This is a genomic window from Actinoplanes sp. M2I2, assembly GCF_023544445.1.
In the GTDB taxonomy this organism is placed as follows: Bacteria; Actinomycetota; Actinomycetes; order Mycobacteriales; family Micromonosporaceae; genus Actinoplanes.
The window spans coordinates 1-57671 of the sequence record NZ_JALPVJ010000011.1; the positions used below are offsets into that span (position 1 = coordinate 1).

A 57671-nucleotide genomic window follows, 5' to 3' on the forward strand; every position below is an offset into this window, starting at 1 on the left:
GAAGGCTCCGTCATCCAGGGCTGGCGACAAGCCCTCGGCGCCCTCGCCCTGCACTACCCAGACCGCATCGGCCCTTACATCAACTAACAAACCACAAGATCACTTACACAAAAATCTTGACAGGCTCTCGACCTCACCGATCTCGAGACGGCAGACCTGAAGTTCTTCGACCCGCTCCACTTGCCGAACATGAACTCCTACAACTGCGCCCTCTTCGCCCACCTGGCTTCGGAGGGCCACCTCAGGCCGGCGGCTCTCTGAGCCCGTCATCACGGCTGCGCCACCCCCAAAGTCCTCCCAGCTGAAGGCTTGGGTGATCTCCCCGGGGCGGCAGCCGAAGTCCACCGTGAGCAGGGGCAGGAGGCAAGCGCCCTTTGCTTGCGTCCTGCCCCTGCTTGCGATTCGCTCCGAGCTTCCGGCCCGGGGAGATCACCCAAGCCCGCCACCGCTCCACCGCAAGAAAGCCGCCCGGGTTCATCTCTCCGAGCGGCCGGGGTTTGGGGCAGCGCCCCAAGGTCTACCCCCGACGAAGTCGCTCCTGGAGGGACCTGTTTCGCGTCGGCCGGCCGGTGTCATGGCTGTGCTTTGCTGAAGGCCGTGCACAACTACCGCTTCAAACGCCAGACCGGCAAGTTCGGCGTCTTCGTCGGTGTCACCGCCCACGCCCTACGGCAGACCACCCCACCGATGCGGGCCGATCACATCAGCGGTCGCGTCTGGCTGGACACGTCCGAGGTCACCGACGGCTTCCGCGGGACATCGCTGACACTGAGTCAGAACCAAATCGAATGGCTGCAGACCGGACTGCGCCACGTCGCAGACGCCATCACAGGCGCCGAACCGACCGCCCACCTCGTCGTCGTCATCGACGCGTTGGAGATCGTCGAGATGGACTACGTCGACGAGGCCCTCGCCCCCGCGATCGCCGGCTGGGCAGCCCAGGAGTTCGGATTCGCCGACCGGCCCGTCGATATCCGGTTCGACGACCAGACCAACCAGTGCTTCGTCTCTTGGCCAGGCTGATCCAGTCTCCGTCGACCTCATCAGGTCAGCCGGGTATTCCAGAGACGATTCGTGGCCGTGCGGTTGGTGGAACCGGCGATGCGGCGTGCCTCGGCGATGACGTCAGCGTCGACATCCTGTTCGGTCATGTCGGTGACCTCCCGGCAGTCGTAGACGTCGTCCAGCTCGGCGAGGCGATCAGCCAGCTCCAGCGTGTCGTGGCCGAAGGTGCTGTGTGCCCACCCGGTCGTTCTCAGGAGGCGACTCCCCGCAACGCTCCCGGGGCTTCGTCGAGGTGGCGGGAGCTGCGCCAGGGCAACAGCACCGAACTGGCCAGCACCCCTGCGCCGCAGACCAGCAACGCCGTCCGCACGCTGGTCACCGCGGCCAGTGCGCCACCCAGGGCGATGCAGACCGGCTGCACCGTCCGAGACGTCACCGACCAGCAGGTGATCACCCGCGACAGCAACTCGTCGGCGGTCTCGGTCATGCGGTAGGTCGCGAACGCCGGGTTGAACACCCCCGAGCCGAACAACGCCAGGAACTCCACCGCGGCCACCAGCACGAAACCGGCCACGCCGCCCGGGATCAGCGCGAGGATCCACAGCCACAGCGCTCGCCCGACGCCGGAGACCAGCAGCACCCGGCGCCGCCCGAAGCGCCTGTTCAGCCGGCTGGTGCTGAGGGCGCCGGCCACCCCGCCCAGGCAGGCCAGGCCCCAGGCCAGCCCGTACTGCCAGGCGGTGAAGCCGAGCTCGCGCACCATCAGCACGGTGAGCAGGGGTGACGCCGCCATCATGGCCCCGGCGAACAGCTGCTGGTTGATGAACAGCGCCCGCAGGCCGGCGTGGCCGGCGATGTAGCGCCACCCCGCGGTGATCTCCTCGAGCCTGTTCCGGCGGGGGCCCGGCGCCGGTGGGGGCGGTTCCGGCGTACGCAGGGAACGCACTCCCACCGCGGAGAGCAGGAAGCTCACGGCGTCGGCGGTGACGGTCCAGGCGATCCCGAGCCAGGAGGTGAGCAGGCCGCCGACGGCCGGGCCCGCGCTGTACGCCGTCCAGAACGTCGCTTCGAAGCGGCCGTTCGCGGTGTCCCGGTCGCCCGGGCCGACCAGGGCCTTGAGGTGGGCGCCACTGGCCGCCGCGAAGAGGATCGTGCCGGCCGCCTGCACCACGGCGACCACGCAGAGCTGGGCGAAGGTCAGCGCGCCGGCCAGCATCGCGACGGGCACGCTGACGATCGCGAGGAACCGGGCCAGGTCGGCGGCGATCATCACGGGGCGCTTCGGGCGGTACTCGATCCACGGGCCGGCCGGCAAGGTCAGCGCGGCGGCGGCCAGACCGCCGAGCGCGGCCAGCAGCGACACCTGGAACTCGGGCACGTCCAGCACGAACACCGCGACCAGCGGCAGCGCGCCGAAGCCGACACCGGTGCCGAGCTCGCTGATCGCGTACGCCGACCAGAGCCGGCGGAAGTCGGAGCCGAGCGCCACCCGGGCACCCTACCGGGCCGGAACCTCCACGCCGTCGAAGGCGGGCTGCGACACGGGCCGCCCGAAGTGGTAGCCCTGCGCGAACCGGTAGCCCAGGTCGTGCAGCAGGGCGGCCTGCTCGGCGGTCTCCACGCCCTCGGCCACGGCGGTGAGGCCGAGGCCGTCGCTGACCTGGATCAGCGCGGTGGCGATGACCGCGTGCCGGCCGGCCAGGGCGAGGTTGTCGACGAACGACTTGTCGACCTTGAGCACGTCCACCGGCACGGTCTGCAGCAGTCCGAGCGAGGAGTGCCCGGTGCCGAAGTCGTCCAGGGCGATCCGGACGCCCATCCGGTGCAGCTCCTCGACGGCGGCCACGGCGACGCCACCGCCGAACACCGCGGTCTCGGTCACCTCGACGATCAGGCTCGAGGGGTCCATGCCGGCCCGGGCCAGGGCGTCCGCGACCACGCCGGCGAACCCGGGCTCGGCGAGCTGGCGGGCCGAGACGTTGACGCTGATCCGTTCGGGGGCGCGATCGCCGTACCCGGCCTGCCAGGCGACGAACTGGTCGCATGCCGCCCGCAGGATCCACTCGCCCAGCTCGACGATGAGGCCGTTGCGCTCGGCGACCGGGATGAACGCGGCCGGGCTGCGCCGGCCCCAGCGGACGAGCGCCTCGACGTAGCGGATCCGGCCGTCGGGCAGCGCGACGATCGGCTGGTAGACCAGGTGGAACTGGCCGGCGTCGAGCGCGGACCGCAGCTCGGCGCCGAGGCGGGCCTCCTCGTCGGCCCGGTCGTCCAGCTCGACCGCGTACCGGCGGAACCGGGCCTGGGACGTCTTGGCCGCGTACATGGCCACGTCGGCGCGGCGCAGCACCTCGACCGGGTCGGCGCCGTCGGCCACGCCGATCGCGGCGCTGACCAGCAGTTCGTGGCCGTCGACGGCGAACGGCCGGCGCAGCGCGCCCGCGAGCCGGTCGATGACCGCGTCGCCCTCGGCGGCGCTCGCGTCGGCCAGCAACAGGGCGAACTCATCGCCGCCCATCCGGGCCAGCAGGCCTTCGCCGGGCAGTTCGCTGCTCAGCCGGGCGGCCACCGCGACCAGCAGGTGGTCGCCGACCGCGTGCCCGTGCCGGTCGTTGACCCGTTTGAAGCCGTTGAGGTCGAGCAGGCACACCTGCGGCGAACCGGCGGCCACGGCCGCGCGCAACCGGAGCTCGAAGCGCCGGCGGTTCGCGAGCCCGGTGAGGTCGTCGCGCATGGCCAGCTCCTCGAGCTCGGCCGCCTGCCGCTGGGTCTGCCCCACGAACCCGGCGAGCCGGGTCAGCACGAGCAGGAACAGCAGGACCGCGCCGACGCCGATGGCCGGCCAGTTGATGACCTCGCCCCGGGCGCCCTGCAGGAACAGCACCGCGGGCGCCGTCATCGTGACCCCGCCCAGCAGCAGGAGCCGGCCCCGCCGGAAGCGCGGGACGGTGGCGGCCCGGTGCCCGATGCGCGCCATCGACGGGTGCAGCGCGGCGCCGGCCCACATCGCGTACGCGAGGATGAAGCAGGAGTGGGTCAGGGTGTCGGAGTACGAGTCGTCCCTGTCGGTCAGGCTCCACACGACGTCGCCGGTGAAGTTCAAGGCGCAGCCGAACGCGAGCAGCCAGCGGCCGGCCACGCGCGGGCCGGGCCGGCTGATCAGCCGGGTGACGACCGCGCAGAGCAGCACGTCGAACGTCGGATAACCGGCCTTGACCAGGCGTTGGACCAGGGGAATGCCCTGCTCGCCGAGGGTCGGCTGGATGACGAGGACCCAGAACACCAGGCCGGCGCCGGCGGCGATGATCGCGGCGTCGATCAGCCCGGCGGGCTCCCGGCGGCCCCGGCCGCGCGAGATCATCAGCAGCCCGGCCAGGAGCACCGGGTACGCCGAGAAGTAGATCAGGTCGTCCCAGTAGGGGCTCGGGTGCTCACCGAGCACCAGCCCGCTCACCTCGTACACGACGTCGGCGCAGACGTAGCTGATCAACCCGGCCGCGAACACCCACCAGCCGCGCGCGGCGGCCGGGCGGTGCCGACGGATGCCGGCGACGACCGCGGCGAAGGCGAGGACGCCGAACCCGTTGTAGACCACGACCGGGGTGAGACCGCCGTCCGGGAGCAGCGGGTATCCGGCGCAGACGAGCGCCCCCGCCACCATCCAGATCCACCAAGCCCGCATGTCCTGCCGGATCGGCCGGGCGGGCCGTCGCCTGAACGGTCGGCCGGTTGCTACGCGGGTGCGGCTCGTTCCACGATCGCGGCGGTGTCGGCGTTCGCGGACAGGGTGCCGAACGTGTGCCCCCACTCGCCGCCGAGCCGGCTGGCGCAGAACGCGTCGGCGACGGCCGGTGGGGCGTACCGGACCAGAAGCGAAGCCTGGAGCACGAGGGCCAGCTGCTCGGCGGTGCGCCGGGCCTCGTCCTCCTTGGGCACGCTCAGCCTCGAGATCGCCGCGTCCAGGTGCCGGTCGGCCCCGGCCGCCCGCGACACCTCGGCGTGGAAGGCCTCCAGGCTGTCGGGCTCGCGCCCCAGCGTCCGCAGGACGTCGAGCGCCTGGACGTTGCCGGAGCCCTCCCAGATCGAGTTGAGCGGGGCGTCGCGATAGAGCCGGGGCAGACCCGAGTCCTCGACGTAGCCGTTGCCGCCCAGACATTCGAGCGCCTCACCGACCACCGCGGGCTGCCGCTTGCACACCCAGAACTTGCCCACCGCGACGGCCAGCCGCTGGAAGGCCTGCTCCCCCCGGTCGACCGCGCCGGCCAGCCGCATCGCCAGCAGGGTCGCGGCCTCGCTCTCGAGGGCCAGATCGGCCAGGACGTTGCGCATCACGGGCTTGCCGGCCAGCGGCCCGCCGAACGCGTGCCGGTGCCGGGTGTGGTGGACGGCCTGGTTGAGGGCGGCCCGCATGCCGGACGCCGAGCCGGTCACGCAGTCGAGGCGGGTCATCGCCACCATCTCGATGATCGTGCGGACCCCGCGGCCCTCCCCGCCGACCAGCCAGGCGACGGTGTCGTCGAACTCGGGCTCGCTGCTGGCGTTGCTGCGGTTGCCCAGCTTGTCCTTGAGCCGCTGGATGCGGAAGGGGTTGCGGGTGCCGTCGGGCAGCACGCGGGGCACGAGGAAGCAGGAGAGCCCGGCCGGCGCCTGCGCGAGCACGAGGAACAGGTCGCACATCGGGGCGCTGGTGAACCACTTGTGGCCGCGCAGCCGCCAGGTGCCGTCACCCGCCGAGGTGGCCCGGGTGGTGTTCGCGCGGACGTCGGAGCCGCCCTGCTTCTCGGTCATGCCCATGCCGGCCAGCAGACCGGTCTTGGTGGCCGGGGTGCGCAGCCCGAAGTCGTACGACCGGGAGGTGAGCAGCGGCTCGTAGGCGGCGGCCAGCTCCGGGGCGTGCCGCAACGCCGGCACCACGGCGTAGGTCATCGAGATGGGGCAGGAGTGCCCGGCCTCGACCTGGGACCAGACGTGCAGCCCGGCGGCCCGGGCGACGTGCGCGCCGGTCCGCTCGCCGGCCCACGGCGCCCCGGCCAGCCCGGCCGACACCGCCACGTCCATGAGCCGGTGCCACGAGGGGTGGAAGTCGACCTCGTCGACGCGATTGCCGTACCGGTCGTGGGTGATCAGCCGGGGCTCGTACCGGTTGGCCTCGTCGGCCCACCGCTGCGGCTCGGCCGTGCCGGCCAGCTTCCCGAGCCGGTGCAGGTCACCCACGGCCCAGCCGGCGCCCTCGCGCTCGACGGCCGCCAGCAGCGCCACGTCGGCGGCGACGTCATAGTCCACCAGCGGCGGCGCCTGGTTGAAGACCTCGTGCGTCATCCAGCCAATCTACCGCCGGGTAACTCGCGGGAGCATGCCTCACCACACCCCGGCCACCCGGCGCGGGCCGGTGGTCCGCGGCGTCCCCGGGCCGACGGGAACGAGCTGGAGGTTCGGCGGGATCTCCTGCACTGCCAGAACGCGCAGGTCAGGGAACTCGGGCCGCAGCTCGCCGAGCAGCCAGCTCCGGAGGGAGAGCGACGGCGCCACCAACGGGGCGTGGGGGTGGAGCGTCACCGCGGGCCGTACCTCGTCGGCGATCCGGTCGGCCAGTTCCTCGGACGCTTCCGCCGGCCAGGTCTCCGGCGGAAGCTGGTGCACGGCCAGGGTGTTCTCGTGGGGCGCCATGCGGCAGCGCTCTTCGAGCCACCGTCGCCGCAGCAACGCGACGGCGTCGCGGGGGGCGGGCAGCCGGGCCGGGGAGCGGACGGCTGCGGCGGCGATCGGTCCCTCCGAGAACCGGACCGCCCCGGTCGGCGCGGGCGTGGGGTCGAGGTCGAGCAGCCAGTCGAGCAGGGTGGCCGGATGCCGCACCGAGATCCCCTCGGCGACCAGCGCGCGGGTGACTGCGGCGAGCCAGCGGCTGCTGTACCGCTTCTCGACGGCCCGGATGGTGTCCGGCAGGGCCCAGCGCAAAGGGTCGAGGATCTCGGCCAGCCCGGTGAGCGAGACGAGCCGGGACGCGTGCTGCCGCAGCACCGCGTGCAGCTCCTGGTGCACCTCGTCGAGCGGCCGGTCGGTGCGCAGCGGGCGGCTCGGGAGCGTCAGGGCGTTGATCCGGATGGCGAAATGGTGGTCGGGGACGGCCGGGTCGACGACGAACTGGAACCCGGGCCCGAGGACGCCTTGATCGGAGTAGAACGTGGTGCGCAGCGACGAGAAGGACTCTTGGGCCGGCTGGGCGGTCGTCACGTGGCGCAGGGTCTCACGGGTGAACCGGAGGTCCACGGTCGGCGAACGCAGCCGGGCGATCAGCGCTTCGGCGAGCTCCGCCGGGTGTGACGCGTCGGCCGAGGCTTCGATCACCTCACCGACGGCGGCCCGGTCGGCCAGGGAGACGCCCTGGTCGAGCACCTCCGGGAGGGCCTCGGCCAGGAGGCTTCCCCCGCCCAGCTCCGTGGCCAGCCGACCCGCGTACGCGGCGTCGAGGAGCACCGACGGGCGGCGGTTGATGGCGGCAGCGCAGACCGACGCGGCGTAACCCGCCGTATCGGACGGCTCGGGAAGGTCGGTGGCCGTGCACCGGACCCGCCGGCCGTTGATACGCAGCAGATAGGGCTCGACCGACCCGCGATCGGCGGTGACCGTGACATCCGGCCTTCCGGGCAGCCCCAGCGCCACCAGATTTGCCGCGACGACGGCCGACACCGTCGACCCGGTCCGGGTGAGTCCAGGATCGTCCGGCTCCACGGCCAGGTTCATGGTCACCGCGATCGCGGTGTCCAAGTCGTCCGGCTTGGACAGTGAGTCCGAGAGCCGGTCGGCCGCGCGAACCACCCGCGACCACATCGAAGTTCTTCCGGTCATCGGTGTAGCTCCTCCCGGGTCAGCACGGTGGGGCGTTCCCCGCCGAGCGCGAGCAGTCGCCAGACGACGGGACGCAGCTCCGGGACGGCGACGACCACCGCGGCGTTGTCGCCCTCGCGCCACCACGCCCACAGCTTTTGGGTCAGGGCCGACGCCGACGGCCGGTCGAGCTGCCACCCGGCCGGCAGCGGCAGGCCCAGACCGGGATCGGCCAGGCCGGGGACCAGGCCCGCCTCGAGGGCGGTGGCGAGCTCGGCCGGAAGGTCCCGGACCGGTCCTTCGGGAGCGGGGACGAGCGCGGCCCGGGCTGTGCGCAGCGCGCGCGCCGCATCGCAACGGGACTGCGCGACGGCGGCGCTCACCACGTCCAGCACGTGGGCCCGGTCGGTGAGCGGCACTCCCTCACGCAGCAGGAACTGCAGGACCCGATGGACGGCCAGCCGGAACTCGCTGTCGCCGAGCAGTGCCCGCGCCTGCGGCCCAAGCTCGCCACCGGCGGTGGCGGCCCAGTTCACCACGTCGTCCGGCCCGAACAGGCGGGCCAGGTTGGCGACGACGAAGCCCTCCAGTCGCGCCACGACGCCGTCGAGGCTCACCCCGGGATCGCCCCGCAGGACCGGGACGCCCTCGAAGGAGACCTCGTAGCCCGCCGAGCCCGCAACCACCTTGATCCCCGGCACGGTGACGCCCATCAGCTGGTCGATCCGGCGGCGCATCTCGTGCAGCAGACGCTGGGCCGCGTCGAGGTCGGGGCCCGGGCCGCCGAGCCGGACGACGACCGGGTTGGTCAGCGGGAAGGTGGCCGCCGGGTCGGCGTCGGAGCGGCGGAGCTGGAAGACGAGGTCGAGGTGTAGCGCCGCCGACAGGACGTCGATCTGGGCCGCCGTCGCCGACGTGATGCTTTCGTGGGCGCGGATCTCGGCGAGACCGTCGACCAGTCGCCAGTAGCTGCCGACGTCGCGGACGAACCGCTGGCCGAGCTGTTGCAGGGTCGAGGTCTCGACGCCGTCGAGGTCGTCGAGGCGGCTGCCGGCGAGGAGGTGGACGGCTCTCGGGACGTCGCCGAGCTCGACCGAGGCGAGGGCGGCCCGCCACCGTAACCCGGCCCGCAGGGCGGCGACCCGGGTGGTGCGGGATCGTTCGCCGGCCGCCTCGACCTCGGCCAGAAGCTTCGAGTACCCATCGCGGGCCTGGGCCACCTCGCCCCCGCCGACGAGGTCGTCGGCGGCGTCCTGGAGTGCGCGGGCGACTGCGCCGAGAGCGGCACGGCCCTCCGGCCGATCGGCCTCGATCAGCGGCCGGAAGTGACCGAGCGCCTCGGCTTCCGGCCCGTTCGTCAACGCCAGCAGGCCGAGCCCGCCGTGGCAGGCCCGGCGGCGGACCTCGTCGCGGTCCGCGTCCCGGCCGTCCACCAGCGCCTCGCGGAGCTCCTCCGCGGCGGTCGGCGCTTCGTCGGCCAGGCTCTGCCGGCGCTCCTGCGCGACCAGCACGGCCTCGGCCAGCACATCGCGCACCGCGCCGGCGCCGGCGCTCCGCTCCCGCTCGAGCCGCCGGACCAGCTCGGGCAGCATCGTCTCGGTCACGACAGCCATGTCGCCGAAGTCCCGCGTCGTCGCCACCCCGGACAGCACGTCGGCTCGGCCGCGGCGCAGATCCGAGCGCGCTTCGTCCGCGCGGCCCATCCGCGCGAGCCCCAGCACGGCGAGGGTCATGCCGTCGACGTCGGCGGTGAGCATGCGCTCGCAGATGGCCTCGGCGTCGTCGTACCGGCCGAGCACGTAGCCGGCGAGCGCTCGGATCGACTCCTGATCGAAGGGGACGCTGTCGAAGTCCGGGTTGGTCCAGAGCCACTCGGCCTCCGTGTGAGCCTCGTCGTCGCGTCCGGCCCGTTGCAGGCAAAGGGCCCGAGCCATCCGGTACCGGGGCTCGTCGTCGACCGGCAGCGCGTCGAGCACGCGCAACGCGCTCTCCGGCTCGCCGCGGAGCAGCAAGTAGTACACCTCTGTGGAGGACGGGCCTTTCCGGCGCTGCCGCTCGAGCGCTTCGCCGGCCGCCTTCAGGCGGCCGAGCTGGAGCAGAGCGGTGACCCGCTCCTGGTCGGCCATCTCGTCGTCCCGGTTCAGGGCGAGGGCCCGGTCGCAGGCGAGCAGGGCGGTCCGGCTGTTGCCGAGCCGGTTGTGGATTGTCGCGAGGAACGACCAGCTCGGCCCGTACTGCGGATCCAGCAACAGCGCGTGCTGGGTCTTGACGGCCGCTTCCCAGCCCCCGGTGCGGGCTTCGCCCTCGAGCTCCCGTACGGCGTACTTGATCAGGCCCACGGTGATGTAGGCCCACGACTCCTCGGGGCCGGGCCGTCCCGCCCGGGAGCCCTGGCGCCACGTATCGCGAGCCCGCTTCAGCAGTTCGGGCCGCTTCGTCGCCGGCATGCTGCGGGCGAGTGCCCGCAGCACCTCGGCGAGCAGCCAGTGGTAGACCGGTGTCTCGTCGTCGTCCTCGCAGGCCTTCTCGAGGCAGGACCGGGCGCCCTCGTAGTCGTCGGCGTCCTGGTAGCGCAGCGCGGCCTGGTAGTAGGCCGCAGCCGCCTCCCTGGGCCGGCGCAGGTCCCGGAGCAGCCGCCCCTTCAAGGTGAGCGCCCGATACTCCGGGGAACGGTCGCCGCCGGACAGACCGCGCCGCAGCGACTCCTCGACGGCGGTCAGCGCCGGCTCGAGGCGGCCTGCCAGGTGCAGCCGCCGGCTCACCCGCCAGCAGAGGTTGCCCGGGGTGGGGGCGAAGCGCCGACCGAAGCGGTGGCCGGCCGCTGCGACGGCGGCCGCGGCGTCGTAGCAGTCCTGGGCCTTGAACCAGTCGCCGGTTGCCTCGGCCACCATCCCGAGTCCGACCCTGGGCTGGGGATCGTCCGGAGCGAGGCGGGCGGCGATCTCGAACGCCGTGCGGGCGGCCGAGGTCTTCGTCTCGGCCAGCAGGTGTTCGCCTTGGACGAGGTGCAGCGCGGCACGCTCGTCGTCGAGCAGACCGGACTCGGTGGTGAAGAAGACGTCGAGGCGTCGCCGGGCCTCCGCGCGGTCGGTCTCGCACGAGAGCAGCGACCGCACCAGGAGGGTCATCACCGCCACCCGGGACGGGCGGTGCAGCGCCGGCGCGCACGGACCGTCCAGCAGGGATCGCAGCAGGGGGACGACGCGGTCGAGCCGTCCCCGTACGAGCCCCGACGCGGCAGCCTGCGCGTCGCCCAGGAGGACCGGATCGCTGGGTACGGCGGACCTTCCCGGCGTGGTCAGGCGCCGGCAGATGTCGTACTGGTCGGCCAACAGCGCCTCGGCGAACGTCCGGACCCAGGCCTCGTCGGGCGCCGCCGCGGAGGCGATCATTCGTTGCCGCTGGCCCCACCAGACCTCGCTGAAAAGCTCCTGCTCGGCCCGGCGCAGCTCGCTCTCGTCGACCTCGGCCAGAGCGTCGGAGGTGATGTCGGCCAGCGCCCGGAGATCCTGCGAGATCTCCTCGAGTTGCCGGCGCAGTGCGGTGTAGTCGGTCAGCCCGGTCAGCGGCAGCAACAGGGTCCTGGTCGCCACGGTGATCCGCACCCCGCGCGCCCGCTGCTCGGCCGAACGGCGGATGCGTTCGACGATCTTGGTGACCTCAGCCCGCGCGTTCTCGGCCGGCGAGCTCATGGCCGGCCACCCGACTCCCGGGCCACCAGTTCGAGCATCTTGCGGTACACGTCCTGAACCTTCTGCAGGTCGGGTTCGGCGAACCACCAGAGGCGGATGACCCCGTCCCACAGGTCGACGTTCTCGGGCCATTCCTGGGCCCGGACCTGGGCACTGAGCCGTTCGCCGATCTCCTGCGCCGGAGCGCCGACGTACGCGGTCCGGAACAGCGCGTCGATCAAACCCTCGCGGCCGCGGGGAGCCGCCGGTGCGTCGTGCCGGGGCGGCACCGACGGTCCCGCGTTCCCGGTGCGCACCAGCCGGCCGTCGTCCGCCTGCAGGTAGAGCACCGGAGCGCCGAACAGCCGGTTGGCGTCGCCGACCTGGTGGAACTCCTCGCGGGCGCCCTGCACCGCGTCACCGATCGGCCGGCCCTCGGCCAGCAGCTTGTAGAACGACGAGGTGAAACGCTTGGCCTCGGTGGCCGGCAGCGGGTATTGCATGGCCAGCACCGCGGGGAACTGGGCCCGGATGAGTTTGGGCGCCAGGTGGCCGAAGGTGGCGAGGTAGTCGACGGCGGTCGTCTCGCAGAGGTGCAGCACCACCAACCGGGGCGTCCAGGTGTCCTGGATCGCCGATTCCAGCAGACCCACCAGCGTGTCCTGATCCTGCCAGACGGCTCGGCCCTGGTCGTTCTGAAAGGCGATTTCGAAGGTTCCACCGCTACCGTTCGCAGCGCTGCGGCAGACCGCGACGACGTGGATGATGTGCGGCGGGTTCTTCGTCTCCTTCAGTTCCTTCCTGATCTTCTCCTCGTCCCAGCGAAGGATGGCCCGGGGTCGCAGAGCCCCGCTGAAATCCTCGATCTCGCCGAAGGTCATGACGAGTTCCTTGTGCTCCTCCTCGAACCCTTCGAACTCGGGGGTGAGGACCAGGAACCAGACCCGTAGGGGTGGCGGGTCCTCCGCCATCGTCCGGCGGCCCCGGCCCATGACCTCCCGGCTCAGCACGAACTTGGTCTGCGCGGCGATGAAGAAGCCGTCCGGGCCGGGCCGGTAGAGGAACTCCCAGGGATAGCCGGCGATCTCGTCGGCCCCCTGTGTTCCGAGCAGTTCGAAGCTGAGGACGACCCGCAGTGTCTCCTTGCGGGCCTGGGCGGCGGCGAACACGACGTCGAACGCGTTCGCCACCGCATCCGTGAAGACCAGGCCGTAGAGGTGTTCGCCGAGCACCTTGGACGTGTTGGGCACGGGCAGGCCGGCATAGGTGTCCTGGAGGCGGGACAACACACCCCACCGGCTCAGCCAGCTCTGCAGCACGCCGATAGTCCGCATGCGGAGTGAGTCCGCGTTGATGGCCTGCTCCGCGGTTTCGCCGTCGACCTTGTTGCCGTCGGCGTCGGGGTACTGCCAGCGCGCCTGGACCGTCCGCTGGCGCACCGTGAGCACGTATTCGAAGACCTGCTCGTTCATCGCTCGTCACCTCCGGTCGTCAAGGCGCCGTAGTTGTTCTGTAGGTAGACCAGGGGAACTCCGAGCAACCGGGGATCGTTGTCGGTGGTCAGCGCGCTCGCGATGAGGCGGCGTCCCCGCTGGACCGCGGCGTCCACCGGCGCCCCTACGGCGATCCCGGCGTAGAACTCGGTGGAGAAGGCCGCCGCGCTCTCGGGCGTGATGGCGTACTGCATGGCGACCACCAGCCGCGTCCCGGCCAGGACGAGCTGGGGCGCGGTGCCACTGAACGTTCCCCGGGCCTCGTTGGTCGCCCCGTGGCACGACTCCAGCAGCGCCATCCGCGGTGGCGCACCGTCGTGGCTGCACAGCTCGGCCAGTTCGCCGGCGGTCACCATCTTGCTGCTGCCGTCCACCTCGACCAGGGCCACCGTGCCGACCTCGTCGCGCTCGTCGTAGAAGCCGTGCCCGATGAAGTGGACCAGGTGGGGGCGTACCTGCTGGACACCGCGGCTGAGGACGGCGGGAGTCGCGTTCTCGGGCAGCACGGTGATGTCGAGCCGGTCGTGGCCGGCCAGCTTGTCCAGGGCGGTGAGGACGGGCTCCGCGACCACGTCGTCCTGGTCGTCGGGCTGCGCCACGGCCACCAGGACCCGCAGCGCCGGCTCGGGCCGCACGACCGGGCCACCGATGCCCGGGATCGCGCGGGACAGCAGCACCCGGTCATGGGTGGCGAGGAAGGTGTTCTGTACCAGGCCCGGTCCCGGCGGCACGTACAGGTACTCCCACGGCAGGGCGGCGAGCGGGTGCCGGGCGGGGAACGAGAGCTGAAGACGCATCATCTCGGCCGCGCCCAGACCGGCCGCGGTCGCGTCGACGAAGGACCAGACCTCACGGGGGAACAGCGTGCGGTGCAGGAGCGCGCCGAATGCCTGGACCTCGTCCCGGAGCCAGCCGTCGGTGCGCCGGGCCAGCCAGCGGGCGAAGACGCGGACGACCTCCGTGTCGATGGTGTCGAAGCGGAGGCCGCCCTCTTGGGAGACGCCGTCATCACGGCGCGCGACCACGGTCCCGTCACCGGAGACCGAGACGACGATTTTGGCAGTGACGACGCTCACAACTCATGGCACCGCCGGACGGGGGACCGGGCCAGGGTTTCGCCGAATCCCGACAGTAGCCGAAAGGCTGCACTTCGTTGACCGGCGTCGCCGGCGAGCACGATGCTGGCCGCAGGAGGCAGCCATGACGACAGCGCAGTATCTGCAGGGCCCGTACCGCATCGTCTCCGCCGGGATCGGCGAGGCGCCCTGGTACATGGTCTCGTTCGACCGCGGCGGCCGGTGCACCTCGCCCCGCACGGCGGCGGAGATCGTCGAGCGGGCGGCGAGCGGCGCGTTCACCGATCTGATCCTCTTCTCGCACGGCTGGAACAACGACTGGACGGAGGCGACCGAGCGGTACGAGTCATTCGTCAACGGCTATGTCGCGCAACTCGCCTCGCGACCCCCGGCCGACCGGAACCGCCGCACCCTCCTGGTCGGACTCTTCTGGCCGAGCAAGCCGCTGACCAGCGCCCGGCAACGCGGGCCGGCCATCGCCGGCGACGGGCCCGGAGCTTCGGCCGACCCGGCCACGGCCGAGGCCCGGGCCGACGTCGACGAGCTCGGGCTGCAACTCGACCCCGAGAAGGCGGACCGGCTGTACGAGCTGACCCAGCGCGACCGCCTCGACCCGGCGGAGTCCCGCGAGCTCGCCGAGCTGTTCCTGCCGCTGCTCACCCGCGACGGCGCCGAGACGGGTGACTCCGGCCGGCCGGATCCGGACGATGTCGTCCGCGGGTGGCTCCGCCTGGCGCCGACCGGCCCGGTCGCTGACCTGGACCAGCTCGGCTACTACCCCGAGGGAACCGGGGGCGCGCTCGAGGCCGGCCCCGAGACGGCGGGCGGTTTCTCGCTCGATCCCCGGCAGATCGTGCGGGCGCTCTCGGTCTGGCAGATGAAGGACCGCGCGGGCGTGGTCGGTGAGCACGGCGTCGCGCCGATGCTGACCCAGCTGCTCGCGACCGGCGTTCGGGTGCATTGCGTCGGGCACTCCTTCGGCGCGAAGGTGGTGCTCTCGGCTGTCGTCAACGCGTCCGGCCCGCCCGTGCGCTCGGCGCTGCTGTTGCAACCGGCCATCTCGTACCTGGCCTTCGCCGGCCAGGTGCCCGGCACCGACCGGCCCGGCGGCTACCGGACCGCGCTGCAGCGGGTCGAGCTGCCCGTGCTGAGCACGTTCAGCCGCAACGACGTGCCTCTGACGAAGTTCTACCACCTGGCCCTGCTGCGCGGCCGCGACCTGGGCGAGCCGGACTTCGCCGGCGAGGACCCGCCCAACCGCTACGCGGCGCTCGGCGGTTTCGGGCCCGGCGGAATCGACGCCGGGGAGGTGAGCCGGGTGGACATCCTCGACCCGGGCGGCTCCTACGGGCTGGAGCAGAAGGGGCCGCGCGTCGTCGGCATTCGGGCGACCCGCACGATCGGCGGCCACGGCGAGGTGAGCAACCCGTCCACCTGGTGGCTGTTGCGCCAGCTCCTGGATGCCCAGGACTGATGATGCAGTGGCCGGCCGAGATCACCGCGAACGCCTGGACCGGCACGGAGACGGTCCTGGGCGCTTTGTCCGACGGGGCCGGGCAGTGGGCGCGGAGCGACCACTTCGCCGGCCGCCCGGCGTCCCACCGAGCAGCCCAGCGACGACCCGACCTGCGGGACTGGACCGACAAACGGGTCGGCTGGGGACTCGTGCTGCCCGCGAGGCCGGGCAGCGGGGCCGACCTGAGCCGGGCCGACGACGTGCCCGAGCCGATCGGCCGTCTCGCCGCCGCCCGCAGCCTCACCGGCAAGCCGCTCGTCCTGCGCCATCGGCCCGGCGACTTCGACCACCTGTACCGCTACTACGACGGCGAGACCCGGCCACACCAGCTGCCCACGACCGGCGACGGGCCGCGTGGCGCCGGCCGCGGCGAGCTGCCCTACTACCTGCTGCTGGCCGGCTCTCCGGCCGAGCTGCCGTGGGACCTGCAGCTCCAGCTCAACCACGTCGCCTTCACCGGCCGGCTGGATCTCGACCAGCACGGCGCGGGCAACTACGTGGACATGGCGCTCGGCGGGTGGGCGTCGGCCGCCATCGACAGCACCAGCCCGCTGATGTGGGCGGTGCAGCACCAGCCCGGCGACATCACCTGGCTGATGCGTCAGGGGCTGGCGGAACGCGCCTTGGCCGCTTGGCGTACCGACCCGCAGATCGGCGACCGGGCGGTGGGCCTGCGCGACGGCGACGCGACCTGCGCCGGTCTGACGGCGGCGCTGGGGGAGCGGCGGCCGGGCGTGGTCGTGACGACGAGCCACGGCATGACCGGGTCGGACTCCGACCCGGCATGGGACGGCGGGACGCTCGGCCGGCTCGTCGACGCGGACCACGCCCTGCTCGACCCGGACCGGCTGCTGGCCGACTGGTCGCCCGACGGCGTGGTCTGGTACGCGCTGGCCTGCTGCTCGGCCGGTGGTTCGGGTCGCAACCAGTTCGACGGGCTGCTGGAACCGGACTCACGTGCGGCCCGGGCGGTGGAGCGGGTCGCCGGGCTCGGGCCGGTCAGCGCCGAGCTGCCGCGGGCGCTGCTCGGCGCGGCGCGGCCCGCTCGCGCCTTCATCGGGCACGTCGAGCCCGCCTTCGATTGGACGCTGCGCCGCGCGGACACCGGGCTGGTCACCACGAGCTCGCTGGTGACCACGCTCTACGACGAGTTCTTCCAAGCCCGGCCCGCGCCCGTCGGGTACGCGTTCCGCGACTACTACCGTCAGTCGGCCACGCTGCGATCGCGCTGGTCGACGGCCCGGCAGCTCACCACCGACGCTGACGCGCCCGCCACCGCGCTGCTGTGCGCGCTGGCCGGTATCGACCGGCAGTGCACGGTCATCTTCGGTGACCCGGCCGTCGCTCCGGCGGCGTTACCGGCCGGGTGAGCCTCAGCGGCCGGTGTCGCCGTCCATGACCGCATCATGGAACACGAGGCAGCCCGTGTCCATGATCCGCTTACTGACCTGGAGTTCATCTTGCCGAAACCACCCGCCGCTTTTCGCTGGATAGAGTCCGGCCATCCTCGACAACGTTGATCCCTTCATCGGCACCGCGGCGACGGACCTGCCTCCCGCCCGCGGTCTCGCCGCCACGTGGTGGTTCCCGAAACCGCAGGTGGGCAACACCCACCCGGGAGCCACGGCGCCGCTCGGCATGGTGTCCGCGTGCGCCTACTCCGGCGCCTACCCGACGGGGTACGGGGTCTACACCAAGAACACCGAGGGCGTGCCCGAGACGATGTTCGACCGGATGCAGGCGTCCGGGTTCACGCACTTCCAGCAGTCCGGCACGGGCGCCATCCGCAAGTACTACAACTACGTGCGGGTGACCCCGATGGTGCAGCCGCTCGACGACCTCGGGCAGTCGTGGGCGCTGCGCGACGAGGAGGCGTCGCCCGGCTATTACGCCGCCACGCTGGGCACCGGCATCCGCAGCGAGATCACCGTGGGCGAGAAGGTCGCCGTGCACCGCTACACGTTCCCGGCGCACAGCAGCGCCCGCGTGGTCATCGACCTGTCCGGCGGCGGGCTGGCCACCGAGCTGGGCCGGACCGTGCCGCTGCGGGCGCAGATCGAGAGCATGGGCCGCGGCCGGGCGCAGGGCACGGTGGTCATGGAGGGCGTGCCGCTCTCGGTCTACGTCGAGGTCGACAGTCCGGGCTGGCGCCAGATGCTGTGGTACGACCGGCGGCTGATCGACGGCGGCACCCGGCTCGACTTCGACAGCATCCGGCACACCAACCTGCGCCCGTTCGGCCTGCTGTTCATGGGGTCCACGCGCCCGGGGCAGACGATCGAGGTGCGCCTGGGCTTCTCGCTGCGCGGCGGCGAGCAGGCCCGCGAGAACCTCGTCCGGGAGTGCGGCACGGGCAGCCCCGCGTTCACCGCCGTACGCGCGAGAACCCGGGCCCGGTGGCGCGAGCATCTGGGCAAGGTGCAGGTCGAGGGGGGCACGACGGCGCGGCGCACGGTGCTGTCGACGGCGCTCTACCACTCGCTCATCAAGCCGTGCTTCGCCGACGACGAGAGCCCGTTCTGGCCCGACTCGGGGCCGTACGCGTTCGACGTCTGCACGATGTGGGACATCTACAAGACGCAGATCCCGCTGCTGTCGGTGCTCGTGCCCGACCGCGCCGCCGACCTGCTCGAGTCGCTGATCCGGGTGTGCGAGGAGGAGGGCAACTTCCCGATCGGCTACCGGATGGCCCGCGGCGCCGACCGGTTCTTCCGGCAGGCCAGCGCGCTGGCCCACACGGCGCTGGCCGACGCCCACGCGCTCGGCAGCTCGCGCATCGACTGGGCCTGGGCGCTCGTGCACATGGTCGACGACCTGCGCCGGATGTACGGCGAGGACTTCTACGAGCACGGCGTCGTCCACCCGATCACGCACACGCTCGACCTGGCCATCGGCTACCACTGCACCGCCCGGGTGGCCCGCGCGCTCAACGACCACCGCCTCGCGGCCGATCTCGAGGAACGCAGCCGCGGCTGGGTCAACGCCTTCGACCCGGACAGCGGCCTGCTGCGCAACTCGGAGTTCTACGAGGGCGGCAAGTGGAACTACTCGTTCCGGCTGCTGCACGACATGCGGGCGCGCATCGAGGTGGCCGGTGGCGACGCCCGCTTCCTCAAGAAGCTCGACCGGTTCTTCGGCTTCGGCGCCGAGCCGGTGAAACAGCCGGGCCGGCGCCCGCTGCCCGACGAGATGGCCGCCGGGTACGCGCTCAAGCGTTTCGAGGGCCTGAACAACGAGCCGGACATGGAAGCCCCCTGGGCCTACCACTACGCGGGCCGTCCCGACCGCACGGCGCAGATCGTGCACTCGGCGCTGACCTGGCAGTTCGGCACCGGACCGGGCGGGCTGCCGGGCAACGACGACTCCGGCGGGCTGAGCTCCTGGTACGTCTGGGCGTCGCTCGGCCTGTTCCCGGTGGCCGGTCAGCAGCTGTTCCTGATCAACGCGCCCGCCTTCGAGCACGCCACCATCCAGGCCCCCGAGGGCGAGTTCGTCATCGAGACCAGCGGCCACCGCGAGACCCCGATCGGCGTCGACGGCCTCGACCACGAGCCGCCGCCGCTGTACGTCCAGGAAGCCACCCTGAACGGCCGGCCCCTGCACGCGACCCACCTGAGCGCCGCCGACGTGCACCGCGGCGGCCGGTTGCACCTGCGGCTGGGCCCGGAGCCGTCGAGCTGGGGGAGCGGCAACCGCCCGCCCTCCCTGTCCGATCCGCCGGAGGTCTGATCCCGTGGAGGTCCGCCGTTGAACAAGCCCGATCGCCGTCTCGTCATCGTGGTCCGCGCCGACCCGGTGATCTGTGGCCATTCCGGTGAGGCCCGCAACCTCGCCGAGGTCGCGCTCACCCGGGGCTTCACGGACGTACGGCTGCTGACCTGGCCCGTCGCGGTGCTGCAGGCCGCCGGTCTGCCGCTCAAACCGCTCGACCGGCTGCTGCCGTACAGCGAGGGCATCACCGTCGAACGCCCCGAGGCGGTCGGCGACTACCGGGTGCCCGACGGCCGGCATCTGGCCGGGCTCACCGGGCGCCTGGTCGAGCTGCTGGCCGACCCCGTCCCCACCGTCTGCCTGTCGATGTATCTGGTGCCGCACACGACGGTGGTCGTGGACGCCGTCAACACGGCGCGGGCGGCCGGCTTCGACCCGCGGGTGCACACCATCGCCAAGGCGGTCGGCTCCGACGTCACCAACGTCATCCGGCAGTGCCTGCGCGAGGGCCGCTTCGGCGCGGCGACCGTGCTGTTCACGACGTTCCTGGCCAACGACGAGGTGGTCGCCGTCTCGGAGTACACCAGGGACGAGATCATCGCGGCCGCGCTCGAGGTCGACGCGTCGTGCGGGACGTCGTTCGCCGAGCAGTGCCGGGCCCGGGTGACGGTCAGCTATCCGCCGATCGACTCGTCGGCGTACGTGGATCTCGACCCGGCGGCGGTGGACGCCGCGCTCGCCCGGCGGGGTCTGGAGCGCGACGGCTACATCCTGTTCCTCTCCCGGGTGGCCCGGGCCAAGGGAATCTACGACCTGGTCATCGCGTACGGGCAGATGCGCAGCCGGGACACCGTGAAGCTGGTGGTGGCCGGCAACGGTCCGGCCCTCGAACACGTGCGGGCCATGGCCAAGGAGGACGACCGGATCATCTTCCTCACCGACGTCGACGACGAGGAGAAGCCGCTGCTCATGCGGGGCTGCGCGGCGTACGCCCTGCCGACCAAGCCCGAGCCCGACTTCGTGGAGACGTTCGGCATCGCCCTGGCCGAGAAGATGCTGGCCGGCGGCGGCCCGGTGATCACCACCCTGACCGGCGGCACCGGCGAGGCGGTGGGCGACACGGCGATCATCGTCGAGCCCGGCGACATCAACGCCCTGGCCGAGGCCCTGGACCACGCCGTCCTGGAGATGACCGGCCCGGAGAAGGCCGAGATGGCCGAGCGGGCCCTGAAGAAGGCGATGACCTTCGACCGCGAGGCGGTGTTCGACTCGCTGCTGCCCTGAGAAACCCGGTCATCGTCGGCAGCGCTCGCACGCGCGCCGGGTCCGCAGGTGATAGTCGGTGGCCGCGACGACCAGGCCGAGACCCCAGACCCAGTACGCCGACATCGCCGCCAGCAGGAAGCCGGTGGAGAACTGACTGGCCGAGCCGGAGGCCAGCTGCACCAGCCCCATGCCGAAGTACGCCATCAGGCCGGCGCCCAGCCCGAAGCCCGGCACCAGCAGCACGAGGCGCGGGATCGTCCGGCCGGCGAGCAGCGGCACCCACCGCGGCCAGATCCGGCCCCACCCGTGCACCAGGGCCAGCGGGAGCAGCCCGCCGGCCAGCAGCATGCCGACCTCCAGGGCGACGACCGACCCGTTCAGGACCAGCCCGTCGAAGCCGACCACGGCCTGGGCCACGAACCGGGCGACCAGACCGGCCACCGCGCCGTACGCGGCCACGAGGGCCCACCACGCCGGGGCGCTGCGTCGCCCACCCGGGACGCCGGTGCGGCAGCACGACGGGCAGTCGCCCCGGGTGCGGCGCTGGTAGGCGGCCGTGGCCGAAGCCAGGAGGGCGGCCCCGCCGACACAGGCGAGACGGCTGGCGAAGGGAAGCGGGTCGAAGTTCGGGCCCGGGCTGAGCAGCAGGAAGCCGACCAGTTCGGGCAGCAGGAACCCGGCCGCCGCCACCAGCGCCCCGGCCACCGCCCAGGCCGCCCCGGCGAGCACCGGCTGCCAGGTCGACGCCCGGCCCAGGGCGACGGCGACCACGCCGGCCGCCGCGCACAACGCGACCGCCCACCAGCCGGTGAAGCCCAGCAGATCCGACCCCGTCGGCGGAAACCACGGCGCGTCGCCGGCCGCCCAGGCCACCCGCAGGCTGCCGTAGGCGACGGCCCAGCCGACAACGGCGGCAGTCAGAACCCGGCCGGTCGAACGGTCATCCCTTGCCGAAGTGAGCCCCGAAGTGAACATGGTCCCAGCGTGGTCGCCCGACCACCCCGGCGGATCCCCCGTCCTGGGGTCTGTCGTCCCTCGCCGGAGGGAGGCTTCCGGGGCGGACCATCCCGGGACTTGGCGCCTCTGTCAGCCGGCCGGCGGAGCGGGATGCCGGTTGAGGGGCGACTTGTCGCCGACGAGCCAGAAATGGCCGAAAGGGTCGAAGAAGCCGCCCTGCCGATGTGCTCCCCAGAGCGTGGTGTGTTCACGCACGGGGTCGTGGTAGTCCGCCCCGGCCGCCGCGGCACGGTCGGCGAACGCGTCCGGGTCGTCGACGAAGACCTCGATCCGCACCGTCGTGGTCCCGGCCGAGGCCGGGCTCGCGAAATTGTCGTTCTGCGGCTCGGCGAGGAAGAACGGCGCGCCGTCGACCTCCATCCCGACGACCGGCCCGATGTTCCAGAGTTCCGTGGCCCCGAGCGCGCGCCGATACCAGGCCGTGGCCGCGGCGGCGTCCGGCACTCCGAGCATGAGCGAGATGGCGGTCATCGTACGGACGCTACGCCCTGAACCCGGCGGGCGCGTGCGTGATCAGGGGGCGACCTCGGTGAACTCGTCCAGGGGGCCGTGCAGGCGGTTGGCGTGGACAGTCAGGAACGGCTTGCCGGTCATGCCGAGGGCGGCCATGCGCCCGGCCATCGGGTGCTCGCCCAGGCGTACGCGGAAGGCGCCCCGGCCCAGGCGCACGCCGGACAGGCGCATCGGGACCCGGCCCCGCAGCAGACGGCCGGCCTGGGCGCCACGGTCCAGATAGGACCAGGTCGGCAGCGTCGCCCGCAGGGCGAAGGGCAGCCGCAGGCGGCCGTGGCGGATCGAGGCCCGCAACACCTCGGTCGCGCGGTCGCGGACGACGACGTCGGTCTCCATCTTGGAGAATCGCAGGTCGACGTCCATCAGCCATTTCGGCAGGGCCCAGAAGTCCTGGCCCGCCTCGCGGGTGAAGGCGCCGGTCACCGGCAGGTCGACCAGGTGCAGGCCGGGCGGGCCGGACGGGCCGCGCACGAGCAGGCCCACGCCGACCTCGTCGTAGGACTTCAGCGCCCACTCGTCGTAGTGGACGCACATGATCACGCCGAGCGCGCGGCCGAGCACCGCCGACGGGCGCAGCGGCGTCCCGGTCAGCACCGTGCGGGCCGCGGCGAGCTTCGTGGTGAAGACGGCGGCGGTCAGGCGGGCCTCGGTGATCTCCACCGGCAGGGTGATCGTCTCGCCCTGCAGTGACCAGACACCGTCGCCGATCCGCTCCGCCATGCGGTGACCCTATCGTCCGGCGGGTAGCCGGGCCGGGCGGGAAGTGATAGGGCTTCGATATGTCGATGACGACAGTGGGCGTCCTGCGCGAGACCGCCGGCCGCGAACGACGGGTGGCGCTGACCCCGGACGGGGTCGCGCGTCTGCGCCGCACCGGCTTCCGGGTGCTGGTCGAGACCGGCGCCGGACGGAGCGCCTGGTTCGACGACGACGCGTACGCCGAGGCGGGCGCCGACGCCGGGAGCCGGCAGCAGGTGTACGACGAGAGCGACGTCCTGCTGGTCGTGCGGCCGCCCGAGGACGTCGCCGCCCTCGCCGCGGGCCGGGTTCTCGTCGGGCTGCTCGACCCGCTCGGCGATCCCGCGCTGGCCGGGCGGCTGGCGGCCCAGGGCGTGACCGCGATCAGCCTCGACCTGCTGCCGCGCACGCTCAGCCGGGCCCAGCCGATGGACGCGCTCACCTCGCAGGCCAACGTGGCCGGTTACAAGGCCGCGCTGCTGGCCGCCGAGGCGTACGGCGGGTTCTTCCCGATGCTGGTGACCGCGGCCGGCACCTCCCGGCCGGCTCAGGTCCTCGTGCTGGGCGCGGGCGTCGCCGGGTTGCAGGCGCTGGCCACCGCCCGGCGGCTGGGCGCGCTCGTCACCGGCTACGACGTGCGCGAGGCGGCCCGCGCCGACATCGCGTCGACCGGCGCCGCCGTCCTGCAGCTCGACGCCGAGACGCAGGGGAGTGCCGACGGCTACGCGCGGCGGCTGACCGACGAGGCCGCCGCCGCCCAGCTCACGGCCCTGACCCGGGCGGTGCCGCGGTTCGACGTGGTGATCACGACGGCGAAGGTCCCCGGTGGCCGATCGCCGCTGCTGGTCCCGGCCGAGGCGCTGGCCGCGATGCGCCCCGGCTCGGTGGTGATCGACCTGGGCGGCAACGTGGCCGGCGCGGTGGCGGACACGCGCACGGTCACCGATCACGGCGTCACGGTCATCGGCGCCCCGAACCTCGCGTCCACAGTGCCCGTCGCGGCGTCCACGGCGTACGCGAGAAACGTCGTCGCCCTGGTGAGCAGTCTGCTGCCCGAGGGGCGCCTGCCGGCCGGCCGCGCCGACGAGGTCCTGGACGCGGTGCTGGTCACCCACGGCGGCGACGTCGTCCATCCGAGGCTGCGCGACCACCAGGAGACCCGATGAGCCCTCTGCTTCTGGCCGATCTGACCGTCTTCACGCTCGGTCTGCTCGTCGGCTTCGAGGTGATCAGCAAGGTGCCGGCCACCCTGCACACCCCGTTGATGTCCGGCGCCAACGCCGTCCACGGGGTCGTGCTCGTCGGGGTCATGCTGCTCGCGGCCACGATCTCGACCCCGGCCGGCTATGCCCTGCTCGCGGTGGCCGCGTTCTTCGCCGCCATGAACGTGGCCGGCGGCTACGTCGTCACCGACCGCATGCTGGCGATGTTCCGGAGCCGGGGCCGGTCGTGAGCGCCTTCGACACGGTCGTTCATCTGGTCTATCTGGCCTGCGCGTCCGCGTTCGTCGTCGGCCTGCACCTGATGAACGCGCCGGCCACGGCCCGGCGGGGCAACCAGGTCTCGGCGGCCGGCATGGGCCTGGCCATCCTGACGACCGTCGCCGTTCTCGTCGAGGGCGGGCGGATCAACGCGTACGCGGCGTGGGCGCTCGGCCTCGGCACGGCCGCCGGCGCGGTGGCCGGTCTGGTCGCCGCCCGGGTGGTCCGGATGACCGCGATGCCGCAGCTGGTGAGCCTGTTCAACGCGGTCGGCGGCGGCGCGGCGGCCCTGATCGCGCTGGGCGAGCACCCGGCGTCGACCGCGGCCGAGGTGACCGGTGTGCTCGACGTGCTGATCGGCGCGCTCACGTTCAGCGGGTCGCTGATCGCCTCGGGCAAGCTCGCCGGCCGGGTGCCGGGACGGCCGATCGTCGTGCCCCGCGGCCGGCTGATCTCGTTCGGGCTGGCCGTCGTCGCGGCGGTGCTGGCCGTGCTGGTGATCGGCTTCGACGGAGGGGCTCCCGCGCTGTGGGGTGCGGCGGCGACCGCGCTGGCCGCCGGGGTGCTGCTCACGCTGCCGATCGGCGGCGCCGACATGCCGGTCGTGATCTCGCTGCTCAACGCCTGCACCGGCACGGCGGTGGCGATGGCCGGCTTCGTCCTGCAGAGCACGCCGCTGATCATCGCGGGCGCCCTGGTCGGCGCGGCCGGGGCGATCCTGACCAAGCTGATGGCCGACGCGATGAACCGGCCGATCGGGGCGATCATCGCCGGGGACTACGGGACCGGCGACGCGGTCGCGGTGGCGGCCGCTTCGGGCTCGGCCCCGGTCCGGGAGATCACCGCCGACGACGCGGCCATCCAGCTGGCGTACGCGGGACGGGTCGTGATCGTCCCCGGCTACGGGCTCGCCGCCGCCCAGGCCCAGCACGAGGCGGTGGCGCTGGCCCAGGCGCTGACCGAGCGGGGCGTCGAGGTGACGTACGCGATCCACCCGGTGGCCGGGCGCATGCCGGGGCACATGAACGTGCTGCTCGCCGAGGCCAACGCGCCCTACGAACAGCTGGCCGACCTGGAGGAGAGTAACCCCGGCTTCCCGCGCACCGATGTGGCGCTGGTCGTGGGGGCCAACGACGTGACCAACCCGGCGGCCCGGCGGCCCGGCAACCCGGTGTCGGGCATGCCGATCCTGGACGTCGACCGGGCCCGGAGCGTCATCGTGATCAAGCGGTCGCTCGGGCACGGCTACGCCGGCATCGACAACGAGCTCTACGCCGAGCCGCGTACGGCCATGCTTTTCGCCGACGCCAAGGCCGGCCTCGGCGCTTTGCTGGCCGGGCTCTCGACGTACGCCAAATAGCTCGGGACGGCGGGGCCGCCGGACATCAGGAAGATCGTCGTCTTGACATCGAAAGATCCGATTGGAACTCTCGGTGGCGGATCGCTCACTGTCCGCCACCCATCGGGAGTGCCGCCGTGCTCAGTCCGCAGATCGCCGCCCTGCTCGACGACCCGGGTTCGCTCGACGAGTTCTGGCTGCGGGTCACGGCGTCGGGCACCCCGCTGGTCGAGCCCTGGCGCGACGGCTCACGACTGGTCACGTTCCTGTGGCGGGGCCCGGCTCGCGGTGCCCGGGTGTGGTGGGGCCTGGACGTCGCCCTCGAGCAGATGCCCGGCACCGATCTCTGGTACGCGACCCGGGTCCTGCCGTCCGACCTGCGCACGATCTACTGCATCGCGCACGACAGTGCCGACGCGCTCCCGGCCGACGACTCCGGGGAGGGAACGTGTCATGTGGACGCGCACAACCCGCTGCGGCACTTCTTCCCCGGCGAGCCCGGCGACCCGGACGACCACGACGCCTGGCTCTCGGTGCTCTCGCTGCCCGACGCGCCCGGTGAGCCCTGGCTCGACCCGCGCCCCGGCGTCCAGGCCGGAACCCTGCTCGAGGCGCCGCTGTCGCATCCCGTGACGGTCCACCGCCCGGCCGGTACGCCGACGGACGGATTGCCGGTGCTGGTGGTCTTCGACGGCTGGATCGCCCGCACGGCCCAGCGGATCCCCACCATCCTCGACAATCTGGTCGCCGCCGGGGAGATCGCCCCGGTCGTCACCCTCTTCGTCAGCAACCACGCGGCCACCCGCGACGAGGACCTGACGCCCGGCTCCGACCTGGCCGCCTACCTCACCCGGACCCTGCTGCCCTGGGCCCGCGCCGAACTGGGCGCCGGAGCCGACGGCCGGGCCAACATGGTCGCGGGCGTCTCCCGGGGCGGTCTCGCCGCCGCCCACCTGGCCCTGGCCTCGCCCGACTCGTTCGGCGCGGTGATCTCGCAGTCGGGCAGCTTCTGGTGGCCCGACGACAACCCGGGCGCGGTGATGCGCGAGGTCGCCCGGCGGCCCCCGGCCGACATCCGGTTCTACCTGGACGTCGGGATCTTCGAGACCCAGCCCGGGCCGGGCGGCCTCACCCAGATCGACGTGAACCGGGCCATGCGCGACGCGCTGCGACAGCGCGGCTATCCGGTCTCCTACGCCGAGTACACCGGTGGACACGACTACATCAACTGGCGCCGTACCTTCGCCGACGGCCTGATCGCGGTGGCCGGGGTCCACGCGTCCTGACTGTTCTCGGCCGGCTTTGTAAAGTCAGCGGCCATGGAGATCCTCTCGGGTGGCATCAACGAGATCGTCCGCGTCGGCGACACCGTGCGCCGCCCCGCCGGACCGTGGTCGCCCAACGTCCACGCGCTACTGCGCCACCTGGAGGCCGACGGCTTCACCGGCGCGCCGCGCGTCCGGCCCGAGACCTCCGACGGGTACGAGTACCTGTCGTTCCTGCCCGGCGACGTCTCGAACTACCCGGCGACGCCCGCGGCGGCCTCGCCCGAAGCCCTGACCAGCGCGGCGGCGTTGCTCCGGTCCTACCACGACGCGACCGTGGACTTCGCCGCCGGGACGCCGCACGACGGCTGGCAGGTGCCGGCTCGCGACCCGGTCGAAGTCGTCTGCCACGGCGACTTCGCCCCGCACAACTGCGTCCTCGACGGCTCCCGCGTCACCGGCCTGATCGACTTCGACTTCGCCCACCCCGGCCCGCGACTGTGGGACGTCGCCTACGCCGTCTACCGCTGGGTGCCGCTCACCGCCCCGGACAATCCCGACGGCTTCGGCGCGAGCCCGGCCCAGGCCGCCCGGCTGCGCACGTTCTGCGACACGTACGGCCTGGACCCGGCCGCCCGCGCCGCCCTGGTCTCCGCGGTGGCCGCCCGGTTGCAGGCGCTGGTCGCGCTGATGCGGGCCGAGGCCGCGGCGGGCAGCGAGGCCTTCGCCGGCCACCTGGCCGCCGGCCACCACGTGCGCTACCTCGCCGACGCCGACTACGTCCTGGCCCAGCGGGAAGTCTTCGAGGAGCACCTCCTTGGCCAGTAAGCCTCTGATGACCGAGCGCCCACTGCTCTTTCTCGATGTGGACGGACCGCTCATCCCCTTCCGGGCCCGCCGCGACGAACGTCGCAGCGGGGACGAGGAGACGGGGAACCCGCTTCTGGGACGGCTCGAACCGGCGGACGGGCGCCGGCTGCTGGAGCTCGGGTGCCGGCTGGTCTGGGCCACCACGTGGATGGCCGAGGCCAACGACGTGGTCGCGCCCCGTCTGGGACTGCCCGCGCTTCCGGTCGTCGAATGGCCGGACGAGGACGACGTGCCGATGCGGGGCATGCACTGGAAGACGGCGTTCCTGACCCGGTGGGCGGACGGGCGGCCCTTCGTCTGGCTGGACGACGAGATCGGCGAGGCCGACCGGCGGTGGGTGGCCGGCCGGCACCCCGGGCCGGCGCTGTTGCACCGGGTCGACCCGGCGGCCGGGCTGACCGAAGCGGACTTCGCGGCTGTGCGTCGGTGGGAGCCCCGTTCGAGGTAGGCGGATCGGGCAACGGGTCCGAGGGGGACGGGGGATTCCCTTGAGGGCGGTTCTGTTCGTAGCGTGATGGCATCACGGCGGAACGCTACGAAGGAGTCCGGGTGGTGACTCGGCACAGATGGACCCGCCTGGCCTCGGCCGGCCTGGTCACGTTCGTGGCCTGGGCCATGACCGGGCAGGCGTCGGCGATCGTGAGCCCGCGCATCGAGGCCCGCGCCGACCTCGGCATCGCGGCCGTCGTCCGGGTGGAGGCCGACCATGGGCTCCTGGACGACGGCCTGGCCTGCACGGGAACGCTGATCGCGCCCCAGTGGGTGATCACCGCGCAGCACTGCACCAACCTGGACCGGCAACCGGGGCGGGCCTACAGCGCCCGCGATCTGGTGGTCCGGCCCGCGGCGCCGGACCGGGCCCGGTGGGCGGTCGTCGCCGTGTGGCGGATGGGCGGCTACAACGACAAGACGCTGGCCAACGATGTCGCCCTGCTGGAGCTGGCGCGACCCGTGACGTCGGTGACGCCGGCCCGGATCGCTACCCGGGCGGCGCCGGCCGGGGCGGCGGCCGAGGTCCACGGGTTCGCCGGGCGGCCGGAGCAGCATGTGGGGCGGGTGCGGATCACCAGCCTGGCCGCCGTGAACACCGGGCCGTGCCTGTTCCCGGACGCGCCCGGGGCTTCCATGAGCTTCGTGACGTCGGTCGATGGCGGCTCGTCGCGGGGGGACAGCGGCGGGCCGATGTTCGTGCGGCGCGCCGGGCTGCTCGAGCTGCACACGGTGACCGCGGGCGCGGCCGACCGGGTCTCCTGCGAGGCGCCGGACCTGCGCGGGCGCCCGCAGTCCTGGGTCGGGATCTACAACCGGGTCGACCGGGCCAGCGTCGCCTGGGGCTTCATCACGGCGCACGTGCCGTCGCTCTGAACCCGGCCGGGGTCGGCGGAACCCGGCCGGGGTCGGCGCTTCGGGCCGCCCGGCACCCCTCAGGCGAGGGGGTGCCGGGGTGATACGGCCGATTCCGCCGGTACGGCAATCGTCCATAGCGTGGAGGCGGCACCTCGAGCTTCTTGAGGAGCCGGCGACGACCCCCGCGGGAACCGGGGTCGTGGCCGGCCGCCGGGGTGATCGCCGCCGGGGGGAACGCTCGTCCAGGCGCGCGGCGGTGATCACGTAACCGGGGGTGGGCGGGCAGCCGGGGCGGCGGCCCGCCCACCGACGGCCGGGCGGGGTCGCGGCCGGCGTACGGGAAAACGGATGATGAGGGCATGGACTACCCGACCGCGCTCGGTTCGCTGTTCACCCCTGAGGGACGTCACGACCCCTACCCGGCCTACGACGTCCTGCGGGCGCACGCCCCTGCCTTCCTGGCCCCCGACGAACGCTGGTACGTGACCACCCATGCCCTGATCAACCGCCTGCTGCGCGACCCCGCCCTGCGGCAGGCCGACGCGAAGGACTACGACGAGTTCTGGCCCGAGTGGCGGCAGAACCGCGGCGTCGCCTCGGTGGTGCTGTCGATGCTGCAGGCCAACCCGCCCGACCACACCCGGGTGCGCCGGGCCGCCGCGGCGACCTTCACGCCCCGCCGCATCAACGGCCTGCGCGACGTCATCGCCGGGCAGGCCGAGGAACTGATCAGGGCGATGCCGGCGACCGCCGACTTCATGACCGCGTTCGCCTACCCACTGCCGATCGCGGTCATCTGCGCGCTGCTGGGCGTGCCGGCCGGCGACCGCGCCTGGTTCCGGCAGCGCGCCGCCGACCTGACCGTGGTGCTCGAGCCGGTCAGCACGATCGAGGAGATGGAGCGGGCCGACGCGGCCGGGCGCGACCTCGAGGACTACCTCATCGGCCTGATCGCCGAGCGGCAACGCGAACCGCGGGAGGACCTCACGAGCGCGCTGATCGCCTCCGGGGACACGCTGACCGGCGCGGAACTGCTCGCCAACCTCGTGCTGCTGCTGGTGGCCGGTTTCGAGACCACGGCCAACCTGCTCGGCATGGGCCTGCACCTGCTGCTCGAGCGCCCGGAGCAGGCCGGGCGGCTGCGCGCCGACGCCGGCCTGGCGCCCAACTTCGTCGAGGAGATCCTCCGGTACGAGTCACCGGTGCAGCTGACGTCGCGGTTCACCACCCGGCCGCTCGACCTCGGTGACGGCCTCAGCGTGCCGGCCGGCGCCGGGCTGACGATGCTGCTCGGGTCGGCCAACCGGGACCCGGCCCGCTACGACGACCCGCACCGGTTCGACCCGGACCGGCCGGCCGTCCAGCCGGTCTCGTTCGGCGGCGGCGCGCACTACTGCCTCGGCGCCCCGCTGGCCCGCCTCGAAGCGCAGGTGGCCTTCCCCATGCTGCTCACGATGCTGCCCCGGCTGGCCCTGGCCGGACCGGCCGAGCGCCGCGACCGGCTGGTCATGCGCGGCTTCTCGACGCTGCCGGTCACGACCGGGTGAGCCGCTGCCGGCCACGACCGAATGAGGCGCCGCCGGTCACGACCGGGTGAGCCGCACCTCGCGATAGCCGCGCAGCACGAACGTGGGCCGGTTGACCGGCTCGGCGGCCAGCTCCAGCCGGCCGGGCAGCAGCGCCTCCAGGGCAGCCCGCAGCTCGATGCGGGCCAGCGGCGCCCCCAGGCAGAAATGCAGGCCGGCGCCGAACCCGAGGTGCGGGTTGGGGCTGCGGCCCACGTCGAAGGCGTCCGGCGCGGTGAACACGGCCGGGTCCCGGTTGGCCGCGCCGAGCAGCGCCGCGATCGACGCGCCGGCCGGAATCCGTACGCCCCCGATCGTCACGTCCTCGGCGGCGGTCCGCACGAACATGTGCAGCGGGGAGTCGTACCGGATCATCTCCTCGGCCGCCGTCGCGATCAGCGACGGGTCGGCCCGCACCCGGGCCAGCTCGGCCGGGTGCCGCAGCAACGCGACCAGGCCGCCGCCGAGTGCGTTGACCGAGGCCTCGTGGCCGGCGTTGAGCAGCAGGATCGCCGAGGCGACCAGCTCGTCGGCGGAGAGCCGATCGGAGCCGTCCCGCACCGACACCAGGTGGCTGATCAGGTCGTCGGCCGGTTCGGCGGTCCGCTGCCGGGCCAGCCGGCGCAGATAATCGGCGAACTCGCGGCACGCTTCCAGGGCGTCGGCCTCGACCTGCGGGGTCCGTGACACCTCGTACATCCGCACGATCGCCGCCGACCACGGCCGCAGCCTGGGCCGGTCGGCCTCGGGAACGCCCAGCAGCTCGGCGATGACCGCGACGGCCAACGGCTCGGCCACGTCGGCGAGCAGGTCGAAGGCCGGTCCCGCGTCGCGTACGAGGGTGACGGCCGTCGCCGCGACGGCGGGACCCAGCCGGGCCACGTGGCCGCGCGCGAACGCCCGGGCCACCAACGACCGCAGCCGGGTGTGGACGGGCGGTTCGTTCTCCATCATCTGGTTGCGGTGCAGCAGATTGAACGGCTCGTACCGCCCGGCCGGTTCACGGTCGCGCCAGAACCGCCCGAGCCGCCGGTCGCGCAACACCGCGCCGGCCGCCGCGTGAGTGGCCGCGAGAAACTGCCCGGTCGGCTCGTGCCAGGTCACCGGGCCGCTCTCGCGAAGCCGGGCCAGTTCCGGGTACGGGTCCTGAAGGAACGCCGGATCGGCGAAGTCGACGGTCACGCACTCCATCCTGGACGACCACCCGGCGCCGGACCAGCACGCCGACTCCCACGGTGGCACGGGCGCTACTCTGAGGATCTTTGGGAGGCAGGCCGGGTGTCATGACCAGAATCGACCTCGTCGTCCCGGAGGAACTGGAACCGGAACTGGTGATCCCGCCGCTGGCGGTCACCGACGGGACTGCCGACCCGGAATGGGTCGAGGTGCCGGTCAGCGACTGGCGGCTCGGTCGACGGACCATGCTGCGGCTCCCTTTGGACCGGCGGAGCGCCCGGAGCGCCCGCCGGTTCGTGCGGCTGAGGCCGTGGGAGCCGGTGACGAGGCTGGTCTTCGGGGCTGCCTCGCTGACGTTCGTCCTCGCCGACCTGTCGCCGTCGCAGAACCGGGTGGCTCTCGTCGTGGCCGCCGCCGCGCTCGCGACCTCGTTCTTCCTGTACGGGCGCGGGCTGCCGCGGCAGGTGCCGACCCGCAACCGCGCCGGCGACCTCCGGTTGCCCGGCGTTGCCGAGCCGGTCGCCCTGGCCTGGATGGCCGCCAATCCCGGCGTGACCGCCGCCGAGTGACCTGGCGCACAGGGTTCGGGCAATCCACCCGACTGCTCAGATGGAGACACGTTCGTGCCTCTCCGGTTTTGCGGATCAGAACCGGAGAGTCACGTGGTCATGGGACTGCTCGGCCGGCCGCATGGCCGGTGCGCTCGACCAGGCCGTCGCCCGCCTGCGCGTTCCGCGTGGGCCGTCAGTTGAAGGCGCGGGCCATCGACGCCTGCTCCTCCAGGACCTCGCCGATGCGGGCCTGGACGGCGTCGAGCTGGGCGATCGTCTCGCCGGTCGTGCGGATGCCGCCGGCGACCGATTCGGCGCTCGACTGCAGCGCCGCGATCTGCTCGGAGACCCGTTTGGTGGCCTCCGCCGTCTCCCGCGCCAGTTCCTTGACCTCACCCGCGACGACGGCGAAGCCCTTGCCGATCTCGCCCGCCCGGGCCGCCTCGATGGTCGCGTTGAGGGCCAGCAGGTTGGTCTGGTCGGCGATCGACGAGATGATCTGGATGACGTCGCCGATCGCCGCCGACGCGTCGTTGAGCGAGGACACGTCCCCGGTCATGTCCGAGGCCCGCCCGACCGCCTCGTCGGCCACCCGGCTGGCGTCGGCCGTGGCCGTCCTCAACCGGTCGACCGTGTCCAGCAGGGCCCGCGCGTTCCGGGCCGCCGTCTCGGCGCCACGGACCACGTCGAGGCGCTGCGACACCAGCTGCTGCACGTTGCGCAGGGCGTCCATCCGCGAGTCGGACAGCTCGACGAACTCGGTGGTGAAGAAGTCCATCGTGCCGACGATGTGGTCGCCGCTCGAGATCGGGAAACAGACCCCGGAGCGGACGCCGGCCCGCTGGGCCGCGGGGGCCCGGACGCAGTCGGTCAGCTGACCGATGTCGCGCACGAAGACGAGGTCGCGGGCCCGCCACGCCCGTCCCGACAGGCCGACGCCCTCGGCGAAGGTGGCCGCCAGCGTCACCTTGCGGAACTCCTCGCCGGCGTCGCCCGACTCCACACAGAACCGCAGCACGTTGTCGTTCTCGTCGATCTGCCAGTACGACCCGTAGGCCCAGTGGAAGGCGGTGCGCACGGCGTCGAGGGCCGATTTGAGGGCGATCGACGAGTCGGTGGTGTGCCCGAGCGCGGCGACCACGTTGGTCACGGCCAGCCGGTCGTCGGCGATCTGGCGGGTGTAGTACGCGGTGAGCGCGGCCACCCGGGCCTGCTCGGCCACCCGCCCGATGGCCGCCCACTTGCTGGCCAGCGCGGCGTCGGGCGCCATCTCGCGGCGCGCGTAGTACTCCATCACCGAGAAGACCTTGTGGCCCTTGGTGGTCGGGACCGCCGTGGCCGACACGGCGCCGGCCCGGTGCGCCGCCGTGAACCGCGGGTCGCCACCGGCCGACGCGGCGGTGAAGTAGACGGCGTGGCCCGTACGGGCCGCTTGCTGAACCATGCCGGGCACCCCGCCGCCGCCGAGCGTGCCCGCGAGCTTGCCGCACTCGAACTCGAGCCGGGGTGTGCCGCCGTCGACGAGCCACACGGCGACGTAGTCGAAGTCATAGAACTCGAGGTGGGTGGAGGCGTAGATCCGCCAGCTGCTGGCCTCGTCGGTGGCGTTCTCGAGGTTGCTGACCAGCTCTTCGAGCGCTTCGATGTCGCGCGGCAGCTCGCGCGGCGGGGTGGGCTCGTCCAACGCCCGCTTTCCGAACAGACCCATGGTGTCAGGTTACGGAGTGTTATGCGGTCTTTAGGGGTCTATGGCGATACAGGTGCCGGGAGCGGATGCCGGCCTCGTCTCGTCCGTTGATCGGACCCGTGTTGCTTTCAGGACCCGACGTGCACGCCGGGGCGGCGGGCCTGGTCGGGTTCGTGCCTCCGGATGATCTCGCGGGTGACCGGGGCCGTGTCGCCCCGGCCGAGCAGGAAGTAGCGCACCATGTGTACCAGGGGGCTGCCCTCGGCCCAGGCGAAGTAGCAGTGCGGGCGTACGCCGGTGGCGTCGCGCAGGGCGAGCAGGATCGCGGCGATGGCATTGGGCGCGGCGGGGGCCTCGGTGCGCAGGATGCGGTAGCCGTCGACGTCGATGCCCCGCACGAGCAGGGTGTCGCTGAATCCTGAGGGGTCGACGACGTCGATCTCCAGGAACAGGATGTCGTTGGCGCCCGGGACCGGGTTGTCGCCGCGCTGCTCGTGTTCCTTGAACCGGTATTCGGCGGCGTCACCGGTCTGGCGGCGGTGGGCGACCAGGTCGAGGGCGCCGTCGAAGTCGAGCGATTCGGTGATGAACCGGCGGGCGGTCTCGTCGAACTCGATGCTGTCCACGCGCAGCTCGGTGGTGCGGCTGACCCGGGAGATCAGGGAGACAGTGATGATGCCGGCGATGAACAGGCCGGAGATGGCGATGCCGTCCGGCTTCTCGCGGATGTTCTCCACCAGCGCGTAGCCCAGGATCAGGGTGAGCAGGGCGAACCCGGCCGTGGCGCCGCGTCTGCGGTGGCGGGACGCCCAGACGGTGACAGCGAAGGCGCCGGAGACCATCATGGCCAGGATGCCGGTGGCGTAGGCGCCGGCCTGGGCGTTGACGTCGGCGTCGAAGGCGATCGTGATGATGACGGTGATGGCGGTGTAGACGAGCACGACCGGTCGCACGGCACGGCCCCATTCGGGCGCCATGCCGTAGCCGGGTAGGTAGCGCGGGACGATGTTGACCAGGCCGGCCATCGCCGACGCGCCGGCGAACCAGAGGATCAGGATGGTGCTGATGTCGTACGCGGTGCCGACCGCCTCGCCCAGCTGCTCGTGCGCCAGCCAGGCCAGCGCCCGTCCCGCCGCCTCGCCGCCCGGCTCGAACTCCTCGGCCGGGATGAGCACGGTCGTGACGAAGCTGGCCGCGAGCAGGTAGACGCTCATGATGAGCGCGGCCGTGGTGAGCAGTTTCCGGCTGTTGCGAATGCGGTTCTCGAGGTTCCCGGCGGCGACCAGCGGCATCATGCTGACCCCCGTCTCGAAGCCGGACAGGCCCAGTACCAGCAGCGGGAACGCGACCACGGCGGGTTGCAGCAGCCCTCCGACGCCGCCGCCGCCCACGTCGCCGAGCGCGGACGTCCAGGCCGACCAGGCGGCCCCGTCGGTGATGACGTGGACCAGGCCGGCCCCGATGACCAGCGCGTTGAGGCTGAGGAAGATGGCCACCAGCGGGATGGCGACGCTGACGGCTTCGCTGAAGCCGAGCAGGAAGACGAAGCCGAGCAGCAGGAGCAGGGCCACGGTCAGCGCGACCTCGTGGCCGTGCAGGAACGACGGGAAGAACGGGTTCTCCACCACGTGCACGCTGGCGTCCGCCGCCGACAGGGTGATCGTGATCAGCCACGACGTGGCGACGAAGCCGAGCAACACCAGCACGAAGAGCTTGCCTTGCCAGAACGGCAGCAGCCGCTCCAGCATCGAGACCGAGCCGGCGCCGTGCGGGCTCTCCCGGGCCACCCGCCGATACATCGGCAGCACCCCGAACAGGGTGAGAGCGACGATCAACAGGGTGGCCAGGGGAGAGACCGCTCCCGCCGCGGCGACGGCGATGGCCGGGACGTAGGCCAGGCTGGAGAAGTAGTCCACCCCGGTCAGGCACATCACCTTCCACCACGAATGCTGCTCGCCGTGCCCTTCCCCGGCCGCGGGCCCGATCGGCTGCACCCGGTGGCGCAGCAGCCAACCGGCCACCCCCGTCGACGGCGGCGCCTGGTGGGCCGGGGACGCCATGGTCGCGGGTACGGCGTACTCGGGTGGCGCCTGCTGCGGACCGCCTTGATCGTTCACCCGGTCAGGGTACGAGGCGACTGCGCCGATCGCCCGACCGAAACCTCCTGGGACCGGGCTTCCGGCGTTAACAACGCGTCAAAAATTCGCACCGCCAGTGGTGCTTGCCCTGAATGCCCTGCCGAGCTGAGCCGTCCCGAATCGTCGTCTCGCCGTGATCTCAGGCGGTGAGCTCGGCGAGCGCGTCCGCGAAGACGGAGTGGTGGCGCTCGACGTCGGCCGTCGTCGTCTGGGGCGCCATCAGCGCCATGTTGTGGAACGGGGTCAGCAGCACGCCGCGGTTGGCCAGGTAGACGTGCAGGAAGTCCTCGAGCTCGGCGTCGGCCACGGCGGCCGACTCGGTGCCGTTGCGCGGGGCGGGGTCGGCGAACCGGTACTCCACCCGGGCGCCCAGCTGACTCACCGACCACGGCAGGTCGTACCCGTCGATGATCTTGCGGAGCCCGGTCGCGAAGGCCGTCGCCGTCATGATCATGCCGTCGAAGGCCGGCTCGGTGAGCACCTCCTCGAGGCACGCGCGGGCCGCCGCCATCGAGACCGGGTTGCCGGCCAGGGTGCCGCCGACCCCGCCCATGTCGACCAGATCCAGATCGGTACGACCGAGGATCTCGCCGGCCAGTCCGGCGCTCAGCCCGTACGCCCCGATCGGGATGCCGCCCGCGATCGCCTTGCCGATCGTCAGCACGTCGGGGGAGAGGTCCCAGGCCGCGGTGGCGCCGCCCGGCCCGGCCGAGAACGTGTGCGTCTCGTCGTTGATCAGGTAGGCGCCGTACCGGCGGGTCAGCTCGCGCACCCCGGCGAGGTAGCCCGGCTCGGGCAGCACGATGCCGATGTTCGTCAGGGCCGGCTCCATGAGCACCGCCGCCACGTCGCCGTGGGCCAGTTCGCGTTCCAGACCGGCCAGGTCGTTGAACTCGGCCACCCGGCTCGTCGCGGTCACGTCGACCGGCGCGCCGACGTTGCCCTCGCGGCTCACGCCGTGCCCGTCCGGGCCCACGACGATCAGCGACTCGTCGACCGAGCCGTGGTAGCAGTAGCTGTTGACCAGGATCTTGGGCCGGCCGGTGACCGCGCGCAGCAGGCGGATGGCCCAGCGGTTCGCGTCGGTCGCGGTCAGGGCGAAGCTCCAGTACGGCAGGCCGAAGCGGCGGCTGAGCTCGGCCCCCACGGCCGCCGCGTCCTCGGTCGGCATCATCGTGGTGGCGCCGCCCAGCGTGCCGAGCCGCCGGGTGACCGCGTCGACCACCGGCGCGGGGGAGTGCCCGGCCATCGCGCCCGTGTCACCCAGGCAGAAGTCCAGATATTCGTGGCCGTCGACGTCGGTGACGCGGTTGCCGGACGCCCGCTCGAAGTACACCGGGAAGCCCGCCGCCGTCTTGTTCATCCAGGTCATCGGGACCCGGCCGAAGAGGTGGTCGGCGCGCTGGTAGGCGGCGGCCGAACGGGGCCGGCGCTCGGCGAAAACGGTGCGCTCGCGAGCGGCGAGGGCAGCCAGGCGGGCGCGATCAACTCCGGAATCCGTCGTCATGGCGAGACGCTACCAATGGTTCGGTCTCCGAAGCGAGACCCTGCGAGCGATTCCGCAGCAGCCTCGCGAGGATCACCGGACCGGCCGGCTCGTCGAGGAAGTGGTCCGACCTTTTGTGAAGTCGCTCGCTCACGCTCATGTCGGGGCCCGGCCCTCCGATGACCGGACGTGAGAAACGGGCGGCTCTGGATGTGGTGGCTCGCGGCCGGCGTGGTCGCGACCGCGGTTCACTTCGTGCTGCCCGAAGGCGGCCTGGCCGGCAGCGTCGTCTACGACCTCATCGGGCTGGCGACCGCGGTGGGCATCCTGCTCGCGCTGCGCCTGCACCGCCCGGAGCGGCCCGCGATGTGGCGCTGGTTCGCCGCCGGGCAGATCACCTTCGTGATCGGCGACGTGATCTACGGCTACTACGAGCAGGTCCTGGACAAGTCGCCGTATCCGTCGCCGGCCGACGTGTTCTACCTGGCGTCGTATCCGATGCTCGTCATGGGTCTGCTCCTGCTCGTGCGCCGGCGCCGCAGCGGGAGCGGCGACCTGATCGACGCCGCGATCGTGGCCACCGGGATCGGGCTGGTCTTCTGGCTCTTCGTGCTGCAGCCGGTGGCCGCCGACGCCGGGGTCTCCGCGCTCGAGCGCGTCACGACGGTCGCCTACCCGGCCGCCGACACGTTGCTGATCGCGCTTCTCGCGCGCCTGTTCACCAGTGGTGGAGCCCGGTCGCCGAGTGCCCGGCTGCTCGTCGCCGGCGCCGTGCTGATGCTCGCGGCCGACACCGCCTTCGCCGTGCTCCCGCTCTACACCTCGGCCTCGTTGCACCTGGCCGACCCGATCTTCCTGCTCTCGTACGTGCTGTGGTCGGCCGCCGCGCTGCACCCGTCGATGGCCGGCGAGCGCGGTGGCGGCGCTCGCGGCGCCGCCACCGTGGGCCCGTCGCGGCTCCTGCTTTTCGGCGCCTGTTCGCTGCTCGCGCCCGCTCTGCTGTTCGTGCCCGGGATCGGCGGCAGCCCGATCGGCCGGTTCTCCGTCGCCGTCGGGGCGGGCGCGCTCATCCTGCTGGTCATCGCCCGGATGTCGGGCTTCGTCTTCGAGGTGCGGCGGCAGTCGGCCGAGCTGACCCGGGCCGCCATGCAGGACGAGCTCACCGGCCTGGCCAGCCGCCGGTGCCTGGAGGACACGCTGCGCGACGCCCTGGCCGGCGGCGGCCGCCCGCAGATCGCGCTGCTCGGGCTGAACGGCTTCAAGAACGTCAACGACGAGCTCGGGCGCCCGGTCGGCGACCGCCTGCTGACCTCGCTCGCCACGCGGCTGCGCGCCGTGGCGCCGGACGACGCCCTGATCGCCCGCATCGGCGGCGACGAGTTCGCGGTGCTGCTCGTCTCGTCGAGCGCCGAGGAGGCCCGCACGGTGGCCTCGACGCTGGCCCACACGCTGAGCGCCCCGGTCGCGGTCGGCGGCCACGAGCTGTACGTCGGGGTCGCGATCGGCCTGGCCGGGGGCGCCGGCGTCACGCCGGTGGAGCTGTTGCGCCAGGCCGAGTCGGCGATGTACGCGGCCAAGCAGACCGGCGAGCCGGTCCGCCGCTGGTCGCCCACGCTGGACGAGCGGGCCGGCGAGTTCGTCCGCCTCGGCGCCGAGATCCGCGCGGCCCTCGACAGCGGCCAGTTCCGCGTCGTCTACCAGCCCATCGTCGACCTGCCGTCGGGCCGGGTGGCCGCCGTCGAGGCCCTCGTCCGCTGGGAGCACCCGACCCGGGGCCTGGTCAGCCCGGCCGCGTTCATCCCGGTCGCCGAGCGCAACGGCCTGATCGTCGAGCTGGGCGAATGGATCCTGCGCACCGCCTGTCACCGGCTGGCCGCCTGGCGCGCGTCCCTCGGCGCCGGCGCGCCCGACCGGGTGAGCGTCAACGTCTCGGCCCGCCAGCTCGCCCGTCCGCACTTCGCCGCCACGGTCGCGGCGGCACTGGCCGACAGCGGCCTGCCCGCCTCGTGCCTGGCCGTCGAGGTGACCGAGACCGCCGTCTTCGAGGGTGGTCAGGCCGTGGTCGCGCTGCACGAGCTGCGGGCGCTCGGCGTACGCATCGCCCTCGACGACTTCGGTACGGGGCACTCGTCGCTCGGCCTCCTGCAGACCGTCCCGGTCGACATCCTGAAGGTCGACAAGTCCTTCGTCGACGACGTCACGGAGGCCGGCCGGCACACGGTCATCGCCGAGGCGCTCTATCAGGTCAGCTCGGGCCTGGGACTGGTCGCGGTGGCCGAGGGCGTCGAGACGGCGGCCCAGGCCGAGGCCCTGCACCGCATCGGCTACCGCTATCTGCAGGGCTTCCACTTCGGCCGGCCGGTCGCCGACCCGGATTTCGCCCTGACCACCGTGATCGCCACGGCCGAGCCGCAGGAGGCGCGGGCCTGACGCGCCGCCCTCGGGGAGCTGGGCCGGTCAGTCGACGGCGTCGACGAACTTCAGGAAAGCCGCGGCGAGGGCGTCGGGCGCTTCCTGGGCCACGAGATGCCCGGCGCCCTCGATGTGGACGCCGGTGACCTCGCCCGCGGTGACCTGCCGGAAGGTCTGCTCGGTGAAGGGGGCGTTGACGCCGTCGACGGCGAGGACCGGGACGGTCAGGGGGTTCGCCTCGGCCAAGGCCTTGGTCGCGCCGTTGTCGGTGAAGAGGGACTGATACAGCCCCGACGTCCCGGCCCACCCGTCCGGGCCGGCGTAGGTGCGGAGGAACTCGTCGACGTCGGCCTCGGTCAGGGCGTCCTTCGTCGCGGACATCAGGGGATAGGCCCAGTCGGCGAGCAGCCGCCGTTCGTTGCCCGGCAGCAGCAGCTGCGGGATGCCGGGCGCGCCGAGGAAGCCGACGTGCCAGGAGCCGCCGTGGTTGACGTCGGCGAGCATCTCGAGCCCGTACCCGGCCAGGGTCGTCTCGACGCCGGTGAGGCTGAGGACGTCGCCGGCATGGGTGGCGGCGAGGCGGTGGACGACCCCGCCGCTGATGTCCTGGCCGAGCAGGTGCACCGGCCCGGCGCCGAGGTGGGCGATCAGGTGGTGCAGGTCCTCGGCCGAGGTGGCCACCGAGTAGTCGCCGCCGGCGTGGCTGGAGTCGCCGAAACCGCGCAGGTCGACGGCGAAGACGCGGTGGCCGCCGGCCAGCAGCGGGATCAGCTTGCGGAAGGCCCACCAGGTCTCCGGCCACCCGTGGACGAGCAGGATCGGCGAACCGGTCGAGCCGGCCGCGACGTAGTGCAGCCGGGCGCCGTTGACCTCGGCCAGGTGATGGGTGACGCCGGCGATCGTGGCGCCGGCGGGGGTGACGACGGACATCTGCAGCTCCTCGGAGGGCTTTCAGAAAGACAAGTTACCTGTCTAATAATAGACAGTAAGCTTGTCTAAGTCAAGCGTCAGATACCCTGCTCCCATGTCTCGATCGGGCGCCGACCTCGCCCTGCTCCTCCTCGGCGGCTTCCGGACCTTCGCCGATCGGGCGACGGCGGAGCTCGCCGCGCGGGGATACGAGGATGTGCGGCCCGTCCACGACTTCGCCCTGCAGGCGATCCTCTCGGGCGCCGACAACGCCTCCGAGCTCGGCCGGCGCATGTCGGTCACCAAGCAGTCGGCGGCCCAGACGATCGCGGTCCTGGAGGAACGCGGTTATGTCCGGCGCGAGCCCGACCCGACCGACCGGCGCCGCATGCGCCTGCAGGTCACCGAGCGGGGGCTCGAGATGCAGCGGACGGGGGCGGCCATCTTCCAGACCCTGCGCGAGCAGTGGGAGAGCCAGGTCGGGGCCGGCGCCGTCCGGGACGTCGAGCGCGCGCTCCGGCAGCTCGTCGGCACCGGCCCGGTGCAGCTGGACACGCCCGGGTGGCTGATCCAGGACCTCGGCGGAGACAGCTGACCCCGGCCGGGGGCAAGTGACTTTCGCGGGGCACTGAACCGACCGGGCCCGCTCATCCGTTTCCCCTGGCGTGCCCGAGATCCAGGACGGCCGGCCGGCCGTCGAGAGCCGCCGTGCCCGTTTCCTCGCCCGATCCGGCGCCCTCACCCGTCGGCCGGGGGTCCAGCTCACGCTGACGATCCTGGCCGGCGTGCTGCTCTTCGCGGCTCTGATCTTCCCGAACATCCTGTCCCGCCTGACCCCGCTGGGCTTCCTGCGCATCCCCGTCGAGGGAGCGGTGATCCTCGGCCTGCTGGCGGTGCTGCCGCCGCGGGCCCGGCGGGTCTTCGGGGTCGTGGCCGGCGGTGTCGTCGGTCTGCTGGTCCTCGAGAAATGCCTGGACATGGGCTTCTTCGAGGAGCTGAACCGCCCGTTCGACCCGGTGCTCGACTGGGTGCTGTTCGACGACGCGTTCAGCTTCGCCACCGACTCGTACGGCCGGTTCGCGGCCGTCGCCGCGGTGGTCGCGATCCTCGTCCTGGTCGTCGCCGTCCTCGCGGTGACCTGCTGGTCCGTCCTGCGGGTGGGGGCGCTGGCCGGCCGTCACCGCAAGAGGTCGGCCATCGCGGCCGGCGGGGCCGGCGTGGCCTGGGCGCTGTCGTTCACGCTCGGCCTGTCGGTCTGGGGTGCGGTGCCGGTCGCCGCGCGCAGCACCGCCACGTACGCCTGGGACCGGGCCCACCAGGCCCGCGCCGGGCTGCGCGACGAGGCCAAGTTCGCCGAGGAGGTGCGGCAGGACCCGTTCAAGGCCGTGCCGCCGCCGCAGATGCTCACGGCCCTCGAGGGCAAGGACGTGATCTTCACGTTCGTCGAGAGCTACGGCCGCAGCGCCGTCGAAGGCATCGCCCTGGCGCCGACCGTCACGCCGGTGCTCGACCGGGGCACGGCCGAGCTGGCCCGGGCCGGCTTCGCCGCGCGCAGCGGCTGGCTCACCTCGCCCACGTTCGGCGGTGGCAGCTGGCTGGCCCACGCGACGTTCGAGTCCGGTCTGTGGATCAACAACGAGCAGCGCTACCGCAACCTGGTCGCGACCGACCGCCTCACCCTGACCAGGGCGTTCAAAAATGCGAGCTACCGCACCGTGAGCGTCATGCCCGGGGTGACCCGCGCGTGGCCCGAAGGCAACTTCTACGGGTACGACACCGTGTGGGACTCGCGCAACCTGGGCTACCAGGGCCCGAAGTTCAGCTGGTCGCCCATGCCCGACCAGTACACGCTCAAGCAGCTCAACACGATCGAGTACAAGAAGGCCGACCGGGGCCCGCTGATGATCGAGATGCCGCTGGTGTCGAGCCACACCCCGTGGGCGCCGATCCCCGACTATCTGCCCGACTGGAACCAGGTCGGTGACGGCTCGGTCTATCACCGGATGGTCGACGAGGGCAAGAAGCCCAGCGCGCTGTGGGCCGAACCGCGCGAGGTGCGCGCCGAGTACGGCAAGTCGATCGTCTACTCCCTGACGTCGCTGATCAACTGGGTCGAGCTCTACGGCGACGACAACCTGGTGCTGGTCTTCCTCGGCGACCATCAGCCGTCCCCGATCGCTGCCGGCGCCGGAGCCAGCCACGATGTGCCGATCACCGTGCTGGCCAAGGATCCGAAGGTGCTCGAGAAGATTGTGAGCTGGGGCTGGACCGACGGTCTGCGCCCGCGGCCGGACGCCCCGGTCTGGCCGATGAGCGACTTCCGCGACAAGTTCTTCACGGCGTTCGGCCGGCAGACCCCGGCGCCATGACCCGGGCGGCAAAATAGCAGCGCGTGGTGTCGATTCCGCGGCCGTCCCGATCGTCACCAGAGGGAAACGCCGGATACGGCACCACCGCAGAGGAGACATCGCCATGCGTTACGTCATGATTCTCACCGGGGACGAGACGTCCTGGTCCGACCCCGAGACCGCCGACGCGCTGATGGAGCAGGTCACGTCCTGGTGGGCCACCTGGTCGGAGGCCGGCAAGCTGGCCGAGGGCGGCGCCGAGCTGCAGCCCTCGTCCACCGCGAAGACCGTGGGCCGGGGCCCCGACGGCGCGCCGACCGTGACCGACGGCCCGTTCCTCGAGCTCAAGGAGGTCGTGGGCGGCTTCATCCACCTGGTCGCCGACGACATGGACGACGCCGTCGCGGTCGCCGCCACGTGGCCCGGCATCGTGGCCCTGGGCGACCGCGTGGAGGTGCGCCCGATCATGGAGTTGTGACCGCCCCCGGGCTCGGCCGCGTCAGGGTGAGCTCACGGCGGCCAGGCGGCGGGTCAGCAGGTCGCGTTCGGCCGGGTTGGTGGCCAGCGCGAGGGCCCGCCGCAGGGCGGCCGCCGCCTCGCCGGGGCGGCCCAGCCGCAGCAGCAGGTCGGCGCGGGTCGCGTGCCACAGGCGATAGCCGGACAGTCGCTCGGCCAGAGCCTCGACCTCGCCGAGCGCGACCGCCGGCCCGTCCACGAAGCCGGTCGCCACGGCCCGGCTCAGCGTGACCACCGGCGAGGGCGCCACCGCCTGCAACCGGTCGTAGAGCGTGCGCACGGCGACCCAGTTCGTCGCCGGCCAGGACGGCGCCAGCGCGTGCTGCGCCGCGATGGCCGCCTGCAGCTGGTACGGTCCGGGCCGGTCGAGCGCCGCCGCCCGGCCGAGCCGCCGCACGGCGTACCGGATCATCGGAAGCTCCCAGCGGGAGCGGTCCTGCTCCTCGAGCAGCACGAGCCGCCCCTGATCGTCGAAGCGGGCGGCGGCCCGCGCCTCGTGCAGCTCGAGCAGCGCGGCGAGCCCGGCCGCCTCGGGCTCACGCGGCATCAGATCGGCGAGCTGGCGGGCCAGGTCCAGCCCCTCGCGAGCCAGGTCCCGTCGCTCGGCGACGTCGCCCGACGCGGCCAGATAGCCCTCGTTGTAGATCAGGTACACGACGGTCAGCACCGCCGTCAGCCGGGAGCCGAGCTCCTCCGCCGGCGGCACCTCGACCCGTACGCCCCGGTCCCGGAGGTTTCGCTTGGCCCGGACCAGGCGCTGGGCCACGGTGGCCCGCGGCAGCAGGAAGGCCGCGGCGATCGCGTCGGCCGGCAGGCCGGCCACCGCGTGCAGGGTCAGGGCCATCCGGGCCGGTTCGGGCAGGGCGGGGTGACAGCAGGCGAAGACCAGGGCGAGCCGGTCGTCGCCGGTGGGGGCGGCCGGCGGCGTACGGGCCAGGGCCGCGACCTTCTCGCGGCCGGTGGCCTCCCGCCGGATCGCGTCCAGCGCCTTGTGCCACGCCGTGGTGACCAGCCAGCCGGGCGGGTTGCCGGGCACGCCCTCGGACGGCCACCGCCGCAACGCCTCGGCCACGGCCTCCTGCAGCGCCTCCTCGGCCCGGTCGAGGTCGCCCAGCCGGCGGGCCAGCACACCGAGCATCCCGGCGGCCCCCGTCCGCCACGTCTGCTCGACCGCCGCTTCTACGTCCATCCGGCCCAGTCTGCCCGGCCGTGGTCCAGCTGCCGGCCGTCCACGACGGAGTGCGCGGCTACAGCGGGCACCTGCTCGTCGAGCATCTCGGGGTGAGCCTGCGCCGCATCCTGATCGGCTCGGCGATCGGCGTGGCCGGCGGTCTCGTGCTGGGCGTGCTGATGGGCGTCGTCCCGTGGTTGCGCGTGGTCACCGAGCCCGTGGTCACCTTCGTGCGGGCGCTGCCGCCGCTGGCCTACTTCAGCCTGTTCATCATCTGGTTCGGCATCGACGAGACGCCCAAGCTGTGGCTGCTCTCCATCGCCGCCCTGCCGCCGGTCGCGGTGGCCACCGCCGCCGCCGTGCAGGGCGCGCCGACCGGGCTGGTCGAGGCGGCCCGGGCACTGGGAGCCGGCCGCTGGGCGGTGGTCCGGGACGTGACGCTGCCGCACGCGCTGCCCGAGATCTTCACCGGCATCCGGCTGGCCGTCGGCATCGCGTACAGCTCGGTCGTCGCGGCCGAGACCATCAACGGCGTGCCCGGCATCGGCGGCATGGTCCGCGACGCCCAGCGCTACTCGCAGACCGACGTCGTCGTGCTCGGCCTGTTCGCGATCGGGCTCTCCGGCCTGCTCATCGACGGCCTGCTGCGGGCGGCCGAGAACCGCCTGATCCCGTGGCGTGGCCGCATCTGACTTTCGACCATGACGACCACTAGAGAAGAGAGCCCTTCACCGTGGCCAAGCTTCGAGCCGGGCTGGCCGGCCTCGCTGTCCTCGTCCTGGCCGCCGGCGCCACTGCCGCCTGCGGGAACGGCGCCGCCAGTGGGGGCGGCGCGGATGCCGCGAAGAAGACCATCCGCATCGCGTACCAGGCGTTCCCGAGCGGCGACCTGATCGTCAAGAACCAGGGGCTGCTGGAGAAGGCGTTGCCCGGCTACCAGATCACCTGGACCAAGTTCGACTCCGGCGCGAGCATCAACACGGCGTTCGTGGCCAGGAGCGTCGACATCGCGGCCATCGGGTCGAGCCCGGTCGCGCGCGGCTTGTCGGCGCCGCTGAACATCCCGTACAAGGTGGCCTTCGTCCTCGACGTGGCCGGCGACAACGAGGCGCTGGTCGCCCGCAACGGCAGCGGCGTCACCGACGTGGCCTCGCTGCGCGGCAAGAAGGTGGCCACCCCGTTCGCCTCGACCGCGCACTACAGCCTGCTGGCCGCGCTCGACCAGGCCGGCGTCAAGGAGAACGAGGTCAGCATCGTCGACCTGGAGCCGCAGGACATCCAGGCCGCCTGGACCCGCGGCGACCTCGACGCGGCGTACACGTGGCTGCCCTCGCTGGCCGAGATCAAGAAGACCGGCAAGGTGCTCGTCTCGAGCCGGCAGCTGGCCACGGCGGGCAAGCCGACGCTCGACCTCGGCGTCGTCTCCAGCTCGTTCATCGACGCGCACCCCGAGGCGGTCGACGCGTGGCGCAAGGTGGAGGCCCAGGCGCTCGACCTCATCGCCACCGACCCGGCGGCGGCCGGCAAGGCGGTCGGCGCGGAGCTCAACCTGAGCCCCGAGCAGGCGCAGGACCAGCTCTCGCAGGGCGTGTTCCTCAAGCCGGCCGACCTGGCGAGCGACGAGTGGCTGGGCTCCGAGGGCAAGGTCGGCAAGCTGGCCGACAACCTGGTGAGCGCGGCCGAGTTCCTCAAGGGCCAGCAGAAGATCGACGCGGTGCCGGCCCTGGCCGACGTGCAGAACGCCGTGTACGTGAAGGGCCTGCCCAGTGTCCTCGGATGACAGGGTCTCGGGTGACCGGGCTTCGGAGGACACCGCGGCGATCCGGCTGGCCGACGTCGAGCACCGCTACGGCGACGTCACCGCGGTCGGGCCCCTCGACCTGACCGTGCCCGAGGGCGAGTTCCTCGTGCTCGTCGGCGCCTCCGGGTGCGGCAAGAGCACGCTCCTGCGGCTGATCGCCGGGTTCGAGGAGCCGACCTTCGGGACCGTACGGGCGGCCGGCGGGCCACCCGTGCCGGGCCGCGGCGCCGGGCTGGTGTTCCAGCAGCCGCGCCTTTTCCCCTGGCGCAGCGTCGGCGGCAACGTCGCGCTCGCGCTCAAGTACGCCGGGCTGCCCGCGACCCCGGACCGCGTCGAGGAGCTGCTCGGCCGCGTCGGTCTGCACGACGTCGCCCGCAGGCGGACCTGGCAGATCAGCGGCGGCCAGCAGCAGCGGGTGGCGATCGCGCGGGCCCTGGCCGTGGAGAACCCGCTGCTGCTGCTCGACGAGCCGTTCGCCGCGCTCGACGCGCTCACCCGGGAACGCCTGCAGGAGGACCTGCGCCGGGTCAGCGCCTCGTCCGGCCGCACCTGCGTCTTCGTGACCCACAGCGTCGACGAGGCGGTCTTCCTCGGCAGCCGGGTCGTGGTGCTCACGCCCCGCCCCGGCCGGATCGCCCTCGACCTGCCCATCGACCTGCCGCGCACCGGGCTCGCCCCGGACGAGCTGCGCGGGCTGCCGCAGTTCGCCGCCCTGCGCGCCGAGATCGGCGCCGCCGTCCGTGACCGTTCCCCGTCGGAGGTATCCGCATGATTTTCGACCAGTTGTCGCCGCACTTCGGGGCGATCGTCCACGGGATCGACCTGTCCAAGGTGTCCGACGCCGACATCGCCGACATCCGGGCCGCCCTGGTCGACCGCAAGGTGTTGTTCTTCCGCGACCAGACCCTCGACGACGACGGGCAGGTCGCGCTGGGCCGTCGCATCGGCGAGCTCACCGCCTCGCACCCGGTGATCGGCGGCGTCGACGCCGAGCACCCCGAGGTGTACGCCCTGGACAGCACCGACAACGGCTTCGCCGACGTGTGGCACACCGACGTGACGTTCATGCGGCGGCCCCCGCTGGGCTCGATCCTGCGGGCCGTGACGCTCCCGCCGACCGGCGGCGACACCAACTGGGCCGACGCGCAGCTGGCCTACGACTCGCTGTCCGCGCCGGTCCGGGCCCTGGCCGACCGGCTGACCGCCGTGCACGACGGCAACCGCGAGTTCGGCTACTACCTGGCCCAGCGTCGCGGGGGCCGCGGCAACGAGTGGGACGGCGAGGTCGTCACCCAGCTGGAGCCGATCGAGCACCCGGTGGTCCGTGTGCACCCCGAGACCGGGCGGCGGGGCATCTTCGTCAATCCCGGCTTCACCTCGCACATCGTCGGCGTGTCGGAGTTCGAGAGCCGGGCGATCCTCGACCTGCTCTACGCCCACCTGACCAAGCCCGAGCACATCGTCCGCCACCGCTGGCGCCCCGGCGACGTGGCCATGTGGGACAACCGCAGCACGGCGCACTACGCCAACCGGGACTACGGCGACGCGCGCCGGGTCATGCACCGCATCACCTTGCGCGGCGACGTCCCGGCCGGCGTCTGACACCGGCCCGGCGGCACCCGTCCGGGTGCCGCCGGGGCCCGATCATGGGGGTGCGCCACTATGGTCACGGCATGATGGTGCACCGTCAGATCGTCGTCCGGATCGACACCGACGTGGACGCGGCGGCTCGCGCCCGCCAGGTGACCGAGGGCCTGCTCGAGCTGCGCGTCATCGTCGACCGCCCCGGGCCGGAGCTGCCGTACGGGCCCGGACCGGCAGCGGCCGACCACCTCGAGCCGGGCGAGCAGTGGGTCGACCACGAGGACAACGGCGTGGACATCGTCGCCGAGCGCTCGGCGTACCACGCCTTCACCAACTGGGCCCGGCCGAACTGCGACCGGTGCGGGAGCCAGCCCGATCGCGAGACGATGCAGAGCGCCTTCGAGGCGTGGCTGGGCGGGCCGGAGCCCACAGTGGCCTGCCGGGAGTGCGACTGGACCGCCCGGGCCGGGGACTGGCCGGCGCCGTGGCCGTTCGCGGTCGGAGCGCCCGCGGTGCTCTTCCAGAACTGGCCGGCGCTGGACCCGCAGCTCCTCAACGATGTACGGGCGGCGATCGGTGGACGGACGCGGATCATCCGCGTCGTCATCTGATCCCGCCCGCACCTCCACGCTTCCGGTCTCTGACGGCTAAGCGGCGGTCACCGGCACCTTGACGACGGCGTCGAACAGGTAGCCCAGGGTGTTGAACCGGGCGACGTCGGGCTGGGTGTTGCCCCGTACGTCGGTGGCCCGGGCCTGCAGGACGTGGGCGCCCGCGGCCGGGCGCCAGTCGAGCTCCCAGCGCTGCCAGGCGTGGTCGATCGACGGGCCCACCGGCCGCGCGCGGCGCCAGGAGACGCCGTTGTCCGTGCTCACGTCGACGTGCTTGATGCGGCCCGCGGCCGACCAGGAGCGGCCGGTGAGGCGTACCCGGGACCCGGCCGGGACGACGGCGCCGGGGTCGAGCTCGAAGGCGCTCTTGACGGACTGGCGGTCGAACGGCTGCCCGTCGGCCGGGAAGTCCGGGCCGAAGAACCGGTAGAACTGAGTGTTCCAGGGCGAGAACAGCGGCTCGTCGGAGACCTCGATGCGGCCGACCCACTTGATCGACGCGATGCCGATCCAGGACGGCACGATCAGGCGTACGGGACCTCCGTGATCAGCCGGCAGCGGAGACCCGTTCATCTTGTAGGCCAGCAGGACGTCGTCCAGAGCCTTGCGGACGGGCAGCGGCCGCCGCACGGGGCCCAGGTCGACGCCGCCGGTGACGAAGTTCGGGTCGAGACCGGACGCCTGCACGTCGACGGCGCCGGAGCTGAGCCCGGCCCGGCGCAGGACGGTCGACAGCCGTACGCCCCGCCAGCGGGCGACGCCGACGGCGCCGAGCCCCCACGCCGTACCGGAAACGGTTTGTCCCTGCTGGGTGGTGAAGTAGCTGCGGCCGTTGCCGGCGCATTCGACGGCCACCGACCGGGCGACCGCCCGCAGCCGCTGGAGGTCGCGCAGCGAGAACGACACGGGGCCGCCGCGCAGACCGGCGCCGAAGACCTCGAGCCGCCAGGCGGCGCTGTCGATGATCGGGGTGCTGGTGTGGTTGCGCACGAAGAAGCGGTCGATCGGCACGTGGTAACCGGCACCGGCCAGCGCCGACCAGCGGGTCTCGGCGTTGGTGCCGAACACCTTGAACAGCTCGGGGGGCAGCGGTTTGACGATCGGGCCGTCGGCCGCCAGGGCGGGCGTGGCGCCGGTCAGGGTCCCGGCCACCCCGGCGGCGCCGGCCGCCGCGGTGAGTCTCAGCAGGTCACGGCGGGAGAAACCGCGCGCCTGGCCGGCCTGCCACTGGCGCGTCCGCAGCTTGTCGTAAGCAACCTCATCCATGCCCCGGGACTCTATCCAATTGATAGGAGAAGTAGGTAGGGTGCGGCCATGGACTTTCACTGGTTCCTCCCCACCAACGGCGACAGCCGCGACATCGTGGGAGGCGGCCACGGCACCCCGGTCGGCTCGGCCGGTGGCGTCCGGCCGCTGACCATCGGATATCTCGGCCAGATCGCCCGCAGCGCCGAGCAGCTCGGCTTCGTCGGCGCGCTCACCCCGACCGGCGCGTGGTGCGAGGACGCGTGGCTCAGCACCGCGATGCTGACCGAGGTGACCGAGCGGCTCAAGTTCCTGGTCGCGTTCCGGCCCGGCGTCATCTCGCCCACGCTGGCCGCGCAGATGGCGTCGACGTTCCAGCGGCTCTCCGGTGGCCGGTTGCTGCTCAACGTGGTCACCGGCGGCGAGTCGCACGAGCAGCGGCAGTACGGCGACTTCCTCGACAAGGACGCCCGGTACGCGCGGACGGCCGAGTTCCTGACCATCGTCCGCTCGCTGTTCCGCGGTGAGACGGTCACCTTCGACGGCGCCCACCTGCGGGTCGAGGAGGCGCGGCTGGCCAAGCTGCCCGACCCGGCGCCGGCCATCTATTTCGGCGGCTCGTCGAAGGCGGCCGGGCCGGTCGCCGCCGAGCACGCCGACGTCTATCTGACCTGGGGTGAGCCCCCGGCGCAGGTGGCCCGGAAGCTCGACTGGATCCGCTCGCTGCGGCCGGACATGCGGTTCGGCATCCGGCTGCACGTCATCGCCCGCGACACGGCCGACGGGGCCTGGGCCGAGGCCGATCGTCTGCTGCGCGGGGTCAGCGAGGCGGACATCGCCGCCGTGCAGGCGGGCCTGAACCGCAGCGAGTCCGAGGGCCAGCGGCGGATGCTCGACCTGCACGGCGGCAACCGCGACGGGCTGGTCGTCTCGCCCAACCTGTGGGCCGGCGTGGGCCTGGTCCGCGGCGGTGCCGGCACCGCGCTCGTGGGCAGCCACCAGGAGGTGGCCGACCGCATCCAGGAGTACGCGGCGCTGGGCATCGACGAGTTCATCCTCAGCGGTTATCCGCATCTCGAGGAGGCGTACTGGTTCGGCGAGGGTGTGCTTCCCGAGCTGGCCCGCCGCGGGGTCTGGCAGCACCCCGACGGGGCCGGCACGGCGGCCACGTCGGCGATCCCGTTCGCCGGTGTCCCGATCAGGTCCGAGCCGGTTCCGGTCTCTCCGAGCTGACCACCCCCGGCCGCCCCGGCCACCAGAAGCGGTCCCCGCACATCGTGGCCAGAGCGGGGACCAGGACCGTCCGGACGAGCAGCGTGTCCAGCAGCACGCCGATGCCGACGATGACGCCGATCTGCGTCAGCGTGATGACCGGCAGCACCCCGAGCACCGCGAACACGGCCGCCAGCAGGATGCCCGCGCTGGTGATGACGCCGCCGGTGACGGCCAGGGCGTGCACCATGCCGTCGCGGGTGCCACGCCGCGGCGTCTCCTCCCGGGCCCGGGTCACCAGGAAGATGTTGTAGTCCACCCCGAGGGCCACCAGGAACAGGAACGACAGCAGCGGTACGCCGGTGTCGAGCGCCGGATAGCCGAGCACCTCACGGAACAGCCACGAGCCGGCGCCCAGCGCGGCGCCGAAACTGGCGATCACCGTGACCAGCAGCAGGACGGGCGCGACCAGGGCCCGCAGCAGCCCGACGAGCACGAGCAGGACGACGATCAGCACGGCCGGGACGATGACGGTCAGGTCCCGCCGGGCCGCGTCCCGGTCGTCCAGGCTCGCGGCCACGCTGCCGCCGACGAGCGCCTGTTCGCCGCCCACGTTCGCACGCAGGGCCCGCACGGTGTCGTACGCCTCGGGGGTGTCGGGCGCGGCCGTGAGCACCGCGCTGATGCTCGCCAGCTCGTCCGTACGCTCGCCGATCCGGGCCGAGGCGACGCCGGGCGTCTTGCCGACCAGCGCGAGGACCTCCTCGGCCCGGGCCGGCGTGGTCATGATCGTGGCCGGATCGGTGGCGCCGGCCGGGAAGTAGCGGCTGACCGTCTCCAGCCCGTCGACCGCCTCGGCCTCGACCCGGAACTGCTCGGCCTGCGACAGGCCGAGCTTGGTGCCGACCAGGCCGCTGCCGAGCGCGGCCAGCACGACCACGGCGCCGGCGGCCACGATCGCCGGACGGCGCGAGACGCCGCGGCCGATGCGGGCCCACAGTCCCTTCTCGGCCCCCACGCCGGCCTCGCCCACCCGCGGGATGAACGGCCAGAACAGCTTGCGGCCGCCGACGAGCAGCGCGGGCGGCAGCACGACCAGGGCGAACACGGCGGCGATGGCGATCCCGGCCGCGCCCGCGACCCCCAGCGCGAGGTTCCTGCCCAGGCTGGCCAGCAGCAGCGTCAGGAGGCTGAGCACGACCGTGCCCGAGCTGGCCAGAACGGCCGGCCCGGCGCCCTTGAGCGCGCGCCGCATGGCTTCGAACCGGTCCTCGTACGTGTGCAGCTCCTCCCGGTAGCGCGAGATGATCAGCAACGCGTAGTTGGTGCCGGCGCCGAAGACGAGCACGGTGATGATGCCGTTCGTGGAGGCGTCGATGGCCAGGTCGGTGTGCCGGGACAGGATCGCCACGACGGAGCCGCTCAGCCGATCGGCCAGGCCGACGACGGCCAGCGGGACCAGCCACAGGATCGGGCTGCGATAGGTGACCAGCAGCAGCAGGGCCACCACGACGACGGTGACGAGCAGCAGGCGGGTGTTGGCGCCGGAGAAGCTGTCGGCCAGGTCGGCGGTGAACCCGGCGCCCCCGGTGACCTGCGCGGTGATGCCCGGCGGGGTCTCGGCCCGCACCTGGGTGCGCAGCTGACCGACCGCGTCGACGATCTGCTCGGCCGAGTACCCGGCCGGGTAGGGCCGGGAGACGATCGCCGCGTCCTTGCCGGGAGCGACGATCGGCGTTCCGAAGGTCTCGATCGCCTGGAGCTCGGCCGGCGTGAGCGGGGTGCCGTCGTCCTTGGCGAAGACGATCAGGGCCGGGTTGACCTGACCGGAGGGCAGCCGGCGCTCGAGCTCGGCCACCCGGGTCGACTCGGCCGCGCCGGGCAGCGAGGCGGTGGGGTCGTTCGTCGTCTCGAGCGGGCCGGCGAAGGCGAGCACGCCACCCCCGAGCAGCACCGCGATCACGAGTGTCAGCCAGGCGCGTCGCATAACCCCTCCACGATCAAGTATCTCGACTATCGAGATTCTTACTCGTCGGGACGACATCTGCAACACTGAGCCTGTGGAAGAAGTACGCCGTGACGTCGTGGACCTGCTGCGGCTCTACAGCATCGAGGCGCAGCGGGTCGCCCACGAGTTCGCCGGCCGGCACGGTCTGCACTTCACCGACCTGCAGGCGCTGATCGCCGTGATGCACGCCGAGCGGCGCGGCACGCCGCTCACGCCGGGGCGGCTGGGGGAGGCGATCGGGCTCTCGTCGGGAGCGACCACGGCGGTCATCGACCGCCTGGAGCGGGCCGGTCACCTCATGCGTACGCGGGAGAGCACCGACCGGCGGGTGGTGCACCTGCGGTACGGGGAGCCGGGGATGGAGCTCGCGGTGGCGTTCTTCCGGCCGCTCGGGGTGCGCAGCCAGGCGGTGATGGACGGGTTCAGCCCGGACGAGCTGGTGACCGTGCGGCGCTTCCTCGACGGGATGCTCGAGGCGATCACGGAACGCCACCAGGAACTGCGGACCGAGGCCCCCGGCCGCACCGCGGCCGGGAACCCACAGGAGTAGTCCGCCGGGGTTGCTCAGACGGTGACGTCGACCAGCGCGTCGCGGCGGCTGTTGAGAATCCGGCGGCTGTCGTGGACGGCGGCCCGGTCGACCGCGAGCACCTGCTGATCGGCGCCGGCGATGAAGTCGGCGCGCAAACGCTGCACGTCGGCGTACAGGTGGACAAGGCTGGTGTGGGCGGCCCAGCGGGTCTCGGTGATGGTCAGGCTCATGGCTGTCGTTCCTTTCCCGTGCTCCGGAGCCGGGGGATCGGCTCCTTGCTGCTCCTCCAGGGCGGCGTCGCTTCCCGTCCGGTGTTCCCGGTGGGGGCGCTGCTCCTCGTTGGCAACCGCTCTCGATCGGCATCGGCACCGTCGGGGTGAAGACCGAGCGCGATGAGCTGCGTCACGTTTTCCACAACCGAGACGCACCCGGGCCGTACCGCGATCCGCGCCTGTGGATTCCGATCACAGAATCGTGCGTACCGAAAACCTCCTCGACCGTGCCGGTGACCTGCTGACCAGCGGGCGCGCCGGACAGGCGGCGACCCTGCTGACCCCCGTCGTCGGGGCCGAGCCCGGCAACGCCGTGGCCTGGCTTCTGCTCGCCCGGGCGCGAATGGCCCTCGGCACGTTCGCCGACGCGCTCTACGCCGCCCGGACCGCGCTGGCGCTTAACCCGCGCGGCGTCGAGGAGTTGTACTGGGTCAGCGCCGCGTACACCGCGCTGGGCCGGCACGACCTGGCCATCACGGCCGCGGCCGCCGCGAGCGAAGAGGACCCCGGCAACCCGCGCCCGGCTGAGCGGTACGGGCGCGCGCTGCTGGCCGCCGGACGCACCGCCGAGGCCGAGTCCGTGCTGGGCGCCGCGGCCGAGATCGCCCACTACGACGCCGACGTCCAGGTGGCGTACGGGATGGCGCTGTTCGCAGCCGGGCGGCCGTTGAGCGCCCGGGAGGCCTACTCGCGCGCGATCCGGCTCGTCCCCGGACACCCGCGCGCGCTCACCGAGCTGCGCCGGCTGAGCGCGGCCGAGCAGCAGATCCGCGACGCCGCCTCGCTGGTGCGGGTGGCCGACACGTTCGCCGAGTCGTTGCGGGTGCCGGCCGGCGGTCTCGGCCCGGACAGCCGGGCCCGTTCGGCGTTCGCCCACCTGGCGGCGGTCGCGCTGGGGGTCTGCCTGGTGGGGCTGCTCGTGCTGGCCGTGCTCATCCGGGTGGTCGGCGTCGAGATCCCGATGCCGCTGCTGGTGGCCGTCTTCTGCGCGACCGGCTCCGCGGCCTGCCTGACCGCTTACGCCCGCCGCTCCTGAAGCCGCCGATCCGCGCGGCCTGCCTGACCGCTTACGCCCGCCGCTCCTGAAGCCGCCGATCCGCGCGGCCCGGCCGGCTCGCGGTACCCGGCTGGCTCGCGGCAACAGCTGACCCGCTGACCGCGTTGATTCACCGAACCGCGCCGGGCCTTCCTCAGTCGGCGTCCTCGCGCAGGCGGCGCAGGAGGCGGCCGAGTTCGTCGCGGTCGTCGGGGGAGAGCGTGGCGAAGAAGCGTTCGCCGGCCGCCCGGCGGGCCGCCTGGATGTCCCGGCTGACGCGCTCGCCCTCGCCGGTCAGCGTCACCAGCACGGCTCGGCGGTCGGCCGGGTCGGGGTGGCGTTCGGCCAAGCCGGCGCCCTGCAGGTCGTCGACGACCTCGGTGGCCGAGCGCGGTGCTATCCGCAGATGCTCGGCCAGCTCGCTCGGTCGCAGGTCGCCGTGCCGGGACAACACGCTGATCGCCCGGCCCAGCGAGGGCGTCAACTCCCAGGGCTCCAGCGCCTCGCGCGTGCGCTGCCGCAACCGGCGGGACACGGCGAAGAACGCCTCGAGCAGACCCTCGTCGTCCACGGGAATACCGTACCAGCGTCTTCTGTTGTTCCCTCATGTTGAGGTAACCTCAGCAAGTCACGGATCGCCCCGCGCCCACCGGCGCCTATCGCGGCGACCGTCCCCGTACGGAAGAGGGTCCGCACTTGGAAAGCCCCGTCGAAGGCCGCAGCCGCGGCAAGAAGCCCACCGCCGCCGAGATCGCGCAGGCCAAGAACGTCTCGCTGCGCCGCATCGGCTCCCTGTTCACCGACCACCGCCGCCCGCTCGCCGTCGTGGTCCTCACCATCGTGGCCTCGTCGATCGTCGGCATGGCCAGCCCGTTCCTGCTGCGCGAGGTCATCGACTCCGCGCTGCCCGACCAGAACGTCCGCCTGCTCGTCTGGCTCGTCGTCGGCATGGTCGGCGTCGCCGCCGTGACCGCCGCGCTGGGCGTCGTCCAGACCTGGATCTCCACGACGATCGGCCAGCGCGTCATGCACAGGCTGCGCACCGACGTCTTCCGCCACCTGCAGCGCCAGTCGATCGCCTTCTTCACCCGGACGCGCACCGGTGAGGTCCAGTCGCGCATCACGAACGACATCGGCGGCATGGAAGCGGTCGTCACGTCCACCGCCACCTCGATCGCCTCGAACCTCACCACCGTCGTCGCCACCGCGGTCGCCATGGCCGCCTTGTCCTGGCAGCTCTCGCTGGTGTCGCTGCTCGTGCTGCCGCCGTCGATCTGGCTCACCCGCCGGGTCGCGAGCATGCGCCGGGCCATCACCGCCCAGCGCCAGCGCGAACTGGCCGACCTCAACGTCATCATCGAGGAGGGCCTGTCCATCGGCGGCGTCCAGCTGACCAAGACGATGGGCACCGGCCCGGCCCAGGTCGACCGGTTCACCGACTCGTCGAGGCGGCTCATCGACCTCGAGCTGCGCTCCGAGCTGGCCGGCCGCTGGCGGATGGCCTCGATGAGCATCGTCTTCGCCGCGATCCCCGCCGTCATCTACCTCGCGGCGGGCCTGCCGATCACGTCGGGCTCGATGAGCATCGGCACGCTGGTCGCCTTCACGGCCCTGCAGACCGGCCTGTTCCGGCCGCTCATGGGCCTGCTCAACGTCGGCGTCACGGTCACCAGCTCGCTGGCGCTGTTCGCGCGCATCTTCGAATACCTCGACCTGCCGGTCGACATCGAGGAGCCGGCCCGGCCCGTGCCGGTGGCGGCGCCCCGCGGCCACCTGCGCTTCGAGGACGTCACCTTCACGTACGCCGGAAGCCCGGCCGCCGCCGTCGCCGGAGTCACCCTGGACGTGCCCGCGGGCTCGTCGCTCGCCCTGGTCGGCGAGACCGGCTCGGGCAAGAGCACCATCGCGGCGCTCATCGCCCGGCTCTACGACCCCACGGCCGGCAGCATCACGATCGACGGCGTCGACCTGCGCGACATGTCCCTCGAAACGCTCACGTCGATCGTCGGAGTGGTGTCCCAGGAGACCTACCTCCTGCACACGTCGGTGCGGGAGAACCTGCGCTACGCCAAGCCGGACGCCACCGACGCCCAGATCGAGGAGGCCGCCCGCGCGGCGCAGATCCACGATCTCATCGCGTCGCTCCCGGACGGGTACGACACGATGGTCGGCTCGCGCGGTCACCGGTTCTCCGGCGGCGAGAAGCAGCGGATCGCCATCGCCCGCACACTGCTGCGCGACCCGCGCATCCTGGTGCTGGACGAGGCCACGAGCGCGC

The 57671-nt window shown here is 72.7% G+C and carries 47 protein-coding genes (1 of these 47 running past the window's edge); 27 read left to right on the top strand and 20 right to left on the bottom strand.

Going from position 1 to position 57671, the window contains the following annotated elements; genetic code table 11:
• Positions 1–585: 585 nt before the first annotated feature.
• A complete protein-coding gene (locus HJC40_RS23020) occupies positions 586–1023 on the top strand; it encodes a hypothetical protein (RefSeq protein WP_250003463.1) in 438 nt (145 codons plus the stop codon).
• Between the two features lie 232 nt (positions 1024–1255).
• On the opposite strand, the gene HJC40_RS23025 is transcribed toward HJC40_RS23020, so the two are convergent.
• From HJC40_RS23025 to HJC40_RS23055, 7 genes are read right to left on the bottom strand one after another with little or no spacing between them, the layout of a single operon-like run.
• The gene (locus HJC40_RS23025) at positions 1256–2494 is read right to left on the bottom strand and encodes an MFS transporter (RefSeq protein ID WP_250003464.1); all 1239 of its coding nucleotides are present in this window, start codon (positions 2492–2494) and stop codon (positions 1256–1258) included.
• Between the two features lie 9 nt (positions 2495–2503).
• Entirely contained in the window at positions 2504–4687 is a 2184-nt protein-coding gene (locus HJC40_RS23030; protein ID WP_250003465.1) for a bifunctional diguanylate cyclase/phosphodiesterase, read from the bottom strand.
• A 50-nt stretch (positions 4688–4737) separates the two neighbouring features.
• Entirely contained in the window at positions 4738–6324 is a 1587-nt protein-coding gene (locus HJC40_RS23035) for an acyl-CoA dehydrogenase family protein (protein ID WP_250003466.1), read from the bottom strand.
• Positions 6325–6363: 39 nt separating this feature from the next.
• Complete coding sequence (locus tag HJC40_RS23040) at positions 6364–7851, bottom strand: FHIPEP family type III secretion protein (RefSeq protein ID WP_250003467.1); 1488 nt, start codon at positions 7849–7851, stop codon at positions 6364–6366.
• Positions 7848–11522 carry a hypothetical protein gene (locus HJC40_RS23045; protein WP_250003468.1) on the bottom strand — a complete coding sequence of 1225 codons (3675 nt, stop codon included), beginning with the start codon at positions 11520–11522 and terminating at the stop codon, positions 7848–7850. Before HJC40_RS23045 ends, HJC40_RS23040 begins: the two co-directional genes overlap by 4 nt.
• On the bottom strand, positions 11519–12973 hold the full coding sequence (locus tag HJC40_RS23050) for a CHAT domain-containing protein (protein WP_250003469.1): 1455 nt from the start codon (positions 12971–12973) through the stop codon (positions 11519–11521). Before HJC40_RS23050 ends, HJC40_RS23045 begins: the two co-directional genes overlap by 4 nt.
• Positions 12970–14070 carry a CHAT domain-containing protein gene (locus tag HJC40_RS23055; protein WP_250003470.1) on the bottom strand — a complete coding sequence of 367 codons (1101 nt, stop codon included), beginning with the start codon at positions 14068–14070 and terminating at the stop codon, positions 12970–12972. The genes HJC40_RS23050 and HJC40_RS23055 overlap by 4 nt, the downstream gene beginning before the upstream one ends.
• A gap of 124 nt (positions 14071–14194) precedes the next feature.
• Between HJC40_RS23055 and HJC40_RS23060 the strand changes: the two genes are divergently transcribed.
• The 4 genes from HJC40_RS23060 (at position 14195) to HJC40_RS23075 (ending at position 20581) form a co-directional block, all read left to right on the top strand.
• Positions 14195–15544, top strand: a complete 1350-nt coding sequence (locus tag HJC40_RS23060; RefSeq protein ID WP_250003471.1) for a hypothetical protein — start codon at positions 14195–14197, stop codon at positions 15542–15544.
• Entirely contained in the window at positions 15544–16956 is a 1413-nt protein-coding gene (locus tag HJC40_RS23065; RefSeq protein WP_250003472.1) for a hypothetical protein, read from the top strand. Before HJC40_RS23060 ends, HJC40_RS23065 begins: the two co-directional genes overlap by 1 nt.
• A gap of 157 nt (positions 16957–17113) precedes the next feature.
• Positions 17114–19315, top strand: a complete 2202-nt coding sequence (locus HJC40_RS23070; RefSeq protein WP_308200941.1) for a GH92 family glycosyl hydrolase — start codon at positions 17114–17116, stop codon at positions 19313–19315.
• An 18-nt stretch (positions 19316–19333) separates the two neighbouring features.
• Positions 19334–20581: a glycosyltransferase gene (locus HJC40_RS23075; RefSeq protein WP_250003473.1), complete on the top strand. Its 1248-nt coding sequence runs from the start codon at positions 19334–19336 to the stop codon at positions 20579–20581.
• A gap of 9 nt (positions 20582–20590) precedes the next feature.
• Here the strand turns inward: HJC40_RS23075 and HJC40_RS23080 are convergent, their stop codons facing one another.
• The 3 genes from HJC40_RS23080 to HJC40_RS23090 all read right to left on the bottom strand — a co-directional run bounded on the left by HJC40_RS23080 (position 20591) and on the right by HJC40_RS23090 (position 22813).
• The gene (locus HJC40_RS23080; protein ID WP_250003474.1) at positions 20591–21538 is read right to left on the bottom strand and encodes a hypothetical protein; all 948 of its coding nucleotides are present in this window, start codon (positions 21536–21538) and stop codon (positions 20591–20593) included.
• Between the two features lie 111 nt (positions 21539–21649).
• The gene (locus tag HJC40_RS23085) at positions 21650–22051 is read right to left on the bottom strand and encodes a VOC family protein (RefSeq protein WP_250003475.1); all 402 of its coding nucleotides are present in this window, start codon (positions 22049–22051) and stop codon (positions 21650–21652) included.
• 42 nt (positions 22052–22093) lie between these two features.
• Positions 22094–22813, bottom strand: coding sequence for an acetoacetate decarboxylase family protein (locus tag HJC40_RS23090; RefSeq protein WP_250003476.1), 720 nt, complete (start codon positions 22811–22813; stop codon positions 22094–22096).
• A gap of 65 nt (positions 22814–22878) precedes the next feature.
• On the opposite strand from HJC40_RS23090, the gene HJC40_RS23095 reads away from it, so the two are divergent.
• The 8 genes from HJC40_RS23095 to HJC40_RS23130 all read left to right on the top strand — a co-directional run bounded on the left by HJC40_RS23095 (position 22879) and on the right by HJC40_RS23130 (position 30680).
• Positions 22879–23997 (top strand): NAD(P) transhydrogenase subunit alpha, encoded by a 1119-nt coding sequence (locus HJC40_RS23095; protein ID WP_250003477.1) that lies wholly within the window; start codon positions 22879–22881, stop codon positions 23995–23997.
• Positions 23994–24284, top strand: a complete 291-nt coding sequence (locus HJC40_RS23100; protein WP_250003478.1) for an NAD(P) transhydrogenase subunit alpha — start codon at positions 23994–23996, stop codon at positions 24282–24284. Before HJC40_RS23095 ends, HJC40_RS23100 begins: the two co-directional genes overlap by 4 nt.
• A complete protein-coding gene (locus HJC40_RS23105) occupies positions 24281–25672 on the top strand; it encodes an NAD(P)(+) transhydrogenase (Re/Si-specific) subunit beta (RefSeq protein WP_250003479.1) in 1392 nt (463 codons plus the stop codon). Before HJC40_RS23100 ends, HJC40_RS23105 begins: the two co-directional genes overlap by 4 nt.
• 116 nt (positions 25673–25788) lie before the next feature.
• Entirely contained in the window at positions 25789–26937 is a 1149-nt protein-coding gene (locus HJC40_RS23110; RefSeq protein ID WP_250003480.1) for an alpha/beta hydrolase-fold protein, read from the top strand.
• 33 nt (positions 26938–26970) lie between these two features.
• Positions 26971–27744, top strand: coding sequence for a phosphotransferase enzyme family protein (locus HJC40_RS23115; protein WP_250003481.1), 774 nt, complete (start codon positions 26971–26973; stop codon positions 27742–27744).
• A 7-nt stretch (positions 27745–27751) separates the two neighbouring features.
• Positions 27752–28234 carry an HAD domain-containing protein gene (locus HJC40_RS23120; RefSeq protein WP_250003482.1) on the top strand — a complete coding sequence of 161 codons (483 nt, stop codon included), beginning with the start codon at positions 27752–27754 and terminating at the stop codon, positions 28232–28234.
• A gap of 104 nt (positions 28235–28338) precedes the next feature.
• The gene (locus HJC40_RS23125) at positions 28339–29151 is read left to right on the top strand and encodes a trypsin-like serine protease (RefSeq protein ID WP_250003483.1); all 813 of its coding nucleotides are present in this window, start codon (positions 28339–28341) and stop codon (positions 29149–29151) included.
• Positions 29152–29492: 341 nt separating this feature from the next.
• On the top strand, positions 29493–30680 hold the full coding sequence (locus tag HJC40_RS23130) for a cytochrome P450 (protein WP_250003484.1): 1188 nt from the start codon (positions 29493–29495) through the stop codon (positions 30678–30680).
• Positions 30681–30716: 36 nt separating this feature from the next.
• Here the strand turns inward: HJC40_RS23130 and HJC40_RS23135 are convergent, their stop codons facing one another.
• Positions 30717–31889 (bottom strand): cytochrome P450, encoded by a 1173-nt coding sequence (locus HJC40_RS23135; protein WP_250003869.1) that lies wholly within the window; start codon positions 31887–31889, stop codon positions 30717–30719.
• A 92-nt stretch (positions 31890–31981) separates the two neighbouring features.
• Between HJC40_RS23135 and HJC40_RS23140 the strand changes: the two genes are divergently transcribed.
• On the top strand, positions 31982–32443 hold the full coding sequence (locus HJC40_RS23140) for a hypothetical protein (RefSeq protein ID WP_250003485.1): 462 nt from the start codon (positions 31982–31984) through the stop codon (positions 32441–32443).
• 175 nt (positions 32444–32618) lie between these two features.
• Here the strand turns inward: HJC40_RS23140 and HJC40_RS23145 are convergent, their stop codons facing one another.
• From HJC40_RS23145 to HJC40_RS23155, 3 genes are all read right to left on the bottom strand, one after another.
• Positions 32619–34133 carry a methyl-accepting chemotaxis protein gene (locus tag HJC40_RS23145; protein WP_250003486.1) on the bottom strand — a complete coding sequence of 505 codons (1515 nt, stop codon included), beginning with the start codon at positions 34131–34133 and terminating at the stop codon, positions 32619–32621.
• Between the two features lie 107 nt (positions 34134–34240).
• Complete coding sequence (locus HJC40_RS23150) at positions 34241–36172, bottom strand: amino acid transporter (RefSeq protein WP_250003871.1); 1932 nt, start codon at positions 36170–36172, stop codon at positions 34241–34243.
• 217 nt (positions 36173–36389) lie between these two features.
• Positions 36390–37757: a transaminase gene (locus tag HJC40_RS23155; RefSeq protein WP_250003487.1), complete on the bottom strand. Its 1368-nt coding sequence runs from the start codon at positions 37755–37757 to the stop codon at positions 36390–36392.
• Between the two features lie 168 nt (positions 37758–37925).
• On the opposite strand from HJC40_RS23155, the gene HJC40_RS23160 reads away from it, so the two are divergent.
• Positions 37926–40166 carry a bifunctional diguanylate cyclase/phosphodiesterase gene (locus tag HJC40_RS23160; RefSeq protein ID WP_250003488.1) on the top strand — a complete coding sequence of 747 codons (2241 nt, stop codon included), beginning with the start codon at positions 37926–37928 and terminating at the stop codon, positions 40164–40166.
• A gap of 27 nt (positions 40167–40193) precedes the next feature.
• On the opposite strand, the gene HJC40_RS23165 is transcribed toward HJC40_RS23160, so the two are convergent.
• Positions 40194–41078: an alpha/beta fold hydrolase gene (locus HJC40_RS23165; RefSeq protein ID WP_250003489.1), complete on the bottom strand. Its 885-nt coding sequence runs from the start codon at positions 41076–41078 to the stop codon at positions 40194–40196.
• Positions 41079–41172: 94 nt separating this feature from the next.
• Here HJC40_RS23165 and HJC40_RS23170 point away from each other — a divergent pair, with 94 nt between their 5' ends.
• The 3 genes from HJC40_RS23170 (at position 41173) to HJC40_RS23180 (ending at position 43883) form a co-directional block, all read left to right on the top strand.
• On the top strand, positions 41173–41652 hold the full coding sequence (locus HJC40_RS23170; RefSeq protein ID WP_250003490.1) for a MarR family winged helix-turn-helix transcriptional regulator: 480 nt from the start codon (positions 41173–41175) through the stop codon (positions 41650–41652).
• Between the two features lie 70 nt (positions 41653–41722).
• Positions 41723–43426, top strand: a complete 1704-nt coding sequence (locus HJC40_RS23175) for a sulfatase-like hydrolase/transferase (RefSeq protein WP_250003491.1) — start codon at positions 41723–41725, stop codon at positions 43424–43426.
• A gap of 103 nt (positions 43427–43529) precedes the next feature.
• Positions 43530–43883 carry a YciI family protein gene (locus tag HJC40_RS23180; RefSeq protein WP_250003492.1) on the top strand — a complete coding sequence of 118 codons (354 nt, stop codon included), beginning with the start codon at positions 43530–43532 and terminating at the stop codon, positions 43881–43883.
• 21 nt (positions 43884–43904) lie between these two features.
• Here HJC40_RS23180 and HJC40_RS23185 read toward each other — a convergent pair whose 3' ends face one another.
• Positions 43905–45110 carry an RNA polymerase sigma factor gene (locus tag HJC40_RS23185; RefSeq protein ID WP_250003493.1) on the bottom strand — a complete coding sequence of 402 codons (1206 nt, stop codon included), beginning with the start codon at positions 45108–45110 and terminating at the stop codon, positions 43905–43907.
• Between the two features lie 20 nt (positions 45111–45130).
• Here HJC40_RS23185 and HJC40_RS23190 point away from each other — a divergent pair, with 20 nt between their 5' ends.
• From HJC40_RS23190 to HJC40_RS23210, 5 genes are all read left to right on the top strand, one after another.
• Positions 45131–45784, top strand: coding sequence for an ABC transporter permease (locus tag HJC40_RS23190; protein ID WP_250003494.1), 654 nt, complete (start codon positions 45131–45133; stop codon positions 45782–45784).
• Between the two features lie 41 nt (positions 45785–45825).
• On the top strand, positions 45826–46872 hold the full coding sequence (locus HJC40_RS23195) for a glycine betaine ABC transporter substrate-binding protein (RefSeq protein WP_250003495.1): 1047 nt from the start codon (positions 45826–45828) through the stop codon (positions 46870–46872).
• On the top strand, positions 46859–47665 hold the full coding sequence (locus HJC40_RS23200; RefSeq protein ID WP_250003496.1) for an ABC transporter ATP-binding protein: 807 nt from the start codon (positions 46859–46861) through the stop codon (positions 47663–47665). The genes HJC40_RS23195 and HJC40_RS23200 overlap by 14 nt, the downstream gene beginning before the upstream one ends.
• Positions 47662–48495 carry a TauD/TfdA family dioxygenase gene (locus HJC40_RS23205; protein ID WP_250003497.1) on the top strand — a complete coding sequence of 278 codons (834 nt, stop codon included), beginning with the start codon at positions 47662–47664 and terminating at the stop codon, positions 48493–48495. The genes HJC40_RS23200 and HJC40_RS23205 overlap by 4 nt, the downstream gene beginning before the upstream one ends.
• 71 nt (positions 48496–48566) lie before the next feature.
• Positions 48567–49088: a hypothetical protein gene (locus HJC40_RS23210; protein WP_250003498.1), complete on the top strand. Its 522-nt coding sequence runs from the start codon at positions 48567–48569 to the stop codon at positions 49086–49088.
• A 36-nt stretch (positions 49089–49124) separates the two neighbouring features.
• Here the strand turns inward: HJC40_RS23210 and HJC40_RS23215 are convergent, their stop codons facing one another.
• Entirely contained in the window at positions 49125–50354 is a 1230-nt protein-coding gene (locus HJC40_RS23215; protein ID WP_250003499.1) for a sulfite oxidase, read from the bottom strand.
• A 48-nt stretch (positions 50355–50402) separates the two neighbouring features.
• Between HJC40_RS23215 and HJC40_RS23220 the strand changes: the two genes are divergently transcribed.
• Positions 50403–51566, top strand: a complete 1164-nt coding sequence (locus tag HJC40_RS23220; protein ID WP_250003500.1) for an LLM class flavin-dependent oxidoreductase — start codon at positions 50403–50405, stop codon at positions 51564–51566.
• Here the strand turns inward: HJC40_RS23220 and HJC40_RS23225 are convergent.
• The gene (locus HJC40_RS23225; protein ID WP_250003501.1) at positions 51532–53532 is read right to left on the bottom strand and encodes an MMPL family transporter; all 2001 of its coding nucleotides are present in this window, start codon (positions 53530–53532) and stop codon (positions 51532–51534) included. The two genes, HJC40_RS23220 and HJC40_RS23225, sit on opposite strands and share 35 nt — an antisense overlap.
• Before the next feature lie 73 nt (positions 53533–53605).
• Here HJC40_RS23225 and HJC40_RS23230 point away from each other — a divergent pair, with 73 nt between their 5' ends.
• Positions 53606–54103 carry a MarR family transcriptional regulator gene (locus HJC40_RS23230; RefSeq protein WP_250003502.1) on the top strand — a complete coding sequence of 166 codons (498 nt, stop codon included), beginning with the start codon at positions 53606–53608 and terminating at the stop codon, positions 54101–54103.
• Between the two features lie 14 nt (positions 54104–54117).
• Here the strand turns inward: HJC40_RS23230 and HJC40_RS23235 are convergent, their stop codons facing one another.
• On the bottom strand, positions 54118–54315 hold the full coding sequence (locus HJC40_RS23235; RefSeq protein WP_250003503.1) for a hypothetical protein: 198 nt from the start codon (positions 54313–54315) through the stop codon (positions 54118–54120).
• A 244-nt stretch (positions 54316–54559) separates the two neighbouring features.
• On the opposite strand from HJC40_RS23235, the gene HJC40_RS23240 reads away from it, so the two are divergent.
• Positions 54560–55393, top strand: a complete 834-nt coding sequence (locus HJC40_RS23240; protein ID WP_250003504.1) for a tetratricopeptide repeat protein — start codon at positions 54560–54562, stop codon at positions 55391–55393.
• Between the two features lie 154 nt (positions 55394–55547).
• On the opposite strand, the gene HJC40_RS23245 is transcribed toward HJC40_RS23240, so the two are convergent.
• Complete coding sequence (locus tag HJC40_RS23245; protein ID WP_250003505.1) at positions 55548–55964, bottom strand: MarR family transcriptional regulator; 417 nt, start codon at positions 55962–55964, stop codon at positions 55548–55550.
• Positions 55965–56143: 179 nt separating this feature from the next.
• Here HJC40_RS23245 and HJC40_RS23250 point away from each other — a divergent pair, with 179 nt between their 5' ends.
• Positions 56144–57671, top strand: partial view of an ABC transporter ATP-binding protein gene (locus HJC40_RS23250; RefSeq protein WP_250003874.1) — the 5' portion only. It continues 203 nt past the right edge of the window; the window shows 1528 of its 1731 coding nt (coding positions 1–1528); its start codon is at positions 56144–56146; the stop codon falls past the right edge of the window.

Excerpts from the sequence above, each read along its gene's own strand:
- HJC40_RS23030 (WP_250003465.1), bottom strand. The coding sequence starts at position 4,687 with ATGCGGGCTTGGTGGATCTGGATGGTGGCGGGGGCGCTCGTCTGCGCC.
- HJC40_RS23035 (WP_250003466.1), bottom strand. The coding sequence starts at position 6,324 with ATGACGCACGAGGTCTTCAACCAGGCGCCGCCGCTGGTGGACTATGAC.
- HJC40_RS23040 (WP_250003467.1), bottom strand. The coding sequence starts at position 7,851 with ATGACCGGAAGAACTTCGATGTGGTCGCGGGTGGTTCGCGCGGCCGAC.
- HJC40_RS23045 (WP_250003468.1), bottom strand. The coding sequence starts at position 11,522 with ATGAGCTCGCCGGCCGAGAACGCGCGGGCTGAGGTCACCAAGATCGTC.
- HJC40_RS23050 (WP_250003469.1), bottom strand. The coding sequence starts at position 12,973 with ATGAACGAGCAGGTCTTCGAATACGTGCTCACGGTGCGCCAGCGGACG.
- HJC40_RS23060 (WP_250003471.1), top strand. The coding sequence starts at position 14,195 with ATGACGACAGCGCAGTATCTGCAGGGCCCGTACCGCATCGTCTCCGCC.
- HJC40_RS23065 (WP_250003472.1), top strand. The coding sequence starts at position 15,544 with ATGATGCAGTGGCCGGCCGAGATCACCGCGAACGCCTGGACCGGCACG.
- HJC40_RS23080 (WP_250003474.1), bottom strand. The coding sequence starts at position 21,538 with ATGTTCACTTCGGGGCTCACTTCGGCAAGGGATGACCGTTCGACCGGC.
- HJC40_RS23085 (WP_250003475.1), bottom strand. The coding sequence starts at position 22,051 with ATGACCGCCATCTCGCTCATGCTCGGAGTGCCGGACGCCGCCGCGGCC.
- HJC40_RS23090 (WP_250003476.1), bottom strand. The coding sequence starts at position 22,813 with ATGGCGGAGCGGATCGGCGACGGTGTCTGGTCACTGCAGGGCGAGACG.
- HJC40_RS23095 (WP_250003477.1), top strand. The coding sequence starts at position 22,879 with ATGACGACAGTGGGCGTCCTGCGCGAGACCGCCGGCCGCGAACGACGG.
- HJC40_RS23100 (WP_250003478.1), top strand. The coding sequence starts at position 23,994 with ATGAGCCCTCTGCTTCTGGCCGATCTGACCGTCTTCACGCTCGGTCTG.
- HJC40_RS23115 (WP_250003481.1), top strand. The coding sequence starts at position 26,971 with ATGGAGATCCTCTCGGGTGGCATCAACGAGATCGTCCGCGTCGGCGAC.
- HJC40_RS23120 (WP_250003482.1), top strand. The coding sequence starts at position 27,752 with ATGACCGAGCGCCCACTGCTCTTTCTCGATGTGGACGGACCGCTCATC.
- HJC40_RS23130 (WP_250003484.1), top strand. The coding sequence starts at position 29,493 with ATGGACTACCCGACCGCGCTCGGTTCGCTGTTCACCCCTGAGGGACGT.
- HJC40_RS23135 (WP_250003869.1), bottom strand. The coding sequence starts at position 31,889 with ATGGAGTGCGTGACCGTCGACTTCGCCGATCCGGCGTTCCTTCAGGAC.
- HJC40_RS23140 (WP_250003485.1), top strand. The coding sequence starts at position 31,982 with ATGACCAGAATCGACCTCGTCGTCCCGGAGGAACTGGAACCGGAACTG.
- HJC40_RS23145 (WP_250003486.1), bottom strand. The coding sequence starts at position 34,133 with ATGGGTCTGTTCGGAAAGCGGGCGTTGGACGAGCCCACCCCGCCGCGC.
- HJC40_RS23150 (WP_250003871.1), bottom strand. The coding sequence starts at position 36,172 with ATGGCGTCCCCGGCCCACCAGGCGCCGCCGTCGACGGGGGTGGCCGGT.
- HJC40_RS23155 (WP_250003487.1), bottom strand. The coding sequence starts at position 37,757 with ATGACGACGGATTCCGGAGTTGATCGCGCCCGCCTGGCTGCCCTCGCC.
- HJC40_RS23165 (WP_250003489.1), bottom strand. The coding sequence starts at position 41,078 with ATGTCCGTCGTCACCCCCGCCGGCGCCACGATCGCCGGCGTCACCCAT.
- HJC40_RS23170 (WP_250003490.1), top strand. The coding sequence starts at position 41,173 with ATGTCTCGATCGGGCGCCGACCTCGCCCTGCTCCTCCTCGGCGGCTTC.
- HJC40_RS23180 (WP_250003492.1), top strand. The coding sequence starts at position 43,530 with ATGCGTTACGTCATGATTCTCACCGGGGACGAGACGTCCTGGTCCGAC.
- HJC40_RS23185 (WP_250003493.1), bottom strand. The coding sequence starts at position 45,110 with ATGGACGTAGAAGCGGCGGTCGAGCAGACGTGGCGGACGGGGGCCGCC.
- HJC40_RS23205 (WP_250003497.1), top strand. The coding sequence starts at position 47,662 with ATGATTTTCGACCAGTTGTCGCCGCACTTCGGGGCGATCGTCCACGGG.
- HJC40_RS23210 (WP_250003498.1), top strand. The coding sequence starts at position 48,567 with ATGATGGTGCACCGTCAGATCGTCGTCCGGATCGACACCGACGTGGAC.
- HJC40_RS23215 (WP_250003499.1), bottom strand. The coding sequence starts at position 50,354 with ATGGATGAGGTTGCTTACGACAAGCTGCGGACGCGCCAGTGGCAGGCC.
- HJC40_RS23220 (WP_250003500.1), top strand. The coding sequence starts at position 50,403 with ATGGACTTTCACTGGTTCCTCCCCACCAACGGCGACAGCCGCGACATC.
- HJC40_RS23225 (WP_250003501.1), bottom strand. The coding sequence starts at position 53,532 with ATGCGACGCGCCTGGCTGACACTCGTGATCGCGGTGCTGCTCGGGGGT.
- HJC40_RS23235 (WP_250003503.1), bottom strand. The coding sequence starts at position 54,315 with ATGAGCCTGACCATCACCGAGACCCGCTGGGCCGCCCACACCAGCCTT.